The sequence below is a fragment of the Enterococcus sp. S53 genome (genome assembly GCF_016516865.1).
GTDB classification, from domain to species: domain Bacteria; phylum Bacillota; class Bacilli; order Lactobacillales; family Enterococcaceae; genus Enterococcus_D; species Enterococcus_D innesii.
On record NZ_JACVUH010000005.1, the window covers coordinates 173,015 to 229,118 of the forward strand.

Below are 56,104 nucleotides of genomic sequence, written 5' to 3' on the forward strand. Positions count from 1 at the left end.
TCAGCAGGTCTTCAATAGTTTCGATTCCTAAACTCGCCAAGTCTTGGGCGCGTTTTTCTCCGACACCCTTTAATACCGTAAGTGGCTGATTTAGCATAGGTACCCTCCTTTTCCAAAAGTGATTTTGATTCATGGCAGGGGTTCCTGCGTTTATAGAAAAAGACGGAGCCAAAAATCATCTACGATTTTTGCCCCCGCCGCCTAATTTGTTTATTCTGCTGAGAAAAGATACGGATAAACCGGCTGATCTCCTTGATGGATCTCTACTTCGATCTCAGGATGCAGTTCAACGATCGCTTCTTCGATTTTGGCTGCTTCTTTGGCTTTGCCTTCTTCACCGATAATGATGGTGACGATCTCAGTATCTTCTGTGATCATTTTTTCTAAGCTAGTCATAGAAGCAGAGAAACGATCAGGAACAGAAACAACGATTTTGCCGTCGACCATTCCTAAGAAGTCGCCTTCTGTGATTTCGATGCCATCGATTGATGTATTACGGATCGCATGAGTCACTGATCCGCTGACAACACTTGCTAAGACATCGGTCATGGCTTGCTGATTTTCAGCTAGCGTGGACTGCTCGTGGAATGCCAGCATCGCCGTCATCCCTTGAGAGATCGTCCGTGTTTCAACAACCGCTACTGGAATCTCAGAAACTTCCGCTGCTTGCTGCGCAGCCATAAAGATATTTTTGTTGTTCGGTAAGACGATCACTTGATCAGCATTGACTTCATTGATGGCCACCAAAATGTCTTCTGTACTTGGGTTCATCGTTTGGCCACCACTGATGACATAAGAAGCCCCTAGGCTAGTAAACAATTCTTTCAAGCCTTCCCCCGCCGCGATCGCAATGATCGCAAATGGTGTCCGCGGACGTTTTACTGGTGCTGGTTTTGCTTCTTGCTGATCGTGTTCCAAGATCGTTTCATGCTGAAGGCGCATGTTGTCGACTTTGATCTTCACCAATGAACCGAATTTTTGCCCATAATTCATGACTTCGCCGGGATGTTCCGTGTGAACATGGACTTTGATGATCTCATCGTCGTTGACCACTAATAAGGAATCTCCCAACTCGTTTAAGTAATTACGGAATGTTTCATAATCGAATTCACTATCAACGGTCGGACCTTCACCAATTTTCACCATGATTTCTGTACAATAACCAAAAGTGATGTCTTCAGTCGCTAATTGCCCTTGGACACTGCGATGATGTTCCGCATTGACCATTTCATCCATTGCAGCTGGAGATGGTTCAAAAATTTCATCGGCTGGGTATTCCCCGGTCAATGCATTTAAGAAACCTTCATAGATAAACAACAGGCCTTGACCGCCACTATCTACCACACCGACTTCTTTTAATACCGGTAATAGATCAGGGGTTTTCGCCAATGACCGTTTTGCGCCATGAACCACTGCTTTCATGACTTCGATACAATCATCAGTGGTTTGGGCTTTCTTCTCGCCATATTCAGCGGCGATGCGTGCCACAGTCAGGATGGTTCCTTCCACAGGCTTCATGACTGCTTTATAGGCGGTTTCTACTCCATGAGTAAAGGCTTGAGCCAATTCTGGTGCAGTGAGTGTTTCTACGGTTGGGATTGCTTTAGAAAAACCGCGGAATAATTGAGACAAAATGACGCCGGAATTCCCACGTGCGCCCATCAATAGTCCTTTTGAAAGTGTAGCGGCAAGATCGCCGACGTTTTCTGAAGTCGCATCTGCGACCGCTTTTGCTCCACTGGTCATGGATAGATTCATGTTTGTCCCGGTATCTCCATCTGGAACAGGAAACACATTCAATGAGTTGACAAACTCTGCATTAACTTGTAGACGAGCCGCGCCTGCCTGCACCATTTCTTGAAACTGACTTGCGCTGATATTCGTTACCTTCACTTAGATAGTCCTCCTTAAAATCATCCGCCATGAACGGATCCCTTGCCTAATCTGGCAGTACACGTACGCCTTGAACAAATACATTTACCGAGTTCGCAGATACACCTAGCATCGTTTCTAAGTTGTATTTCACTTTTTCCTGCACGTTGCGGGAAACTTCGGAAATCTTTGTTCCATAGCTGACGATCGTGTATACATCCACTGCAATGCCGTTTTCTTCTTGGCGGACAACGACACCGCGAGAATAATTTTCTTTTCGTAAAATTTCATTGATGTTATCTTTGATTTGTTTCTTGCTAGCCATACCAACAATGCCGAACACATCTGTTGCTGCGCCTCCGACCACTGTTGCAATGACTTCATTGCTGATTTCAATAATACCTGATGAGGTTTGAATTTTTACAGCCATTTTATAGCCTCCTTCAATGGGCATGACCCATCTTTCTTCTTACATATTTTATCATAGCTGTACCGCAAATAAAAGGATGAGACATATGAAAAGGGGCTTTCTGACCAAACGTCTTGCATTTCGACCTTGTTTAATTTACAATGTTTACCGGGAAAAGTCAATGTTTCTTGAAAATTACTCTTGCTTTTTTCACCTTTCTGTGATAAATTCAGATGGTATGAGCTGAAATAGCGCTCCAACATCAAGGCAAAGGAGGAAATAACCACATGGCTAAAGTTTGTTACTTTACTGGACGTAAAACTACAAGTGGAAACAATCGTTCTCACGCAATGAATGCGACAAAACGTACTGTGAAACCTAACTTGCAAAAAGTTCGCGTTATGATTGACGGAAAACCTAAAAAAGTTTGGGTGTCAACTCGTGCTTTGAAATCTGGAAAAGTTGAGCGCGTATAATTAGACCTTTTCGGCCGTTCGTTTTGAACGGCTTTTTTTGTGCCCTTTTTTCTTTGGTGCGCTTTCACTTAGGTTTTCATTAAAGAAAACAGGTCTTTGTTTTTTTAATCGATTCACCTGTGGTAAACTAAGAAAAAATTGATAAAGAACAGGTGACTTCTTGTGACGAAAATAAAAACATTTGCCAAACAACATTGGCCTTATATGCTTGCTAGTTTCTTCTTGCCGTTTCTTATCATGGCAGTGATCTATTTGACCATTGGCATCTACCCTGGCAGCAGCCGCAGTGTCTTAGCCAGTGATGCCTTTTCGCAATTCTCAAACTTTCATGCCAGCTTCCGCAATATGCTCTTAGGCAAGCAAAGTATCTTTTATACGTGGAACGCCTCCTTAGGCTTAAATTATCTGGCATTGATCTCCTATTACTTAGGCGGGATCTTCACTCCCCTGGTCTTGTTATTCCCGAATCAGCTGATGCCAGATGCGCTGTACTTTTTGACCTTGATCAAGATCGGCAGCGCGGGCTTGGCGTTTTGGTTTTATGCCAGCCAAACCTTTAAGATCCAACGTTGGCAACACGTGACCTTAGCCGTCTGCTATGCCTTGATGTCCTTCATCACCGCCCATTCGGAACTGATCATGTGGCTTGATGCCATGATCTATCTGCCACTGGTGATTTTAGGCATTGACCGTTTAGTGAAAAAGAAAAAACCAGTCGTGCTGTTTATCAGCTACTTGCTGTTATTTTTATCCAGTTTTTACATGGGCTTTATGATTGGTCTCTTTTCCGTGATGTATTTCTTGGTCCAATTGGGCCGCAACTGGAAACAAGCTCGCGGGGCGATCATCCCTTACGGCATCACCTCCTTGTTAGCAGGGGGCGCCTCAATGGTGATCATCTTACCTGCCCTGCTGGATTTGCGGTCGAACGGGGAAGAGTTGACGACGATTTCTTCCTTTAAAACCGAAGCCACCGATGTCTTTGACCTTGTAATGAAAAACATGATTGGAGTATACGATACAACAAAATACGGCTCCATTCCCTTCATCTATATCGGCTTATTGCCGTTGCTGTTATGTATTTTATATTTTGTTTCGAAGAAAATCCGCTTGAAGGATAAATTCTTATACGCTGGCATGTTTGCTGTTTTGATTGTCAGTTTTTATATCGTGCCGATGAATCTTTTTTGGCACGGGATGCATGCCCCAAATATGTTCCTTTTCCGTTATGCCTATTTGTTCTCCTTCTTAGTGATCATGCTGGCGGGATACGGGTGGGAGCAGCTGCAGCAAAAAGATCGTGGATTGTTTCTCATTATTGGTCTTTCTACGATCGTGGTGTTTGCCCTCGCCTACGCATTGAAAGGACCTGGAACCTATGAATATGTTTCCGCTACTTCTTTTGCGCTAACGATCGTATTCTTTGTTCTTTACTTGTTATGTATTGGGTTCGGGCAATTAGGGCTTTTAACACAAAAACGAGTGACGATCTTGATGCTGATCTTCGTCTGCGGAGAAATGGCCGTCAATACCAGCGGCATGGTTCGCGGAATTTTGAATGATTGGAACTATGCTTCTCGCAGTTTGTATACAGAACCTTATCCGGACATCAAAAAACTTGTCACTCAAGCCAACGAAGACAATGATACCTTTTTCCGATTAGAAAACCTTGATCCTGTTTCTTCCAACGACAGTATCAATTATGGCTACAGCGGGGTCAGCATGTTTTCTTCGATCCGTAACCGCAATTCCTCAAGCTACCTGGACAAACTGGGCTTTCGGTCCCGCGGCACCAATTTAAATATCCGCTATCCGAACAATACCTTGCTGATGGATGCTTTTACAGGGATCAAATACAATATCTCCAAGCCAAATCTCACCAAATATGGCTTTCAACGAGTTGGGGAATCTGGTGAATACAAGCTTTATGAAAATCAAAATGCGTTACCGCTAGGTTTCTTGGCTGAACCGACCATCGAATCGATTGAACAGCCGCAAAACGACAACTTGACGAGCCAGAAAAATCTTTTCAATGGCTTGGCCGATTTAAATTTAGAGTATTTTGCCTTTCAGCCGATCACGGTGATCCATAGTAAAAATACAGATATCACCAATGACGGCATGTATATGAAATTTACCGAGCAAGAAAGCAATGTCGCAAAAGAAGTGACTTGGCAAGTGGAGGTTCCGGCGAACTCGCAAGCGTACTTGAGTCTCTTCCCTGCCAACTTCGGAGAATTGGAAAGTTCATCTGCCACCGTGACAGTCAACGGCCAGCAGCGAGAAACGCAAATCAGTATCAATGGTCAATACTACGACTTAGGGCACTACGAGACCGATACGACGGTTCAATTCACCGTCAGCTTCTACGGAACACCTGAGATCTCATTCCAAAACCCGCAAGTCGTCACCTTGGATACCAACGCCTACCAACAAGCAATTGATGCAATCCAAGATCGAGGGGTCGCTATGACGGTCGGCAAACGCAGTGCCAAAGCCGATATCACGACTGAAAAAGAGCAGCAGCTTGTGACGACCATCCCTTATGACAAGGGCTGGACTGCTACGCTTGATGGCAAAGAAGTCCCAATCACGGCCTTTCAAGACGGCTTTATCAGTGTGACGATCCCAAGTGGTAGCCATCACTTGGAACTGTCCTTCTTGCCGCAAGGCTTTGTTATCGGTGTTTGCTTGTTCTTCGGCTGCATCGCATTGTTTATCTTGTTTGCTTGGTTTTACCAGAAACAAGTAGCCAAAAAGCAAGTCTTGGCCGAACAACGTCAACTCATGGATCAAGCGCCAGAAAACTAATCGAAAAAGAACCAACTCGTCCCTTTGAGGCGATCCCCTTAAGTTAGAGCAAAAGCTGACTTATGGGTGTCCCTCAATGATCGGTGAGTCTGGTTCTTTTTTTGTGCTGGGGTTCCGCAGCTGTTCGCTCTAGTGGTCTTAGCATCCACTACCGACTAGGTCCCCTTCGATTCGGGGGCCAAATACCTAGCCCTTAGAGCGTTTAGCGAAACATAAGATAACTGTTAGGTTCTTCCGCATTTTTCTTGATGGAGTGCAACGATCGCTCCCATAATTTAACCATTTTGGTTTGTTTCAAGACGCGAAAGATCGAAAGCCCTTGGTCGATTTTCAACAGTCCTTTTTCTTGATCGCCATAAATATACCAGTACCATCCTTGATAGCAAAGAAGATGCGTGCTGTTTAGCATGTCTCCGCGATCTGCCAATAATTCCTCCGCAATGGTCAACACCTCTTTTGCCCACTCCAGGCGGCGAAAATTGACAAACGTCGTAAAACAACTAAAAATCAAATCCATTTGAATTTCTCGCATCAAGGACAAGCCTTGTTCTTTTTTGGTCCGTGAAATAGCAACCTGCAGTAAGTGATAGGAAGTTTCGACAGGAAACAAGAATTGAAAATAACGAAACAGCAAAATCTCATAGACGCCCCAGTTGTCTACTTTCATAAGATAGGAGATGACGGGGCGGGTTTTGATGCGTAGCTTTTCCATATATTCATCGGGTGAGCGGTCGGGTTTAGAACCTGAGAGATTGATTTCATGTATCTCCTTTGTAATCTCAAGGTACAGAAAAACAAAAGAATGCTGTTTGGAAGCGGCGATCAGTTCGCTGCGCATTTCCTCCAGCCCTTCTTTGCTTCGCTGGGCGTGGGCGTTACTCAAGTAAGCTTCTTTGTTGATCCCTAAGATTCGATCCAGTAAATCCATAAATTCGCTCGTCATATAGCTGGGAAAGCTCATCAGGTTGTCGTGACTTTTTACGCCCTTTTGCTGTGCACGTAAATAATAAAACTCCTCCACCGTAACATGGATATTTTCTAATAGGCGCTCCAATCGATGAATACTGATACTTGAAGCACCTTGCTCAAATTTACTGATAAACGAGCGACTGTTTTGTTCATCCGCCACTTGAGCGATCGTATAGCCGCGCTCTTTCCGCAATTGTCGGTACAGTTTTCCTTCTTCCATAACCATCCTCCTAGCGATCAGTCTGCAAACGCCAAACCAAACCCGCTTCACGAATGAAGCTCCGCAATTAAATTTTACTATTTTAGATTCAATCTTATAAAATGTTGAGGAACAAAATCTACGGCACCCTATTTATATGCCACTCTTTTAGCTGTTAGCCACTCGTGACAGTAACCTCTGGTATGCTCCTGGTACATTTAAATTCCACTATAGTGGAATATTTTCTCTTCCTAGTATAAAGCATCCTATACTGATTTTACAACGTAGAACGTGAAAGGATGATTTCGATGAAAGAATATCAACAAAACAAAGGCTATCGTGCCTTAGTCAACGCCGCCTTACTCAGTGGCATCGGCATGAGTTTATTTAATATCGTCTTTGTAGTTTATGCCAGTACATTACCCTTTAATGCCCTTGCTGTTTCCTTAGCCTCCATGGCCCTGCTGGTCCCTGATCTCTTACGAATCCTGACCGGCTATCTAGCCGATCGTACCAAAAACAAAGTGCAATGGATGATCAGCAGTCGGCTGTTGCAAGGCGTCCTTTTTATGGCACTCGCTTTTTTGATCCAATTGCCGCCTAGTCTATGGTCTTTCTTCCTTTTGCTAGGCATCAATATTGTTTCTGATTGTTTGGGCGCTTATTGTTCTGGGTTACAGTTGCCCTATGTTCGCCGTCTTGTGCCAGCCGAGGCCTTAGACAGTGCCATGGGTTTTCAAATGGCGTGTCAAACCAGCGTTCAAATCGTCTTTCAAGGGATCGGTGCTTGGGGGATCGTTTTACTGAGTAATAATTTTGCCGCTTTTGGTTTGATCAATGCCGTGACGTTTTTCTTAGCCACAATCGTGATCTTCTGGAACCGCTCGCTCTTTTATGCGGTGCCTGGGAAAATCAATCAAGCACCAACACCACTCTTTCAGAATTTCTCGGAAACCTTTAAATTATTGACTGGTACGGCTTTTCTTAAAAAGATGATCCTCTTTGCCTTACTGATCAATACCTTAGCCGCTAGTACGAGCGGTCTACTAAATCTCCAGTTGTTGGATGACCTTGCGCTTTGGTTTGCCACATATGGCAACACCGTTGCGATGGCAGGCATCGCTACTTCGATCGGTATGGTCGCCGGTGCCTTGTTTGCTGCCGACTGGTTCAAGAATACCGGTCTGGTTCGCTTGATTGCGTATACCTCTTTCGTTTTATGTCTGTTGACCTTGAATTTTCTCTTCCTGCATAACCGTTGGCTCATGATCGCGCTACTCTTTGCTGAAGGCTACCTGATTGGGAAAATCAATCCCCGCTTTTCGGCACATCTGATTCGTGAGATCGATGAAGAACATCTCGCCATCAGCAGCGGGATCTTTTCCACCATCGTGATGCTAGGGGGACCCGTCGGTCAAATGGTCTTTTTAGGCATCGGCAATCGCTATCACGTTGCTTGGAGCTGGCTGCTTTACTTGCTTTTCGCATTTTTAGTAGCCATCGCCGCCTTAGTCGCTGCCAGTACCTTAGAAAAAACACCCACCACTGCTGCGTCTAAAACCGCTGCGGAAAGGACTGAAGATTGGCAAGAAACTGCCCCTGTTTTGCCTGAGAAAAAATAAAAACACAAGCTTTCGCTTTCTCTTTTTGGACAAGAGCAGCGAAGCTTGTGTTTTTCCTTATTCATAAGCAACATGAACCAAATACAATCCTTCTGGATGAGCTGTGGGTCCTGCCGCATTTCGGTCTTTTTGCGCAATGATCGCAGGAATACTGTCAGGTGCGAGTCGTCCATTGCCGATTTTCAACAATGTGCCCACCATGATTCGGATCATCTTGTACAAAAATCCATCGCCGCGAAAGGTGAAAATCAACTCATCTCCAGCGTCATTGACCGCCATGGACGCTTCATGGATCGTCCGTGTTTTGTCATCGACGGAACTGCCCGTCGCACAAAAACTGGTAAAGTCATGGGTGCCTAAAAAATCTGGCAACGCCCGTTGGATTTTTTCCAAATCTAGCGGATACGGATAATAGCTGGCATAATGACGGCGGAAAGGACTGCGGGGTTTCCCAATGTCCACTCGAAACTGGTAGGTTTTTTCAACGACTAAGTAGCGGGCATGGAAGGTATCGTCAACGATCTCCACCGATTTTACCGCAACATCTTCTGGCGTTTGGGTATCTAAACCAAAGCGCATTTTTTCCAGTGGACGCTTTTGAGGGAAATCGAAGTGGATCACTTGCCCTTGCGCATGGACCCCCGCATCGGTGCGGCCAGAGCCATGAATCTGGATCGGCTGCCCATTGTTCATCTTCGTTAATGTCTTTTCAATCTCTTCTTGAACCGTTCGTCCATTGGGTTGACGCTGAAATCCTTGAAAATTCGTACCATCATAAGCGATCGTCGCTTTATAGCGGACCATTGAATCACCTGTTTCTTTCTATTTTTTCACAAAAAAGCCTATGAGAAAAGTCTGATCGATCGACAGGCCTTTTCCAACCAGCCGCTGGGATCGCCAGCAGTCTCGTTGCTTCGTTAAGAACCTTTCGTGGGTTGACTTTAATCATAGGTCTTCGTTTATCCTCTTAAGAACACTAACGCTACTGTAAAGAGCGCAAAAACGATGACAACCAATGTGTCCCGTTGATGCCAGTGCAAAATACGATACTTCGTACGCCCTTCGCCGCCTTGATAGCCTCTGGCTTCCATAGCGGTAGCTAGATCTTCCGCACGGTTAAAGCTGCTGACAAATAAAGGAATCAACAAAGGAACGATCGCCTTCATCTTCTGCAACAGTCCCCCTTCGCCGAAATCGACCCCGCGGGCACGCTGGGCGTTCATGATTTTTTCTGTTTCATCCATCAAGGTTGGCACAAAGCGCAACGCGATCGACAGCATCAGTGAGATTTCATGGACAGGGAACCGGATCGCTTTTAAAGGACGCAAAATGTATTCGATCGCATCTGAAAGCTCTAATGGGGGCGTCGTTAACGTCAACAGAGTCGACATGAAAATGATCAAAACAAAACGACAAAAAATAAAGATCCCATTTTGGACACCAAATTCTGTGATGTTAAAAATCCACCAAGACCAGTAGACGTCGCCGCCGGTAGTAAATAAAATCTGTAACGCCACGGTAAACAAAATCAGCCAAATCAAAGGACGTACGCCGCGAATAAAGAAGCCAAAATCGATTTTTGAAAAGGAGATACAAAAGAGCGTAAAAGCACCCGCTAATAAATAGCTTTGCCAATTATTCGCCAAAAAGATAATCGCGATAAAATAAAAACTAGCAATCAATTTGACTCGTGGATCTAAACGGTGGATCAAGGAGTCCCCGGGAATAAAACGACCGAAAATCAGTTTATTCATCATGGGCAGTCGCCCCCTTTGCTACTAAAACATCTGCCAGTTCATCAGCCGTTAGCGGCAACTGCTCAAATGCCAATCCTCTGGCTTGGAGTTGTTCCGCAAATGCGGTTGCTGTCGGTACCCCTAACTGCTTTTCTTGCAACCAGGCAGTATCTTGAAACACAACGGACGGCGTGCCGGCTTTGACGAGACGGCCTTTTTCTAGCACATAGACATAATCAGCATAGTTCGCCACATCATCCATCAAGTGGGTCACTAAAATGATCGTCATGTTCTTTTCCTGATGCAGGCGATCAAACATTTCCATCATCTCTTTGCGTCCTTGTGGATCTAAGCCCGCTGTCGGCTCGTCTAAGACCAAAACTTCTGGTTCCATAGCCAAGACCCCAGCAATCGCTACACGGCGCATTTGGCCCCCTGAAAGGTCAAATGGTGAACGTTCCAGAAAACTTTCATCTAAACCTACCAATTGAATGTATTCTTGGGCTAATCCTTTGGCTGCTTCTTCGGAGACCCCAAAGTTTTTCGGTCCAAAAGCGATATCCCTCGCCACGGTTTCCTCAAATAATTGGGATTCAGGAAATTGGAAAACGATCCCGACTTTTTTACGTAACGGTTTTAGATTTTTGTTGTCTGTCTCGGGTTTGATGACTCGCTCACCGATCGTGACCGTGCCAGTCGTTGGTTTTAATAATGCATTCAAGTGCTGCAGCAACGTAGATTTTCCGCTCCCTGTATGACCGACTAAGGCGGTATAAGAGCCTTCTTTGATCTCTAAATCGATATCGAACAAAACCCGTTGTTCAAACGGAGAATGCGGTTGGTAGGTGAATCCTACTTGTTCAAAACGGATGTCCATAGCCAATCCACCATCCCTTCTTCAGTTAAGTACGCTTGTGGTACCGTGATGCCCCGCTGTTTTAGTGCCGCCTTTAATTTTTCAGGAAACGGCAGATCTAAGCCTAGCTCGATCAGTTCTGGCCCTGCGGAAAAAATCTCTGCGGGTGCCCCTTCGCGGACGAGCTCTCCTTGACGCATCACCAGCACCCGATTGGCGTTGGCTGCTTCATCGATATCATGGGTGATCGATAGCACGGTCAAATTGTTTTTCTCTTTGATTTTTTTGATCGTTGCGATCACTTCTTCACGGCCTTCTGGATCTAGCATACTAGTGGCTTCATCAAGAATGATGATATCTGGGCGCAATGCAACGACGCCGGCAATGGCTACCCGCTGTTTTTGACCACCAGAAAGACGCGCGGGTTCCCGGGTCGCAAACTCGCTCATCCGTACTTGTTCCAGAGCGTCTTTGACACGAACCAGCATTTCTTCTCGCGGGATTCCTTGATTTTCTAAACCGAAAGCCACATCATCTTCCACCGTCGAACCAACGAATTGATTGTCAGGGTTTTGAAAGACCATACCGACCATTTTTCGAATATTCCAGATATTTTCTTCATTCAAAGGCAATTCGCCGACAGAAACACTGCCTTCTTGTGGCAAGATCAAGCCATTGATGGTTTTTGCTAAAGTTGATTTACCAGAGCCGTTATGGCCGATCAACGCCACCCATTCCCCTTTGTTGATGGAAAAGGATACGTTATTTAACGCGGCACGCTCTTCTTCGCTATAACGCACAGTAATAGCATTCAATTCAATGATTGGCTTCATGATAGACTCCTTCATTTGCGATTAATTCTTTCTAACACTACCAAAAAAGCGCACGTTTTTCAATGATTCACGCACGATTTGTCTCCAGATCTTTTTTTCACTTGCCATCACCTGTCTTGACAGGTAATCGAAAGTAAAAAAAAAGCACTTTATGATGAGTGCGTACACCTCGAAATACATCGAGGTGTAGGCGCTGAGCTAGACTCGGAAAGTTTCTTCCAACATCATAACACTCTTAGTAAACATCTATAAAGTGATGATAAGTGTGATTTTAAACAAGTTCTAGGATAACCATTGGTGCAGCATCTCCGCGTCTTGGTTCTGTTTTCAAGATACGAGTATATCCACCTTGGCGATCTGTGTAACGAGGAGCGATATCATTGAATAATTTTTGTAATGCTGATTCAATAACTACTTCTTCGTTTTCTTCACGTACACTTGCAACTTCATTACGAACGAATGCTGCTGCTTGACGACGTGCATGCAAATCACCACGTTTACCTAAAGTGATCATTTTTTCTGCAGTTGAACGAACTTCTTTCGCACGAGCTTCAGTCGTAACGATACGTTCGTTAATGAATAAATCAGTTGTCAAATCACGCAACATCGCTTTACGTTGGCTAGATGTGCGTCCTAGTTTACGATAACTCACGTGGTTTCCCTCCTTCACTTTCGAATGTTGTATCGGTCAGACGAACCGAACTAACGTAATCGAAAACGGTTTAATCGTCTTTACGTAGTCCTAAACCTAAATCATGTAATTTCACTTTGACCTCTTCAAGAGATTTACGGCCTAAGTTTCTTACTTTGATCATTTCTGGTTCAGATTTGTTTGTCAATTCTTGTACAGTATTGATTCCTGCACGTTTTAGACAGTTGTATGAACGAACAGATAAGTCTAATTCTTCGATGGTCATTTCCAACATTTTTTCTTTTTGTGTTTCTTCTTTTTCAACCATGATTTCAGCGTTTTTCGCTTCATCCGTTAGGTTAACAAAGATGTCTAAATGTTCAGTCATGATCTTCGCAGACAAACTCATTGCTTCCAATGGTTCGATTGAGCCATCAGTCCATATTTCCATCGTTAATTTGTCGAAATCATCCCGACGACCGACACGTGTGTTTTCTACTTGGTAGTTGACACGACGTACTGGTGTATAGATTGAATCGACTGGAAGAACACCGATTGGCATGTCTTCTTTTTTGTTTTCGTCCGCTTGAACGTAGCCGCGGCCAGGTTTCACTGTTAAGCGAGCATGGAACGTAGCACCTTCAGAAACGGTACAGATATACATATCTTTGTTAAGGATTTCTACATCACTATCAACGATGATATCGCCAGCAGTTACTGTAGCAGGTCCTGAAATATCAATTTCAAGGGTCTTTTCTTCATCCCCGTACATTTTCAATGCAAGACCTTTAATATTCAAGATGATTTGAGCAACGTCTTCCCGAACACCCTTAACAGTTGAGAATTCGTGTAAAACTCCATCGATTTGAATATTGGTGATTGCCGCACCAGGTAAAGAAGATAATAAAATACGACGTAGGGAATTTCCTAGTGTAGTTCCGTAGCCTCTTTCAAGAGGTTCCACGATGAACTTGCCATAATCTTTGTCTTCATCAATCTTTGCGATTCTTGGTTTTTCGAATTCAATCATTCTTATCTATTACCCCTTTCAAAACGAAAAGTGTCTTGTTCAATGACGTTTTTGTTACACTCAAAATGAGCAGCACTCATTAAACACGACGGCGTTTTGGAGGGCGGCATCCATTATGAGGGACTGGAGTCACGTCACGGATCGCACTCACTTCCAAACCTGCTGCTTGTAATGAACGAATTGCTGCTTCACGTCCAGAACCAGGTCCTTTAACTGTTACTTCAACAGTTCTTAATCCGTGTTCCATTGCTGCTTTGGTAGCTGTTTCTGCTGCCATTTGAGCGGCAAAAGGAGTAGATTTTTTGCTTCCTTTGAAACCTAATGAACCAGCTGATGACCATGCTAATGCATTACCATGAGTATCAGTGATCATTACGATTGTATTATTGAATGTTGAGTGAATATGTGCAATACCCGCTTCAATATTCTTTTTCACACGGCGTTTACGACTCACTTTTTTTGCTGCCATGAAGTTTTAACCTCCTTCACTTAGGAATTATTTTTTCTTGCCTGCGACTGTTTTAGACGGGCCTTTACGAGTACGTGCATTGTTTTTCGTGTTTTGTCCACGAACTGGCAATCCACGGCGATGACGGATCCCACGGTAAGAACCGATTTCCATCAATCGTTTGATGTTTAAGTTCACTTCACGACGAAGGTCACCTTCAACTTTTAATTTATCAACTTCTGCACGGATAGCATCTGTTTGTTCATTCGTTAAATCACGAACACGAACTTCTTCAGACACGCCAGCGTCAGCTAAAATTTGTTTTGCAGTCGTGTTACCAATACCATAGATATAAGTAAGTGAAACGACCACACGTTTATCACGAGGAATATCTACTCCTGCAATACGAGCCATATTTGTTACACCTCCGATTATCCTTGACGTTGTTTATGTTTTGGATTTGCTGGGCAAATCACCATAACGCGTCCTTTACGACGAATTACTTTACAATGTTCGCACATTGGTTTTACTGATGGTCTTACTTTCATGATAATACCTCCTGTGGTTTTACGGAGTACAATTATTTAAAGCGATAAGTAATGCGGCCACGGTTCAGATCATACGGGGATAATTCCACCGTCACTTTGTCTCCAGGTAAAATACGAATGTAGTGCATCCGGATCTTACCAGAAACGGTCGCTAGAACTTGGTGTCCGTTTTCCAATTCTACTTTAAACATTGCATTCGGCAAAGTTTCGACGACTGTACCTTCGACTTCAATCATATCTTCTTTTGCCACGCACAGTACCTCCTTGTACTTGTGATTTTCACACGATAAAATGGCGGAAACTCGGTTCCCACCTGATATTCTCAAACTATGCTCCTACTCAATAAAAAGTAGAAGTCGGACTGACATATTCTATCATATCCTGTCAAAGATTTCAAGAGAAAGTTTTAAGCTGCAAGTTGGACTCGGGCAATCTATGATTAGTCAATGATCTTTTGAACATCTTCGAATACAGCGTCGATGTCGCGATCCCCATCAATCGATTGCAATAACCCTTTGTCTTTGTAATAAGTCAAAATTGGTTCACTGCTTTTGATATTGACAGCTAGACGATTTTTGACCGTCTCAGGCTTATCATCTTCACGCTGGTAGAAGTCATGACTTCCACAACGATCACATGTTCCTTCCTCTTTTGGAGGATTGAACAATTTATGATAAGTTGCCCCACAATTGCGGCACATGAAGCGGCCGGCTAAACGTTCTACAAGAACTTCTTCAGGAACATGAATATCAATAACGGCATCAAGTTTTTTGTTAAGGTCAGCTAGCATCTCATCTAACGCTTTTGCTTGATCCAATGTACGAGGAAAACCATCTAATAAGAAACCTTTCTCGGTATCAGGTTCAGCTAAACGTTCTTTAACGATCCCATTTGTAACCTCATCAGGAACTAATGCGCCTTGATCCATGTATGATTTTGCTTTAAGGCCTAGTTCTGTTTCGTTCGCCATCGCAGCCCGAAACATATCGCCTGTTGAAATATGAGGAAGACCGTATTCAGCAACGATACGTTCTGCCTGAGTACCTTTTCCAGCACCAGGTAATCCCATTAAAATGAAGTTCATTCTAATTCCTCCTGTAAGTTTTTGAATAGTGTTGAGGAAATCCTCAACACTTCAATAACTTTAATTGATGAAACCAGTATATTTCCGTTTCAGCATAAGCCCTTCTAACTGCTTAGCAGTATCAAGTGCCACACCGATAATGATCAATAGACTCGTTCCACCTAGTCCGATCGATTGCGGTAGATTCCAAGCCATCTGAGCGATGATTGGAAGTAAAGCAACCAATCCTAAAAAGATCGATCCAACCGTGCTTAATCGCATCAACAAACGTGATACATATTCTTCGGTTCCTTTACCAGGACGCACACTCGGAATGTAACTTCCTTGTTTTTGCAAGTTTTCCGCTAATTTCTCAGGGTTCACTTGAACAAATGCGTAGAAGAAGGTAAACGCAACGATCAAGACAGTATAGATGATCGCACCCGGTACAGTGTTGTAACTAAAGATCGTTTGCACCACTTCGTACCAAGTTTCTCCTTTATATGAACTACCTAATGCTTGAATGATCGCATTTGGTGTTGTAATAAAAGAACTGGCAAAGATAACTGGGATAACCCCGGCAGCATTTACTTTCAAAGGAAGGTAACTGCTGGTAGGCGCTCCTGCTACCCGTTTTGTATATTGGATCGGAATCTTGCGTTCTGCTTGTTGAACATACGTTACTAAAGTAATGACGATCAACACAGCGATCACAAGCAGCGCCATAAAGATAGCATTTAGCCAGATATCCGATTGTTCCACGTTAATGAAGTAATCTTCAATCAATTCTTTGATGCTTGCTGGTAAGCGTGAAATGATCCCTGCAAAGATGATCATTGACACACCGTTTCCGATACCACGCTCGGTGATCTGCTCTCCTAACCAAGTGACTAACATCGTTCCGGCTGTTAAAATCAGACCGATCACGATATAGGTTGCCATATTAGGATTGTTTACAAACCCGAGTTGAGTGTAATAGTTAAATCCAGCCGTTAATGTCATGGATTGGACAAAGCCCAATACCAACGTCAAGTAACGTGTTGCCTGATTTAATTTCTTACGACCCACTTCACCTTGCTTCGACCATTCAACAAATTTAGGAACGATATCCATCTGCAACAACTGAATGACAATTGAGGCAGTGATGTAAGGGGAAACCCCCATCGAGAAAATCGAAAATTGTTGCATGGCGCCACCACTTACCAAGTTCAACATGTTTAAAAATGGTAGATCCGCGATGGTATTTAGGCGACTTGCGTCTACGCCTGGCACAGTAATATGTGTTCCCAGACGAAAGACAAACAAGATTAAGACGGTGAACAATATTCTGGATCTAATATCCTTAACCTTAAAGGCATCCTTCAATAGTCTGATCATTAGATCACCTCGATTGATCCACCAGCAGCAACGATTGCTTCTTCAGCTGCTTTTGAGAATTTAGCTGCTTTCACAGTCAATTTCTTCGTTAATTCTCCGTTAGCTAATACTTTGATTCCAGCTTTTTCGTCTTTGACGATTCCAGCTTCGTGTAAAGCAACAGGTGTTACTTCAGCACCGTCTTCAAAGCGGTTCAAGACATCAAGATTGATGACTGCATATTCTTTGCGGTTCACATTTGTAAAGCCACGTTTTGGTAAACGACGGAACAATGGTGTTTGTCCACCTTCGAATCCTAGACGTACTCCGCCGCCTGAACGAGCTTTTTGACCTTTTTGTCCACGTCCAGCTGTTTTACCGTTACCAGATGAAGTTCCTCGACCGACACGGTTACGTACTTGGCGTGAGCCTTCTGATGGTTTTAATTCATGAAGTTTCATAGGTTTGGCACCTCCTTAATCAAACTAGATCTGCTGATCCTTAGACCTCTTCAACGTCCACTAAGTGAGAAACAGTGTTAACCATGCCTTTGATTGCATCATTAGCAGGTTTTACAACTGTTGAGTTCAACTTTGTAAGACCTAACGCTTTTACAGTATCACGTTGGTTTTGGGGACGTCCGATAATACTGCGTTTTAAAGTAATTTTCAATTCAGCCATTATAGTGTCCTCCTTAACCGATTAATTCTTCTACTGATTTGCCGCGAAGTGCTGCCACTTCTTCAGCGCGTTTTAATTGTTTTAAACCTTCAACTGTTGCGCGAACAACGTTGATTGGTGTGTTAGAACCTAAAGATTTAGATGTGATATCAGCTACCCCAGCTAATTCCAATACGGCACGAACTGGTCCACCAGCAGCTACCCCAGAACCTTCTACAGCAGGTTTCATAAGGATGCGTCCGCCGCCGAATACACCGATAACTTCGTGAGGGATTGTAGAACCAACCATTGGTACTTCCACCAAGTTTTTCTTCGCGTCTTCGATTGCTTTACGGATTGCTTCTGGTACTTCTTGTGCTTTACCAGTACCGAAACCTACGTGTCCGTTTTTGTCACCGACAACAACTAATGCAGCAAAACGTAGACGACGTCCACCTTTAACAACTTTAGTTACACGGTTGATCGCAACAACGCGGTCTTCTAATTCCAAATGTTTTGGATCAATATAAACCATGAATGGTGTTCCTCCTTCTCTTAAAATTCCAGTCCATTTTCGCGAGCTGCTTCAGCTAAAGCTGCTACACGGCCATGGTAAAGGTATCCACCACGGTCAAAGACTACTACTTTAATACCTTTTGCTGCTGCACGTTCTGCGACTAATTTACCGACAGCTTGTGCTTGTTCAGTTTTTGTTGCACCTGAAACTTCTTTGTCTAAGGCAGAGGCACTTGCTAGCGTCACACCCGCTACGTCATCAATTACTTGTGCGTAGATGTTTTTGTTCGAACGGAACACGTTTAAGCGTGGGCACTCAGCAGTACCAGAGATTTTGTTACGTACACGACGATGTCTTTTCTGACGTGTCTTGTTTTTATCTGGTTTTGTAATCACAATTTGTCACCTCTTTTAATTTTGCTAGCCTAAGCTGCTAGTCGTAAAGAATTACGACTATTTACCAGTTTTACCTTCTTTACGGCGTACAAATTCGCCAACATAACGAATTCCTTTGCCTTTGTAAGGTTCTGGAGGACGAACGCCACGGATATTGGCAGCCAATTCGCCAACGACTTCTTTATCTGATCCTTTAACGATCACAGAAGTGTTTGAAGGAACTTCGATTTCGATTCCAGCTGGCGCTTCGATTTCAACTGGATGAGAGTAACCAACGTTCAATACAAGTTTTTTTCCTTGTAATTGAGCACGGTACCCAACCCCGATTAATTCTAACGCTTTTTGGAAACCTTCAGAAACACCAACAACCATGTTGTTGAAGTTTGCACGGGTAGTTCCGTGGATAGTTTTCATTTCTTTACTATCATTTGGACGAGTGAATGTTACTTCGTTTCCTTCGATATTCATTGTGATATCAGAAGAGAAAGTACGTGTTAATTCACCTTTAGGTCCTTTAACTGTAATGTCGTTTCCGTTTTGCTTGATTTCAACACCAGCAGGAAGAACGACGATCTTATTACCGATACGACTCACTTAGAGGCACCTCCTTGTGTAATATTTTAAATTACCATACATAAGCGACTACTTCGCCGCCAACATTTTTTGCTCTAGCTTCTTTGTCAGTGATTACACCGTCAGAAGTTGAGATAATCGCGATTCCTAGACCATTCAATACTTTTGGTACTTCGTCAGCTTTGACATAAGCACGCAAGCCTGGTTTAGAGATACGTTTTAAGTTTGTGATAACACGTTCACCGTTTTTACCGTATTTAAGAAATACGCGGATCACGCCTTGTTTGTCATCTTCAATGTATTCAACATCGCGAACGAAACCTTCACGTTTCAAGATTTCAGCGATATCACGTTTGATTTTTGAAGCAGGTACTTCTAGGCTTTCGTGTTTAACCATGTTTGCGTTACGCACGCGCGTTAGAAAATCTGCAATTGGATCTGTCATGACCATGGGATAATTTACCTCCTTTATGCGAGTATAGTTTACCAGCTAGCTTTCTTCACGCCGGGAATTTGTCCTTTATAGGCAAGTTCGCGGAAGCAAATACGGCAAAGATGAAATTTACGATAAACTGAATGTGGACGTCCGCAACGTTCACAACGAGTGTATTCTTGCGTTGAGAATTTAGCAGGGCGTTTGTTTTTAGCAATCATTGATTTTTTAGCCACGTAGTTCGCCTCCTTTTTTTATTTTTGGAATGGCATGCCTAATTGTGTCAACAATTCACGAGATTCTTCATCTGTGTTTGCTGTTGTTACAATCACGATATCCATACCACGTACTTTGTCGATCAAATCATAATCTACTTCAGGGAAAATCAATTGTTCTTTGATACCTAAAGTGTAGTTTCCGCGTCCGTCGAACGCTTTTTTGCTCACACCGTGGAAGTCACGGACACGTGGCAATGACACACTTACTAGTTTATCTAAGAATTCATACATTCTTTCGCCGCGTAGTGTTACTTTCGCACCGATTGGCATTCCTTCACGTAAACGGAATCCTGCGATAGATTTTTTCGCTTTTGTTATCAATGGTTTTTGACCTGAGATCAATTGTAATTCTTCAACAGCTTTGTCTAAGTTTTTAGCATTAGAAACAGCGTCACCGACACCCATGTTGATAACGATTTTATCAACTTTTGGTGCTTCCATGATTGAGCTGTAGTTAAATTTGTCCATTAATGATGGGACAACTTCTTTTGAATATTTTTCTTTAAGGCGGTTCATCTGTTAGCCCCTCCTTCCTTCATCAGATTATTTATCAAGAACTTCTCCGGTTTTCTTAGAAACGCGGACTTTTTTGCCGTCAACTTCTTTGTAACCGACACGCGTAGCTTCACCGTTCGATGGATCAACCACCATCACGTTAGAAACATGAATTGGTGCTTCCATTTCAACGATTCCGCCTTGAGGAGCAGTTTGAGAAGGTTTTTGGTGTTTTTTGACAACATTGACACCTTCAACAACGACTTTGTCTTTTTTAGGAAACGCTGCTAGCACAACGCCTTCTTTGTTTTTGTCTTTACCAGTGATAACTTTAACTTTATCGCCTTTTTTAACAAACATGTTTGTTTCGCACCTCCTTTAGATAAGAATCACTATTACAATACTTCTGGTGCTAGGGAAACGATCTTCATAAAGTTGCCTTCACGCAATTCGCGGGCAACTGGGCCAAAGATACGAGTTCCACGAGGGCTCTTATCGTCACGGATAATAACCGCAGCATTTTCATCGAATTTGATGTATGAACCGTCTGTACGACGAGCTCCTGATTTAGTACGAACGATAACGGCTTTAACGACGTCACCTTTTTTGACAACCCCACCTGGCGTTGCTTGTTTAACCGTAGCAACAATCACGTCACCAATATTGGCAGTTTTACGACCAGATCCGCCAAGGACTTTGATCGTTAGAATTTCACGGGCACCTGAGTTGTCCGCCACTCTTAATCGGCTTTCTGCTTGGATCACGATGTGTATCCTCCTTTCAGATTTTGCAATTCACAATCTATATAGGAAAATCTCGTGTGATTAGATAATCACTGCCTTTTCAACAATCTCTACTAGACGGAAACGTTTCGTAGCTGATAATGGACGAGTTTCCATAATTTTCACGATATCGCCAACTTTTGCTTCGTTGTTTTCATCGTGTGCTTTGTATTTCTTAGAATAGTTCAGACGTTTGCCGTAGATAGGGTGGTTTTTCTTTGTTTCAACGACAACAGTGATAGTTTTATCCATTTTGTCTGATACCACGCGACCTTGGTAAACTTTGCGTTGATTTCTTTCTTCAGTCATACGCTAAATGGCCTCCTTCCACTATTACTTAGCTTGTTCACGCAATACTGTTTTAATGCGTGCAATCGATTTACGTACTTCTTTGATACGTGCAGTGTTTTCTAATTGACCTGTTGCTAATTGGAATCTAAGATTGAACAATTCTTCTTTCAATTGTTTTTCTTGATCTAGCATTTCGGCAGTGGTTAATTCTCTGATTTCTTTAACCTTCATTCGATTCACCACCCATTTCCTCACGTTTTACGATCTTCGTTTTCACTGGTAATTTGTGAGAAGCAAGACGTAGCGCTTCGCGCGCAACTTCTTCAGGTACACCGGCAATTTCAAACATGATTTTACCACGTTTAACTGGTGATACCCATCCTTCAGGAGCCCCTTTACCAGAACCCATACGTACCCCGATAGCTTTGGCAGTATAAGATTTGTGAGGGAAAATTTTGATCCATACTTTCCCGCCACGTTTCATATAACGAGTCATTGCGATACGGGCAGCTTCGATTTGACGGTTTGTGATCCAGTGTGATTCAACAGCTTGTAAGCCGTATTCACCGAATGCTACTTCTTTTCCGCCTTTCGCTTCGCCACGCATTTTTCCGCGGAACTCACGACGGTGTTTTACACGTTTAGGTACTAACATGTTTATTTCCCTCCTTTCTCAGTGTTCTTTTTAGTTGGAAGAACTTCTCCACGATAAATCCACACTTTAACTCCTAGTTTTCCGTATGTTGTATCTGCTTCTTCCCATGCGTAATCAATGTCCGCACGTAATGTATGAAGTGGAACGGTTCCTTCTGAGTAACCTTCTGAACGAGCGATATCCGCACCATTTAGACGGCCAGAAACTTGTGTTTTGATTCCTTTAGCGCCAGAACGCATTGTGCGTTGGATCGCTTGTTTTTGCGCACGACGGAAAGCAACACGGTTTTCTAATTGACGTGCGATTCCTTCGCCTACTAATTTAGCATCTAAATCTGGTTTTTTGATTTCAACGATGTTGATGTGAACTCGTTTGCCAGTTAGGCTATTTAATTCTTTTCTTAGGTTTTCGACTTCAGATCCGCCTTTACCGATAACCATACCTGGTTTAGCTGTGTGGATTGAAATATTCACGCGGTTTGCTGCACGCTCGATCTCAACTGTAGACACAGCGGCATCAGCAAGTTTAGATGCGATAAATTTACGGATTTTCAAATCTTCATGTAGAAATTCAGCATACTCTTTTTCAGCATACCATTTAGCATCCCAGTCACGGATGATGCCTACACGCATTCCAATTGGATGTACTTTTTGACCCACTGATTGTCCCTCCTTATTTTTCTGATACGACTACAGTAATATGACTTGTACGTTTGTTGATCGGTGAAGCTGAACCTTTCGCACGTGGACGGAAACGTTTCATCGTTGGTCCTTCGTTTACGAATGCTTCAGAAACAATCAAGTTTTCAACATCTAAGTCAAAATTATTTTCTGCATTGGCAATAGCTGACATCAAGACTTTCTCGATGATTCCAGCTGCTTTATTTGGTGTGAACTTTAAGATCGCGATTGCTTCAGCAACGCTTTTCCCTCTGATTAAGTCAATAACTAGACGAGATTTACGAGGAGAAACGCGGACTGTTTTAGCAGTTGCTTTCGCTGATGTGATTTGTTCTGCCATTTTTGGATATCCTCCCCTCAAAATTAGCGTCTTGTTTTCTTATCATCGGCAGCATGTCCGCGATAAGTTCTTGTTGGTGCAAATTCACCTAATTTGTGTCCTACCATGTCTTCTTGGATGTAAACTGGTACATGTTTCCGTCCATCATACACAGCAATTGTAAATCCGATAAAATTAGGGAAAATTGTAGAACGACGTGACCAAGTTTTGATCACTTTTTTCTTTTCAGCGCCTTCTTGTGCTTCGACCTTTTTCATCAAATGGTCATCGACAAAAGGTCCTTTTTTCAAACTACGACCCATGGTGTACCTCCTCTCAAAATGTGCGACACACGGTCAAGTATATTACTTAGTTTTACGACGACGAACGATAAGTTTGTCTGATTTTGCTTTTTTGTTACGTGTTTTGTAACCAAGTGCAGGTTGTCCCCAAGGAGAAACTGGTGCTTTACGTCCGATTGGTGCTTTACCTTCACCACCACCGTGTGGGTGATCATTAGGGTTCATTACGCTACCACGTACAGTTGGGCGTTTGCGCATCCAACGAGAACGACCGGCTTTACCGATGTTGATCAATTCGTGTTGTTCATTACCAACAGAACCGATTGTTGCACGACATGATGCTAAGATCATCCGTACTTCACCAGAGTTCAAGCGGATCAATACGTATTTGCCTTCTTTACCAAGTACTTGAGCACTTGTTCCAGCTGAACGAATCAATTGTCCACCTTTACCAGGTTTCATTTCGATGTTGTGGATAACAGTACCGACTGGAATATTTTCTAGTGGTAATGCATTCCCTACTTTAATATCTGCATCTGGACCAGAAACGACAGTCATGCCAACTTCTAATCCTTTAGGTGCTAAGATGTATGCTTTTACTCCATCCTCGTAATGTACTAACGCAATGTTAGCAGAACGGTTTGGATCATATTCAATCGTTTTAACCGTAGCAACGACGTTGTCTTTGTTACGTTTGAAATCGATCAAACGGTATTGACGTTTGTGACCGCCACCTTGATGACGAACCGTGATACGTCCGTTGTTGTTACGACCAGCATTGTTTTTCAAAGGAGCTAACAATGTTTTTTCTGGTGTTGAAGTTGTGATTTCAGCGAAATCAGAACTTGTCATATTACGACGGCCGTTCGTGGTAGGTTTGTACTTTTTAATCGCCACGTCTTTTTCCCTCCCATGTAAAGTTTATGCGTGAGTTGCTTATTCAGCAGCTTCGAAAATTTGGATTTCTTTAGAATCTTCAGTTAAAGTCACAACAGCTTTGCGACGTTTTTTTGTATATCCTGCATATTTACCCATGCGTTTGAATTTCGGACGAACGTTGATGATGTTCACGTTTGCCACTTTCACTCCGTCAAAGGCAGCTTCTACAGCTTGTTTTACTAAAGTTTTGTTAGCTTTTGTGTCCACTTCAAAAGTGTATTTCTTGTCATCCATGGCAAGCATTGATTTTTCAGTGATCACTGGGCGTTTAATAACGTCTAGTAAGTTCATTATGCAAGCACCTCCTCGATCTGAGTAAGAGCAGTTTGTGTCACTAACATTTTGTCGTTAGAAACGATGTCTAAAACACTAATGTTATCAGCAGTAACTACAGAAACTTTTGGCAAGTTGCGCGCAGATAAAGCGGCAAAGTCGTTTTCAGATTCTAAAACTACCAATACTTTAGAGTCAATTGTCAAGTTAGCTAAAACTTGTTTGAATTCTTTTGTTTTTGGAGCATCAAAGCTTAATCCTTCTACTGCTACCAAGTTATTTGAAGCAACTTTTTCTGACAATACAGATTTCATTGCTAAGCGACGAACTTTTTTAGGAAGTTTGTAGCTGTATGAACGTGGTGTTGGTCCGAAGACTACGCCACCTCCACGCCATTGTGGTGAACGGATTGAACCTTGACGGGCACGTCCAGTTCCTTTTTGGCGCCATGGTTTACGGCCACCGCCACGAACGGCACTGCGGTTTTTCACAGCGTGTGTTCCTTGTCTTAATGAAGCGCGTTGCATGATGATTGCATCATAGACAACTGATTCATTTGGTTCGATTCCGAAGATTTCTTCGTTCAATGTAATTTCGCCATTTTGGCTTCCATCTTGTTTGAATAATGCTACATTCGGCATTCCTTAGTTCCTCCTTTCTTCCTATCTACTTATTTAGCTTTCACAGCTGATTTGATTGTAATCAATGATTTTTTCGCGCCAGGTACATTACCTTTGATCAAGATAACGTTGCGTTCTGCGTCTACGCGTACGATTTCCAAGTTTTGGATCGTGATGCGATTTCCGCCCATACGTCCAGCAAGACGTTTGTTTTTGAATACACGGTTAGGTGCAACTGGACCCATTGATCCAGGACGACGGTGGTAACGAGAACCGTGAGCCATTGGTCCGCGGCTTTGTCCGTGACGTTTGATAACGCCTTGGAATCCTTTACCTTTCGAAGTGCCGGTTACATCGATGATGTCTCCTGCTTCAAAAATATCAACTTTGATTTCTGATCCTACTTCTAAGCCCTCTAGCTCTACATTCTTGAATTCGCGAATGAAGCGCTTAGGAGCCGTGTTTGCTTTTGCAACATGACCTTTCGCAGGTTTGTTAGACAAAACTTCACGCATATCTTGGTAGCCGACTTGAATTGCTTCGTAGCCGTCATTTTCGATTGTTTTCACTTGTAGCACTACGTTTGGTGTAGCTTCTACTACAGTTACTGGAATCAATTCGCCAGATTCAGTGAAGATTTGAGTCATTCCCACTTTTTTCCCTAAGATTCCTTTGGTCATGATTACACCTCCATCTTAATTATTATAGTTTGATTTCGATATTAACACCGCTTGGCAAGTCTAGCTTCATTAAAGCATCAACAGTTTTTGGTGTTGGATTCACAATGTCGATTAGACGTTTGTGTGTACGCATTTCGAATTGTTCGCGTGAATCTTTGTATTTGTGCGTCGCACGGATGATCGTGTACAAGCTGCGTTCAGTTGGTAATGGAATTGGACCAGATACGCCAGCTCCAGTTCTCTTTGCAGTTTCTACGATTTTATCCGCTGATTGATCTAAAATACGATGTTCATACGCTTTTAAACGGATACGAATTTTTTGTTTTGCCATTGTTTTCCCTCCTTCGCCTATTTTGAAAAGTAGACATAGCTCCACGAAAATTTTCCGTCACGCTCGTCCATGGCAAAGCGTCCGGGCGTGTCGCAACCTCTCGTTTCGTAGCCGGCAGAAAATTTCTTTGCTGCCAGTGTGACTTACGTATTTACGTAAACAGCACCTTTATGATTATATTACGGATAAACATTGATTGCAAGCTTTTTTTATGGAAAAACCGGGATTCTTTTGCATTTCTTTCAGAAAATTTTCTTTTGGTTTCGTAACACAAAAAAAGAAGCGTTGACCGCTTCTTCATTTCCTATTTATATAGAAGAAAACCTGCTATTGCGGCGCTTCCTCATTCATACGGCTTTGGGCGTGGGTATAGGCACCATGCCACACATGGCCCACATAAGGATTGATGACCACTCCTTCTTTGATCGCCGCTGTGACAAAGGCTTTCGCTAAGCGAACACTTTCCTCGACGGGTTTGCCTTTTGCAAGACCGGCAGCGATTGCCGCTGAAAAGGTGCAGCCTGCCCCATGATTAAAATCGGTAGCGATTTTGTCACTTTCCAACAGGAGGAAGGATTCTCCATCATAAACAAGGTCGATGGCTTTTGCTCCTGGCAATCGATGACCGCCTTTGATCACGACGTATTTAGCACCTAATTGATGGATTTTTTCAGCAGCTTGCTTCATGGCTTCCACACTCGTCAAGTCCCCCAAACCCGAAAGAATCCCCGCTTCTACTAAATTAGGGGTGACAACATCTGCTAAAGGCAACAAATGCGTGATGATGGCATCGACGCTTTTTGGCTGTAAGATTTCTGCAGTCCCTTTGCAAGCAATGACAGGATCGATCACCACATTTTTGACTTGCTGCTGTTGGATCATCTGCGCAGCTTGGACAATATTGTCTTCATTGCCTAACATCCCCGTTTTAAGGGCATCCATCGGATCACCTGCAAAGGCGGAGATCAATTGTTTTTCGACAAGCGCTGGTTCCATTGCTGTTACTTCATGGCTCCAACCCGCTTGTGGATCCATCGTGACGATCGAAGCGATCGTAGCAAAACCAAAGACACCATACTCCTGAAACGTTTTTAAATCTGCTTCGATACCGGCACCACCGGTTGAATCGGACCCGGCAATTGATATGACTTTTTCCATCTTCTTCATCTCCTTGTGCTTTTTGCTAAGTATAGTCAATCTTCCCCTTGACGAAAAGAGCCATTTGGCTTATTTTTAAACCATCCAATTGAAAAAGGTGGTGCAGGATGGCTTCATCAAGTATTGACAAACAAAAGAAACAACCGATTTACCAGCAGATCGTGACCCATTTTATTGAAGAGATCCAAGCAGGAACCTATGGGCCTGGGGATCGTTTACCACCAGAGCGCAGCTTGGCCCAGACTTTTGACGTCAATCGTTCCACCGTCGTCAAAGCGTTAGATGAATTGAAGAGCTTAGGATGGATCGAACGAAAACAAGGCAGTGGTTCTCGAGTATTAGAAGGCCGCTGGGGGAACCGCCAAACCCCACTTTCTTATTTACGCTCGTCTTTAAGCAGCCCTTACTTGCAGCAAGACCCTTACCTTCAACAAATCCAACATTTACGTGCTGAAAAAGATGTGCTGGATCTGTATACAGGTGATCTACCTGCCGATCTGATCCCCGACTTCACGTTTCCTGCCTTTACCTGGGAAGAGATTCGCAAAGAAAGCACCAAAATTTTGCCAACTGGTTACGAGCCTCTGCAAGAAATTTTATTGCAGCACCTTGCGGATTCCTTCAATTTGCCCACTAGCGGTCAAAAACTAGTAATTACTGCCGGTTCGACGCAAGGAATTACGTTACTAATGCAAGTGCTGCTGCAAGCGGGGGACTGTATCGCGACAGAGGACCCTTCTTTCTTGTTCTCTCTCCCCTTGTTTTCCACGATGAATGTCCAGTTGATTGGGATCAAACAAGATAGCGAAGGGATGCGACCCGCCGCGTTGGAGAAAGTGCTGAAGGAAAAGAAGATCAAATTCGTCTATCTTAACCCCACCTTCCAAAACCCAACGGGGCATACTATGAGTGAGCATCGGCGTCAAGCGATCATCCGCCTTTGCCAGACCTACCAAGTACCGATCATTGAGGATGATGTTTTTAGTGAGTTGGCTTTTGATGAAGTGCCGTCCAAGCTAAAATCCATGGCTCCCGAAACTGTCATTTATTTAGGCTCGCTTTCAAAATTACTTGGGTCATCAATCAAAATTGGTTGGCTTTTGGTGCCAGAAGCGTTAGCCGACCAATTTGCCCAAGCGAAAAAACGGATGGCGATCGATACCACGATCTTCCCGCAAGTCCTTGCCAACATCGCCTTACGCTCCTCTGATTACCACCAGCAGCAGCGGACACTGCTTGCAGAAATGGCCCAGCGCCAGCAAGACCTACATCAACTCTTGCTGGCATTTCAGGAGGATTGGCAATGGCAGCCGACGAAAGGCGGTCTTTACCTGTGGTTGACTTGGCGTCATCGCACATTGACCCGCAAAGATTGGTCGCTCTTTTTGGCGAACGATTGCTTAGTAGCACCTGCTTTTCTTTTCAGTGACGATACGAATGGCTTGCGTTTGAACTATACCCGCTTAGCCAAAGATGATTTACCACGATTTCAAGAACAATTCACAAAAATCACCCAACAGTTAAAGGAGCAAACCTATGAACGAAACCATTGAGCTTTTGCACAACCACCGCACTTACCGACAATTTGACCCTGACTATCGCTTGAGCCAAGAGCAAGTAACCGCGATTTTGACTGCGGCTCGTCAAGCACCTAGCTGGATGAACGGGCAAGCCTATTCGATCTTAGTGATCGACGACCCGCAGATCCGCCAGCAAATGGTCGAATGGAATCCTGGCAATCCTCATATCGCAGCAAGTTCGCTCTTTCTGCTGTTTCTCGCAGATTTAAACCGAACCAAAAAAGTTGCTGACAAAAAACAGACCCCCTATCCAATCGATGAGGGCTATCAGCCATTATTGATCGCCACCACTGATGCCAGCATCGCTTTGCAATCTGGTGCGATCGCTGCTGAATCACTGGGCTTAGGCACCGTCATTTCTGGCAGTGTCCGCAAAGACAGCGCCAAAATCGCTGAATTGCTGCACTTACCGGAATACGTCTATCCTGTGGCTGGCTTGAGCATCGGTAAACCAATCGTAGAAATGAAGGTCAAACCTCGCTTGCCAGAAGAAGCGGTCATTCATTACAACCACTACCAGGACTATTCTTATGATGCGATCGAAGCCTACGATCAAACGATGACTGCTTTTGGAGAAGCCCGTGAGACCAAACCATGGTCAGAAAAATTTGCTGGGTTTTACAGCAATCGCCCTGACCAAGGATTTGACGCCTTCTTGAAGAAGCAAAAACTAATAAAATAAAAAGCACCGCTCTCTTTAGCTTCGATGAACCGTAACGGATTCATCAACGCTAGAGAGAGCGGCTTTTTTTCTACAAGAGTCGAAAAAAAAAGAGCAAAAGCGCGTACGCTTTTGCTCTTCGATCAATCAAATTAAGCTTGGATTGAAGTTACAACGCCTGAACCAACAGTACGTCCGCCTTCACGAATTGAGAAACGAGTTCCGTCTTCGATAGCGATTGGGTGGATCAATTCAACGTCGATTGTTACGTTATCACCAGGCATAACCATTTCAGTTCCTTCTGGTAATTCAACAACACCAGTTACGTCAGTTGTACGGAAGTAGAACTGAGGACGGTAGTTAGTGAAGAATGGTGTATGACGTCCACCTTCTTCTTTTGTTAAAACGTAAACTTCAGCTTTAAATTTTGTATGAGGTGTGATTGTACCAGCTTTAGCCAATACTTGTCCACGTTGGATGTCTTCACGAGCAACACCACGTAGCAATGCACCAATGTTATCCCCTGCTTCAGCATAGTCTAACAATTTACGGAACATTTCAACACCAGTTACAGTTGTTTTAGCAGTTTCTTCAGCAATACCAACGATTTCAACTTCGTCACCAACGCGAACTTGTCCACGTTCAACACGGCCTGTAGCAACAGTACCACGTCCAGTGATTGAGAATACGTCTTCGACTGGCATCATGAATGGTTTGTCAGTGTCACGTTCTGGAGTTGGAACGTATTCGTCAACTGCAGCCATTAATTCCATGATTTTTTCTTCGTATGAAGCATCGCCTTCAAGAGCTTTCAAAGCAGAACCAGCGATTACAGGAACATCGTCGCCTGGGAAGTCATATTCTGACAATAAGTCACGAACTTCCATTTCAACTAATTCTAGTAATTCTTCGTCATCAACCATATCCATTTTGTTTAAGAAAACAACGATGTATGGTACACCAACGTTACGTGATAACAAGATGTGTTCACGTGTTTGAGGCATAGGACCATCAGCAGCAGATACTACTAAGATCGCGCCGTCCATTTGAGCAGCACCAGTGATCATGTTTTTAACGTAGTCCGCGTGTCCTGGGCAGTCAACGTGAGCATAGTGACGTGCTTCAGTTTCGTACTCAACGTGAGCAGTTGAGATAGTGATTCCGCGTTCGCGTTCTTCTGGAGCGCCATCGATTTGGTCGTAAGCTGAAGCTTGAGCCAAACCTTTTTTAGATAATACAGTTGTGATAGCAGCTGTAAGTGTAGTTTTACCATGGTCAACGTGTCCGATCGTACCAATGTTTACGTGGGGTTTAGAACGGTCAAATTTTTCTTTTGCCATTTTAAAATGTTCCTCCTAAAAATGCAGTTTATTTTTTATATTTGATAGGTAGGGAGCCGCAGCTCCCCATCCCTTATCATCGATAATATTGTACACGAAACTCAGAAAAAAATATAGCTTTTTACTTAATTTCCTATACTTCCATCAATTATTCAGCTTTGCCGCCGTTTTTCTTGATGATTTCTTCTTGAACAGATTTAGGTACATCTTCATAGTGATCAAATGTCATCATGAACGTACCGCGACCTTGTGTTGATGAACGAAGTGTTGTTGCGTAACCGAACATTTCAGCTAATGGCACGATTGCGTTCACGATTTGTGAGTTACCGTGTGCTTCCATTCCTTCTACGCGTCCACGACGAGCAGTTACGTGACCCATAACATCACCTAAGTAATCTTCTGGTACAGTGATAACTACTTTCATCATTGGTTCAAGAATTACTGGGTTTGCTTTCTTCGCTGCAGCACGTAAAGCCATAGAAGCTGCAACACGGAAGGCAGTTTCACTTGAATCGACATCATGGTATGAACCATCATAAAGTTTTGCTTTGATGTCTACTAATGGGTAACCGGCTAAGACACCGTTCGCCATTGAGTCTTCAAGTCCTTTTTCAACTGCTGGGATGTATTCACGAGGAACCACACCACCGACAATCGCGTTTTCGAATTCGAAGCCTTTACCTTCTTCGTTTGGTGTAAATTCGACCCATACGTGACCGTATTGACCTTTACCACCAGACTGACGTACAAATTTACCTTCCGCTTGTGTTGCTGCACGGAATGTTTCACGATAAGAAACTTGAGGCGCACCTACGTTTGCTTCAACTTTAAATTCGCGACGCATACGGTCAACTAAGACGTCCAAGTGAAGTTCTCCCATACCAGCGATAACAGTTTCGCCTGTTTCAGCGTTTGTTTCCACACGGAATGATGGATCTTCTTCAGCAAGTTTTTGTAAAGCAACCCCCATTTTATCTTGGTCAGCTTTTGATTTAGGCTCAACAGCGACTTCGATAACTGGTTCTGGGAATTCGATTGATTCAAGGATTACTGGTGCTTTTTCATCACAAAGCGTGTCCCCAGTTGTTGTGTCTTTCAAACCAACAGCAGCGGCGATATCGCCTGAGTATACTGTTTGGATTTCAGCACGAGTGTTGGCGTGCATTTGTAGGATACGACCGATACGTTCGCGTTTGCCTTTTGAAGCATTCAATACGTATGATCCAGAGTTCAAGATACCTGAATACACACGGAAGAATGTCAAACGACCTACGAATGGGTCAGTCATTACTTTAAATGCTAATGAAGCAAATGGTGCTTCATCGTCAGCCGGACGATCAGTTTCTTCGTCTGTTTTAGGATTTACCCCTTTGATCGCAGGAACATCAAGTGGTGAAGGCAAGTAGTCGATGACTGCATCCAACATCAATTGAACCCCTTTGTTTTTAAAGGCAGATCCGCAAAGAACAGGGAAAAAGTCAACAGTCAATGTTGCTTGACGAATACCAGCTTTCAATTCTTCTTCAGTGATTTCTTCACCGTCCAAGAATTTCATCATTAGTTCTTCGTCAGTATCCGCAACAGCTTCGATTAATTTTTCGCGCCATTCTTCAGCTAATTCTACGTATTCTTCAGGAATTTCAGTCTCTTGGATTTCAGTTCCTAAGTCATTTGTGTAGATTTCAGCTTTCATTTTTACTAAGTCGATAATACCAGTAAAGTCATCTTCCGCACCAATTGGTAATTGGATTGGGTGAGCATTTGCTTGTAAACGATCATGTAAAGTTGATACAGAGTATAAGAAGTCTGCACCAATTTTGTCCATTTTGTTACAGAATACGATACGTGGTACGCGGTAGTCTGTCGCTTGACGCCAAACTGTTTCTGTTTGAGGTTCTACACCTGATTGTGAGTCCAATACAGTTACAGCACCATCAAGTACACGCAATGAACGTTGCACTTCGATCGTGAAGTCCACGTGTCCTGGTGTATCGATGATATTTACGCGGTTTTCTTTCCATTGCGCAGTTGTCGCAGCAGAAGTGATTGTGATCCCACGTTCTTGTTCTTGTTCCATCCAGTCCATTTGAGAAGCACCTTCATGTGTTTCTCCAATTTTATGGATTTTACCTGTGTAATAAAGGATACGTTCAGTTGTCGTTGTTTTACCAGCGTCAACGTGGGCCATGATCCCGATATTACGAGTTTTTTCTAGCGAAAATTCTCTTGCCATTCTAGGTTGTTCCCCTCTCATTCTTACTTAACTTAAGCTAAGGTTGTCTCAGTACCTTCCAATAAAAAGCAGTGAGGATCTTACCAACGATAGTGAGCAAATGCGCGGTTGGCTTCCGCCATTTTGTGTGTGTCTTCGCGTTTTTTCACAGAAGCACCAGTGTTGTTTGCTGCATCCATGATTTCTTTTGCAAGACGTTCTTCCATTGTGTGTTCGCCACGCAAACGAGCGTAGTTTACCACCCAACGAAGACCTAGAGTTGTACGACGTTCAGGACGTACTTCTACTGGTACTTGGTAGTTAGAACCACCGACACGGCGAGCTTTAACTTCCAATACAGGCATAATGTTTTTCATTGCTTGTTCGAAAACTTCCAATGGATCATTTCCTGTAGATTCTTTGATAATGCCAAAAGCATTGTAGATAATATTTGCAGCAACACCGCGTTTACCATCAACCATTACACGGTTGATCAAACGAGTTACTAATTTTGAGTTATAAATAGGATCTGGTAAAACATCACGTTTTGCAACAGGACCTTTACGAGGCATCCGTAACTCCTCCTTCCGAGATATCAGTTCTGATTTAAATAAGATTCATTTGATCTGTTTGTCTTAAAGATTAAGCTTTAGGACGTTTTGTACCATATTTAGAACGAGATTGTTTACGATCGTTAACACCGGCAGTATCCAATGCACCACGAACGATATGGTAACGTACCCCTGGTAAGTCTTTTACACGTCCACCACGTAACAAGACCACGCTGTGTTCTTGTAAGTTGTGTCCGATACCTGGAATATAAGCTGTCACTTCAATCAAGTTTGACAAACGAACACGCGCATATTTACGTAGAGCTGAGTTCGGTTTTTTCGGTGTCATAGTTCCCACACGAGTAGCTACCCCACGCTTTTGAGGTGAGTTAACATTCGTTTGAGCTTTCTTGAAACTGTTATATCCTTTGTTCAATGCTGGTGAATTTGATTTTTCAACCTTGGATTTACGAGGTTTACGTACTAATTGATTAATTGTAGGCATCCCTAGTTGTCCTCCTTCCTTGATTCGCTTTATAGTCCCACACATCCAGGTGGTTCTTTTTTTGCGATAAAAAATAATGCATCCTCTGCATTCATATCAACTATGCTTTGATAGACAGTCAGCACGTCTCCAACGAGAGACCTGTAGATAAAGCACCTTTGATAGAATATCATGCTTATTCTTACCTGTCAAGTATCCTCCCGAGCTTTTTTCAAAAGAAATCTGTTACGAAAAAATCCGCAATTTTTACACTTCTTCCTATATAATAGAAACAAAGCATCTATTAAAAAAGGCGGGAAGAAAATGAACCTAAAAGAAATGGTCGGCATTGAGGCGGCTGGTTATGTAAAAGATGGCATGGTGGTTGGTTTGGGCACTGGCTCAACAGCCTACTATATGATCGAAGAACTGGGACGACGCGTAAAAGAAGAGGGTCTATCGATCACTGGTGTCCCCACTTCTTGGGCATCGAAAAGACAAGCAGAAGGGCTAGGCATCCCGATTCGCACCATTGATGAAGTGGATGCTGTGGATCTTACAATCGACGGTGCAGATGAGATCAGCCAGGATTACCATGGGATCAAAGGGGGCGGTGCGGCTCTTTTGTTTGAAAAAATCGTGGCGTCTAACTCCAAGAAAGTCTTGTGGATCGTCGATGAATCGAAAATGGTCGAGACACTTGGTGCCTTTCCCCTTCCAGTGGAAGTGATTCCTTATGGTAGTCAACAACTGCTACGTCTTTTCGATAAGAAAAACTATCGTCCAAAACTACGTTTAAATGAAGAAGGCGAACCATTAAAAACAGATTGTGGCAATTACATCATCGATCTCCATCTAGAAACCATCACAGCACCTAACGAATTGGCACAAGAATTAGATGCTACGGTCGGCGTGGTGGAACACGGTTTGTTTTTGGATATGGTTCACACCATCATCATTGGTCTACCTACAGGACCAAGTACAAAGCAGGTCCGCTAAGAATAACAAAAAAGAAGAAGCCTTATCGCTTCTTCTTTTTTTGTTATTTATCTTCAACCATACTTGTTTTTATGCTTTTTTGTGCAAATTACCCTATCATTTAAGAAGTAATTATGATACATTCAATAAAAAGGGAAAGGTAGGAGGGTTTTATGAAAATCATAGGTTATGCTCGCTCAACGATTACCGATAACTCCACAAGTGAACAAATAAACAAACTTAAGGAATTCGGTTGTAATGACTATTTCCACGAAACCTATAGCTTGGAAGAAAGTGAAGAAAATCATTCATTGGAGTCAGTGGTGGCCCAGATGCAGCCCGGCGACACTTTAGTTGTTACGGAACTGCATCGTTTAGGAAAAACGACCAGACAGCTGACCGAGCTTACTGATCTATTAAAGCAGCGAGAACTACATTTGGTTTCGTTAGCAGAAAACATCGACACGCGTGAACCGATGGGTGAAGTATACTTCAATTTGATGGAAGGACTTGCGATCATGGAACGCTCATTGATCAAAGAGCGCACGCTAGTCGGCTTAAACAAAGCCCGCAAAAAAGGCAAAATTGGCGGTCGTCCGAAGATCGATCCGAAGACGATCAAAAAAATCCGTCATTTGTACTACGAGAAAAAAGAAACGATTCAATATATTTCTGAGAAATGCGGTGTTTCTGTAGGTACCTGCTACAAATACATAAAATTATCCGAAGAAGAATGGCGCAAGTTACGTTCATAGTTGTCGACTCTCCTAGAACAGCATAAAACAAAAGCGGTCCGTTTTTTAAAGATCCTCATTTGTTTTTCCTTAAGAATGGCGTTTTCCCCAGCTTTTCCTCCAAAACCATGGAAATTCTTTGAGAAAGAGTGTACAATAAATACGGAATTGAAAATTTCAGAAAAATATCGAATATCTAAAGGAGAGTTTTACATGCCAAAATTAGTATTTTCTCGTCATGGACTAAGCGAATGGAACAAATTAAACCAGTTTACCGGTTGGGCTGATGTTGATCTAGCGCCAGAAGGTGTCGAAGAAGCAATCGAAGGCGGACGTAAAATCAAAGAAGCAGGCATCGAATTTGACGTTGCTTACACATCTGTTTTAACTCGTGCCATCAAAACTTGTAATTACATTTTAGAATATTCTGATCAACTTTGGGTACCAACGATCAAATCATGGCGCTTAAACGAACGTCATTACGGTAAATTACAAGGTTTAAATAAAAAAGAAACTGCTGAAAAATACGGTGACGAACAAGTACACATCTGGCGTCGTTCTTACGATGTTTTACCTCCATTGATGGAAGCTTCAGATGAAGGTTCTGCTGCAAACGACCGTCGTTATGCAATGCTTGACCCTCGCGACGTACCTGGTGGCGAAAACTTAAAAGTTACTTTGGAACGTGCATTGCCTTTCTGGCAAGATGAAATCGCCCCAGCATTAAAAGACGACAAAACTGTCTTAGTTGCGGCTCACGGAAACTCTCTACGCGCATTAGCAAAACATATCGAAGGTATTTCTGACGAAGATATCATGGATCTTGAGATCCCAACTGGTCAACCACTTGTTTATGAATTGAACGATGATTTGACTGTTGCGAAAAAATACTACTTATAAGCCTCGCTTATCGCTGCCCTTTTTAAAAAAAGGGCAGTTTTTTTATTGGCATTTCCTCCCCCCTCTCTTATAATTGAGGGCGTACTCGAAAGGAGCTTATTATGAAACTAGTCAAAAATGATACCGTTTTATTTTTAGGTGACAGCATCACAGATTGCGATTGTGATCGCCAAGATCCCCACGATTTAGGACATGGGTTTGCCCGTCTCGTTGCCGATCAGCTGGCAGAAACATTCCCCACTGCAGGATTTACCTTTTATAACCGCGGGATTGGTGGCAACAAAGCTGCCGATGTCTTAGCCCGTCTCCAAGAAGATTGCCTCCAATTAGCGCCTGACGTTTTGGTCTTTATGATTGGGATCAACGACACGTGGCACAATGCCGGTGGTCCCGATTTTGGTTCAGAAGAGGCCGCAACATCCTTTGAGGCAACCTACCGTCAAATTCTGGAACAAGTGACCCAACAGGGGATCGCACGGATTTTCTTACTGGAACCTTTTGTTTTGCCATATCCTGAAGATCGCCAAACCTGGCGCATCGATCTTGATCCGAAAATCCAAATCGTTCGTCGCTTAGCTGCCGCCTTTCATTGTCAGCTGCTGCCGCTGGATGGCTTGTTTGCCGAAGCAGCCGTTGCTAGCTCCCCACAGGCTCTGACAGGCGATGACGGTGTGCACCCCACTCCTGCTGGACACGCCTTGATTGCAGATCAGCTAATGACCCGTTTGGCTTTTTCTTCTGAAGGGTAAATAAACAGACCGCTCCGCGACAACCAAGTCGCAGGAACGGTCTTTTTTTATGATTAGAGATAGGTTGAAGGAGTCAAGGAATCTTGGTAGATTGCAATCACGTCTTCTTCTTGCAGCGGTACATAGGCATTTGTTGCAATCGAGCTGAATTGAACTGCTTGAGCCGCCATTTCAGCAAAATGGGTGTCATCGGCGATCCCTACTTCTGGCAAAGTCATCGGAATATCGCAAGAAGCAAAAAAGTCATAGAGTTTTTGAATCCCCATTCGGGCAGCTAATTCTGGCACTGCTTCTTGGACACCAAAGACTTCTCTGGCAAAACGCGCAAATTTCGGCGCCGTTTCTTCATTCAATACATGAAGCATCCAGCGTGGGGTCAGGATCGCTAAGCCGATGCCATGAGTAATGTCATAAAACGCACTCAACTCATGCTCCATCGCATGACAAGACCATGCTCCACCTTTGCCGCTTCCAGTCAAACCATTCAAGGCTAAGGTGCTCGCCCACATCAAATTCGCCCGTGCATCATAGTCCGCGGGGTCATTTAATGCGATGGGCAGATTTTTAATGACTGCTTTTAGCAATCCTTCTGCTACACCGTCTTGGACATCTGTTCCTTCTGTTTTACTGAAATAATTTTCAATCAGATGGCTCATGATATCCGCTGAACCGGCAGCCGTTTGATAGCGACTGACACTAAAAGTCGTTGTTGGATCTAAAAAGGATACTTTCGGTAAAAATTCGGGTCCGTGAACGCCAAGTTTTTGTTTCGTTTCTAGATTAGAGATCACTGCGCCGCGATTCATTTCACTGCCGGTAGCCGCAAGGGTCAAGATCGTTACTAATGGAATCGCTGGTCCTTGATAGCTGCGGGAAAGCACTAAGTCCCAAGGCTCTTGCTCACTGCAAGCCGCCCCGGCGATCACTTTGCTGCAATCAATGACAGAACCGCCGCCAACAGCTAAAATGACGTCGATCTTTTCTGAACGACAAAGAGCGGCTCCTTGATGAACGGTTTCGATTCGTGGATTTGGATCGACACCAGTCAATTCAGTGACTTGATTGCCGTTGGCAGTCAATTGCGCCATGACTGCATCGTACAAACCGTTTTTCTTGATACTGCCGCCACCATAGACTAGCAAGACGTTTTTTCCAAATGTATTCAGTACTTCTGGCAGCTCGTTCAGACGGTCTTTCCCAAAACGAATGTCCGTCGTTACATGAAACGTAAAATTATTCATTGTCTCGTCTCCTTTTCACACCTTTTCTTTTCATTAAACCATTTTCTGGCAAAAGTGCAACGCTTCTTCGTGGCTTTTTGCCAACAAAAAAAGATAACACATTCTCGGTTGCATGCAAACCAATACGATTTGGCTGCTTGCTCTATCCAAAGCAAGCAGCCTTCGCATCGTTCATGCACCGATCCTGTGGTATCTTTTTTACGCGATCGCTGTTTCTAAGCCAACTTTGATCATGTCGTTAAATGTCGTTTGTCTTTCTTCTGGCGTTGTTTCTTCTCCAGTGATGATGTGGTCGCTGACGGTACAGATCGCTAAGGTTTGAACGTGGAATTTCGCCCCTAAATAGTATAAGGCTGCGGCTTCCATCTCAACACCCATCACTCCAAGGTCTGCCAACTGCAACGTTTCCGTCATGTCATCTTTGTAGAAGGTATCTTCAGATAAGATGTTGCCGACGTGGGTCGTAAATCCTGATTCGATCGCTGTATCATAGGCTTTACGCAACAGTGCAAAGTCAGCGATTGGTGGGAAATGGAAACTTTGGAAGTTTTTTGCCACCATCGATGAACTTGTTGCTGCCGCTTGGGCAATCACAAGATCACGCACGTGGACATCTTTTGAGATGGCACCACACGTACCGACCCGAATCAATTTCTTCACGCCGTAAGAGTTGATCAATTCATGGGCATAGATGCTCGCTGAAGGCATGCCCATGCCGGTTCCTTGGACAGAGACCCGCTCGCCCTTATAAACGCCTGTATAGCCCAGCATCCCCCGAACATTGTTGTAACAGATCGGGTCTTCTAAAAATGTTTCAGCAATATATTTTGCCCGCAGTGGATCACCTGGTAACAAGATTTTGTCTGCGATCTCGCCTGCTTTTGCTTCGATATGAACGCTCATTCGTTTTTCTCCTTTGGTCTGCTTTTTATAGTACTGCTAACGTTTCTTTGATCAACGCTTTAAATTCTGCCTTGACCCGTTCCGTCGTTTCCACGACTTCTTCGTGATTCAAGCTCGCTTGCATACCAGCAGCCAAGTTTGTGATACAAGAAACACCTAAGACTTTCAAGCCGCTGTGAACAGCAACGATCACTTCTGGGACAGTCGACATACCGACAGCATCGGCACCGATCGTCCGAGCAAAGCGGATCTCTGCTGGCGTTTCATACGTAGGACCTGAGAAGCCCATATAGACGCCTTCTTTTAAGTGCAATCCTTTTGATGCGCCAACTTTTTGTGCCGCTTCCCGATAAGGCAAATGGTAGGCTTGGCTCATATCTGGGAAACGTGGACCCATTTCTTCTTCGTTTTCACCAATCAGTGGGTTGTCCCCCATAAAGTTGATTTGATCGGTGATCAACATCAAGTCTCCAGGCTGGAAGCTTTCGTTCACACCGCCACAGGCATTGGTCACGACTAAAGAATGAGCTTTCAATGCCGCCATCACACGGACGGGGTAAGTGACCGTCTGCATCGAATGGCCTTCATAATAATGGAATCGCCCTTGCATCGCTAAGACTTTTTTCCCAGCTAATGTTCCATAGACCAATTGTCCGGCATGACCGACCACTGTCGAAACAGGAAAATGCGGGATATCGTTGTAAGGCAACACGATTGGGTTTTCGATCTCATCGGCTAATTCCCCTAAGCCAGAACCTAAAATCAAGCCAAATTCCACTTCACCGACGCCGCTTCCTTTGATAAATGCCGTTGTTTCTTGTAATTTCTCATGTAACGTTGTCATTTCATCACCTCTAGTTTAAATGTTTTAAAAAGCTAGTTCCGTTTTCTGTAGCTGAAACACCAAAGTTTTCAGCGATCGTTGCGGAAATATCCGCATAGTAGCCTTGTGGCAATTTTCCTTGGCCTTGGAATTTCTTGCTGTAGGCTAATAATGGCACATATTCTCTCGTGTGATCCGTTCCCGTAAAGGTTGGGTCATTGCCGTGGTCAGCTGTGATCAATAACAGATCCTCATCTCCCATTGCTTCTAAGAGTTCTGGAATACGCAAATCAAAATCTTCAATGGCGTGGGCATACCCTACGACATCGCGACGGTGACCATAAAGCGCATCGAAGTCAACCAAGTTCGTAAAGCTTAGACCCGTAAAGTCTTGTTTCATCACTTTCAGTAATTGATCCACACCGTCCATATTGCTCTTCGTCCGTACAGAATCGGTGATTCCTTGCCCGTTGAAGATATCATTGATTTTCCCAACGGCGATCACGTCTTTTCCAGCTTCTTTCAATGAATCTAACACTGTATGGCCAAATGGATCGAGTGCGTAGTCATGACGATTGCTCGTACGAGTAAAGTTTCCAGGCTCACCGACATAAGGACGCGCGATGATGCGGCCGATCATATACGGCTCATCTTTCGTGATATCCCGAACGTACTGACAAATACGATACAATTCTTCTAATGGAATGATTTCCTCATGAGCGGCGATCTGCAACACTGGGTCAGCCGAAGTGTAAACGATCAGATCCCCGGTCTTCATTTGATGTTCGCCAAAGTCATCAATGACTGCTGTCCCAGAATACGGCGCATTGCAGACGATTTTGCGTCCAGAGAACTCTTCGATCTGTTGCAATAATTCATCGGGAAACCCATCTGGAAATACGCGGAAAGGCTTTTGGATATTCAAGCCCATGATCTCCCAGTGACCCGTCATCGTATCTTTCCCAACAGAAACTTCTTCCAATTTGGTTGCATACCCATCATGGTCAGCTACCGCCTTTACGCCTTCTAAAGGACGAATCGTACCTAGGCCTAATTGTTCCAAGTGAGGGATCGTTAAGCCTGCTTCTTTTGCAATATGGCCTAATGTATCTGAACCGACATCACCAAAAGCTGCCGCATCAGGTGCTTCACCAATTCCGACTGAATCCATCACGATCAAGTGTACACGTTTAAACATTCTATTCCCTACTTTCTTTATTTTATGCTTTTACAAGCGGATCTACTACCTCTATCATACTAAACTTAAGCAAAAATTGCGCTGGGTTGCTTTGGAAATTTCCTGACGCTTCCCTTTCACCCAGAGGATAGAAAAAGGGCAGGACACAGCAACACATTCATGTCCCATAGCCCCACCCTTTCATACTGAAAAAATTATTTAGATTTAATGTAGTTCTTCCCATTAGCTTTCGGACCAGCAGCTTTTCCAAGGAAAAGAACGAGCACGATGATCGTCAAGGCATAAGGCGCAGCTTGTAAGTAAACCGCTGGAATGGAAGAGATGATTGGCAATTGGCCACCTACGATGCTGATGTTTTGCGCGAAACCGAAGAAAATCGCTGCGCCCATCGCACCAAGTGGATTCCATTTACCAAAGATCATCGCAGCCATCGAGATAAACCCTTGACCGGCGATCGTTGTCACGGCAAAGCGACCCGCGATCGATTGAGCAAACAAGGCACCGCCCATCCCGCCAAGGAATCCAGAGATCAAGACGCCTGAGTAGCGCATCACGTAAACATTGATCCCTAAGGTATCCGCTGCTTGTGGATGCTCACCGACAGAACGAAGACGCAACCCAAAGCGTGTTTTGAAAATCACGAACCACGCGATCACTGAGATCAAAATAGCGAAGTACGCCGGTAAGAATGTTTGATTAAAGAAAATCGGGCCAATGATAGGAATATCTTTAAGGATCGGGAAATTGAAATACCCCAATGTCCGTTGGATGTTATCCGTTTGCCCTTTGTTGTAGATCGCTTTGACTAAGAACACGGCCAAAGCTGGTGCCATCAAGTTCATCACCGTACCACTGATGATGTGGTCTGCACGGAAATTGATGGTTGCCACCGCATGCAGCAAGGAGAAAACCACACCGACAAGTCCGCCGACGAGCATCCCTAACCACGGTGTCCACGCACCGAATTGTGACGCAAATTCAATATTGAAAACAATCGAGCTAAAAGCACCCATAACCATGATTCCTTCAAGACCCACGTTAACGATCCCGCTTCGCTCTGAGAACACGCCACCTAGCGCCGTCAAAATCAGAGGAGACGCATAAATCAATGTTTGAGTGACGATCGAAGAAATTAAACTAATATCCATTAGATGGTTCCTCCTTCCTGATCTTGATCGTTTGGTTGGGCTTCAATCTCCTGTACGACCAGCGCTTCTTTTTTGCCGTCAAAGATTTTTGCCAACAAGAAACGAATCACAAAACTGATCGCTACGAAGAAAATAATAATTGCGATATTGACATCGACTAATTCAGATGGAATACCTGCAAACTGCATGCCTTGTCCACCTAATTTCAAAATACTGAACAAGAGGGCTGAAAGCAAGATTCCGATCGATGAGCCGCTTCCTAACAAGGATACAGCCATACCGTCAAACCCGATGCTTAATGATGACCCTTGAACGAAGAAGTTTTCAAACGTTCCTAGCCCTTGAACAACTCCACCTAATCCGGCAAGTGTTCCAGAGATGATCATGGAGATAATGATCGTCCGTTTGCTGCTCATCCCCGCATATTCAGAAGCGCTTGGGTTCAAGCCCACCGCGCGGATCTCATAACCAAGAGTGGTTTTTTTCATCAAGAACCAAACCAAAACTAAGAAGATCAAGGCTAAGAAGATCCCTAAGTTCAAGCGAGAGTTACTCGTGATGCTTGCTAGAAACGGCGTCTGCATGGAGGCATTTTCCCCCACCATTTTCGTGACCCCTTTTGTCGTGATCATGGATTCACTCATCACATTATTGACTAAATGGTTCCCCGTATAAAGCAAGATATAGTTCATCATGATCGTCACGATGACTTCACTTGTTCCAAAGAATGCCCGTAGGAAACCAGGAATCGCAGCTGCGATCGCCCCGCATAAAGCCCCTACGATCACGGCTAATGGCAAGACCACCAACCGAGGTGCATCCGGCATCGCCAGTGCGACCCAGATACTGGCCACCCAACCTGCTAGCGCTTGACCAGAAAGACCGATATTGAAGAATCCGGCTGAGTTTGCAACGGCAAATCCCAAAGCAGTAAAGATCAAGGGTCCTGCTGTAACAAAAATCTCACCAATGTTGCGGGCATTTAACCCACCTGTTTGTCCGTTGATAAAAACGGTCCGAAACATTTGTGTATACCCTGTGATTGGGCTGTAGCCGAAGGCCGCCATGATGATCCCGCCAAGGACGAATCCCAACAAGACAGCGATGATCGGCACTAATATATTGCGGATCTTTTCTTTGCGGTTATTCAACCGAACCACCTACTTCCTCCATTTGCAGCTCTCGTCTTGCTTCCTCCAAGGAGTACCCTGCCATCAACAAGCCAAGCTCTTTCTCTGATGTTTCTTTCGGATCAACGACCCCAACGATCTCACCAGCATGAATAACAGCAATGCGGTCTGATACATTCAAAATTTCATCTAATTCAAAGCTGACTAACAACACCGCTTTGAATTTATCCCGCTGTTCAATCAAGCGTTTGTGGATAAATTCGATCGCTCCGACATCCAACCCACGGGTCGGATTGGCAACGATCAATAGATCAGGATCGCGGCTGATTTCTCGTGCGATGATCGCTTTTTGTTGATTCCCGCCGGACAATGCCCGTGCTGGTACGATCTCGTTGACTGTTCGTACGTCAAATTCTTGAATCAAGTCACGAGCAAACTCGTTGATCTCTCCATAATCCAAGACACCTGCATTACTCAAAGGTTTTTTGTAGTAGGTTTGCAAGGCGATGTTTTCTGATAACATCATATCCAAGACAAGTCCGTATTTGTGACGGTCTTCTGGCACATGGCCAACGCCGGCTTCGGTGACTTTCCGAGGCTTGAAGTTGGTGATGTCATCGCCATTCAGCAAGACCTTGCCACTTTCGACTTTCCGTAAACCAGTGATGGCTTGTAACAGCTCTGATTGCCCATTGCCATCGATACCAGCAATCCCCAATACTTCACCTGCACGTACTTCTAAGCTTAAGTTTTTGACTGCTTCTAAGCCGCGGTTTTCTTTTACGACTAAGTTTTCAACAGAAAGCACGACTTCTTTTGGTGACGCCTCTTTCTTCGGTGTCTTGAAGGACACAGAACGACCAACCATCATATCGGCCAACTGTTGTGAGCTGACGTCTTTGACATTGACAGTACCGATCCCTTGCCCCCGACGGATAACTGTACAGCGGTCTGCCACCGCTTTGATCTCATCCAGTTTGTGGGTGATCAAGATGATCGATTTCCCTTCACGCACCAATCCGCGCATGATCTCGATCAGCTCTTCGATTTCTTGCGGTGTCAAAACTGCCGTTGGTTCATCAAAAATCAGTACATCTGCGCCGCGGTAAAGAGTCTTCAAGATCTCTACCCGTTGTTCCATCCCAACAGAGATGTCACGCACATAAGCATCCGGATCAACCGATAAACCATATTGTTCAGAAACTTTTTTGATTTCTTTGCGGGCTTTCTTGCGATCTAACACACCGAGATGATGTGGTTCGCTCCCCAAAATGATATTTTCTGTTACAGTAAAGGCATCTACCAGCATGAAATGCTGATGCACCATACCGATCCCCAATTTGTTTGCTGCGGTCGGACTCGTGATATTCACTTTTTCACCATTCATCCAGATCTCACCAGATGTTGGTTCCAATAATCCTGACAGCATATTCATCAAGGTCGACTTGCCCGCTCCATTTTCACCAAGCAATGCGTGGATTTCTCCTGGCCTTACTTGCAAGTTGACATCGTCATTGGCTTTGAACGTTCCAAACTCTTTGGTGATATGACGCATTTCTACAACATATTTTTCCTCAGCCAAATTACTCACATCCTTACTTTCTAATTCGCTTATACAAACCATTCGTCATGTCAAAAAAATAATTGCTATTGCTTAGGATGATTACTATCCTCATGAAAACCCGTAGCTTTCATCAACATAGTAATCCAATGACGATCATCTTGCCCTAAGCTAGGGCAAGATAACCGAAAAGCATAACTTTATTTTTCAGGTGTTTCTGGTACTTCTACTTTGCCGTCGATCACGTCTTGTTTCGCTGTTTCGATCGCTGCTTTGGCATCATCTGAAAGGAACCCTTCAGTAATGTCTACACCGCCATCTTTCAAGCCGTAAACGATGTGTTCGCCGCCAGGGAAGTTATCTTCTAACGCACGAGTTGAGATATCTTGTACCGCTGCGCCAACACCTTTCAATGTTGAAGCCAATGTGAAGTTATCTTCTTGGCCGTCAGCAGTTGTGAAATTACCTTCGTCTTGTTGATCGCTATCTACACCGATGACCCAAACTTTTTTATCTTCTAGGTCTGCTTCGTTCAATTGTTCGTTGATTGCTTTTGCTTCTTGGAAGACACCTGCACCAGTACCGCCAGATGCATGGAAGATTACGTCAATGCCGCTTTGGTACATTGAAGCTGCCAATGCTTTCCCTTTGGCAGGATCACCAAATGATGCTGCATATTGAGGATCAACTGTGATTTCTTTGCCTAATTTTTCAGCTGCGTCTTGAACGCCCTTCATGAAACCAGCTTCGAAACGGTCGATAACGACGCCTTCTTCACCACCGATGAAGCCGACTTTGTTTGTTTTGGTTGTATACGCTGCTGCAAAACCAGCTAAGTAAGCTGCTTCATTGTCTTTAAATGTTGCTGAAACGACGTTGTCTTTGCCTTCGATCACATCATCGATGATCCCGAATTGTGTATCAGGGTTTTGGTCAGCTGCTGCTGAGATTGCGTCTTTCAATAGGTAACCAACACCAAACACTGTTTTGAAACCATTTTGCACGGCACCATTTACGTTTGTTGTGTATTCGGATGCTTCGTTTGATTGCACGTAGTCATATCCACCAGCACCGCGAGCGATCCCGTGTTCTTCTCCCCATGCTTCTAAGCCTTCCCACGCGGATTGGTTGAATGAACGGTCATCCACCCCGCCGATATCGGTAACGATTGCGACACTATGCGCTGCATCAGTCGTACCGTCTGCAGAACCGCCGCCAGTTGAATCAGTTGAACCTGAATTTCCTCCGCCACAAGCACCAAGTAAAGTCAACCCAGCTACTGCAACAATACCTAAACTAAATAATTTTGCTTTTTTCATTGCTGTAAAGCCCCCTAAAAATATAGTTTTTTTTCAACAGCCGCATCGACTGAATGAACATGGTTTATAAATCTTTGTTCGTGAAGTAATAAGGCAATAGGCCTTCTACCGTGGTTTCTTTGATGACACCATCATCACCGACTAAGGTCACCGGCATATCTGGCGCACAAAATTCCACCATGACCTGGCGGCAAGCACCGCAAGGAGAGATCGGTTCTGGCGTATGACCCGCCACAACCAAATGTTGAAACTCTTTTTCGCCTTCAGAAACAGCTTTAAAAAAAGCCGTGCGTTCTGCGCAATTTGTTAAGCCATATGAGGCATTTTCAATGTTGATCCCTTGATATATCGTCCCATTTTTGGCAACGAGACAAGCACCGACCGGAAACTTAGAGTACGGCACATACGCTTTATCTAAGGCGGAAACGGCGGTGTCGATCCACTCTTTTTTCGCTATTGTCATTGTCTTCCCCGCTCTTGTATTTAATTTTTGCTACTTTACTTAACTTAATGCTAGGCTTAGTAGCCAGCACCTGTTGAGCCAGTCACGATGGCAACACTTGCGCTTGTTCCTAAGCGATTTGCGCCCGCTTCGACCATAGCTGCCGCTTCTGCTTCGTTGTGGATACCACCGGAAGCTTTGACACCCATTTCTGGCCCTACTGTTTCACGCATCAAGCGAACATCTTCAACGACTGCCCCACCAGTTGAAAAGCCAGTTGAGGTTTTCACGAAATCTGCACCGGCTGCTTTGGCTAATTCACAGGCTTTGACGATTTCTTCGTTGTCTAATAACGCTGTTTCAATGATTACTTTGACAAGCGCTTTGTCTTTGGCCGCTTCAACGACTGCTTCGATGTCTGCTTGAACTTTTTTGTATTGTTTTGATTTCAAGGCACCTACGTTGATCACCATATCGACTTCATCTGCGCCATTTTTGATCGCATCTGTTGTTTCATAAGCTTTGACCTCAGATGTGTTTGCCCCTAAAGGAAAGCCGATCACGGTACAAACAGCCGTTGGTTCGCCTTGTAATTTTTCTGCCGCTAATGAAACCCACGTTGGATTGATGCAGACAGAATAGAAGTGATAGGTTTTTGCCTCTTCGATGATTCGTAAAACATCTTCCTCCGTTGCGTCTGCTTTCAAAATCGTGTGGTCGATCATGCGATTCAATTCCATTTTTATTCGCTCCTTATTCTGTAATAATGTCATGGATCAATGGCGGTTCTGCGCCATCTTCCCCAATTTCAATATTTTGGTCGATCAATGCTTTGACATCCTCGATTGCTTCGGTATTGCTGTAGATCGTCAATAGCGATTCTCCTTCAGTTACGGATTCGCCAACTTTCTTATGCAATTTGATGCCCACGGCATGGTCGATGTCTTCGTCTTTGGTCTTACGACCTGCTCCTAACATCATCGCCGCGATCCCTAGCTCATTGGCAACTAATTTCGTCACCACGCCGCTAGTTTTCGCTGGGATTTCCACTTCATATTTCGCTGTCAAAATCTTGCTCGGGTCATCGATCACTGAAGCGTCTCCGCCTTGATCTGTGATCATCTGTCTGAATTTTTCTAACGCTTTGCCTGAATGCAAGGCTTCTTCCAATAGTTGGCGTGCTTCTTCCAATGAATCAGCTTTTTTCGCTAAAACGACCATTTGGCTGCCCAGTGCATAGCACATTTCTTCCAAGTCTTTCGGTCCTTTTCCTTGCAGTGTCTCAATGGCTTCCACCACTTCCAAACTGTTGCCGATCGCTTCCCCTAGAGGCTGTGACATATCAGAAATGACTGCCATCGTTTGGCGATTTGCCAATTTTCCGATGCGGACCATCGTTTGGGCTAAGCGTTTGGCATCCTCCAAGTTTTTCATAAAGGCGCCATCGCCTGTGGTTACATCTAACACGATCGCATCGGCACCTGCCGCGATTTTTTTACTCATGATCGAGCTGGCGATCAATGGGATCGAACTAACCGTTGCCGTCACATCTCGTAAGGCATACAGTTTTTTGTCCGCAGGAGCTAAATCTCCTGATTGACCGATCACGGCCACTTTGCTTTCGTTGACTAATCGGATAAAGTCAGCTTCAGAAAGCTCGATTTTAAATCCAGGGATCGCTTCAAGCTTGTCTAACGTCCCACCGGTATAGCCTAAGCCGCGGCCAGACATTTTCGCAACCGGTACGCCAACACTAGCCACTAATGGCGCTAAGATCAATGTGGTCGTATCACCAACACCGCCAGTCGAATGCTTATCGACTTTGATTCCTTCAATTGAGGATAGGTCGATCACTTCACCAGAATTTGCCATTGCTAGCGTTAAGTTCGTGATCTCTTCATCTGTCATATCTACATAAAAAATAGCCATCAACAAGGCACTCATTTGATAATCTGGAATACTTCCTTCAGTATACGCAGTTACAATGTAGTCAATTTCTTCCTTCGTCAATGACTTGCCGTCACGTTTCTTTTCAATTAAATCCACCATTCGCATCGAAATGACCCTCGCTTCCTTTAACATTATACAATAATTTTTCGTAGGGTAAACCACTTTAGTAAAACAGTTTACTAAATATCACAAAACTATGAAAACACTTACAAGAAGAAATATACCGCATTATTTCTCGCTTGTCAATGTCTTCACGCTCTCACGAATAATTAATTTTGTATCAAAAATCTTATTTGGAATTCGCCGTGTCGGAAACTCAATGGCGTCCACTAAAAACTTCGCTGCGGTAAACCCAATCTCAAAGGTCGGCTGCATGACCGTGGTAAGCGGTGGAGTGATGTATTCCGATAATTTCAAGGCATCAAAACCGATTACCGAATAGTCTTCGGGTACTTTTTTGCCCGCCTCATAAATCGCTTGATAACAGCCGATCGCCATAGCATCGTTGCCACAGAAAAACGCTGTGATCTCTTTATACTTCAATAATTCCTTCGTTGCTTCGTACCCGCCGGTAACCGTTAATTCAGCATTTTCTACATATCGGCCTTTAAAAGGGATCTGATGATCCTTTAAGGCATGGCGATAGCCATTGAATCGTTCCTCTAATTGATAGTAGCCGGTGATTTCTTTGAGCATCGCAATGTTGCGGTGACCATTTTTGATCAAATAGCTGACGGCTTGGTAGGCGCCTTCGTATTCTTTCACGATCAAACGACCATTGTCCCGCTGATTGATCCCACGATCGACTAAAATAATTGGTCGGTCATCAAAGAACCCGCTCTTCAAGGAATAATCCTCTGGCAGCAAATGCGGCGTCGCTAATAAGATGCCATCTACCGAACGATGAGACAGTTCATTCAAATATTGAACCTCTTTTTCTTGGCTGTGGCGCGAATTGCATAACACTAACATGTAACCTAGTGGATTGAAATAACTTTCCGCCCCTTCAATGACTTTAGAGAAAAAGAAATCCGTCACATCAGGCACGATCATTCCGATCGTTTTTGAATGGCGGTTGATAAGATTCGAAGCAAAAAAATCCGGCTTATAGTGATATTTATTTACGATATCTAAGACCCGCTTTCGGGTTTCTTCACTAAAACGGCTGCCTTTATTGTTTAGGATCTGCGACACGGTCGTGACAGAGACGCCAGCCATTTCAGCAATCTGTTTAATCGTCAATTTCATCTGCTTCTCTCCTCTCTTGCCTAAAGTGTAGCAAATTTTTCTCAAAAAAAATAGCACACTTTCAACAAGTGTGCGACTTTCTTTTTCGTTGATCAAAAATGGCCCGATGGTACAGACAGCTCTTTTAGCGGAGCTGCGATTGCTCCAAAGGCTGCTGACAACAGGCTTTTTGAGAAACCAACTGCCCAGTTGCTGCTAACCAGCACTTGCCTTGGCGATGCCTTTGATCTGTTGATAATCAAAGAGCAGCTACGCTTCTTTTACGCTTTGAATGATGTAATAGCCTTTGTCTTTTTTGATGATTTCGGCATTGCCAAAGGTCTCTTGCATTTTCTTTTGAGCACTGGGCGCCCCTTGTTTCTTTTGGATCACGATCGTTAAGGTTCCCCCTGCTTTTAGCAGCGGAAACGCCCCTGTCAAAATCTCATGGACGACTTCTTTTCCTGCCCGAATCGGTGGATTGCTGAGGATCGCCGCATAAGCAGGTTGATTTAATTGGGCATAGATATTGGATTGATGGATATCTACCTGTTCAATGCCGTTACGCTGGGCATTGCCTTTTGCCAAATCCACTGCCCGCTGATTGATATCGATCATCTCGACAGGCCGCTGACTTGCATAAGCCAACGCTAAGCCAACAGGACCATAGCCACATCCAACGTCTAGCAGACTTCCTTCTGGCAGCTCCGCCCACTCAAACGCGTCGATCAGCACCCTCGAGCCGTAGTCCACCGTGTCTCGGGAAAACACCCCGCTATCTGTCACAAAATGAAACTTCTTTCCTCTTAATTCAAACGACCATTGTTCAAAATCATGGGCCGTATCAGGATTTTCTGTATAGTAATGATTACTCATGTTTATGCTCCTTTCTTCTATTCCCTCTTCGCTTGTTTTTTCTACTGGCTTCTACTGGTTTTTCCTTGTTTCTTCTATTAGAACGAGTGAACGTAGTGAAAACACCAGTAAAAAAGCCGTGCAAGATTTGCCTGCTGCTTCTTTCTAATCATACCGAAAAACAGCCAGAAGTAAACGCCCAGCAAAAAAAACAACGAAAAAACAGTTTTTTGTTGTTTCTTCAAAGGAAATCATGTCTTTTTTCCAAGTTCAGCGGGTTTCTATGGTAAAATACTTTCGAACAGTGGCCTATCGCTTCTAATAGAAACCGATGATGCCGCAAAAAGGAGCTTACTATGCAAGAAACCATGAATTTTTATCAAATTCCTCGTGAGCAATGGCAAGGGTTTTATACGAACGGCATGATGCCTTTCACTCAAGAAGAATTGGATAATATCAAAAGTTTGAACGACCGGATCTCGGTCCAAGATGTGGAAGATGTTTACGTGCCTTTGTGCCATCTGATCCATCTTTATATGAAAGAGTTTGAATCATTGACCCTCAGCAAGGGACTCTTTTTACACCGCTACGTCAAAATGCCGCCTTTTATCATTGGCATCGCTGGAAGTGTCGCCGTCGGCAAAAGCACCACCGCACGACTCGTCCAAAATTTGTTGGCCCGTTTGTTTCCCCGTAGAACAGTCCAACTAATCACCACTGACGGCTTTTTGTACCCGAACGAAGTCTTGGAAGAACGCGGCAGCTTGAATCGCAAAGGATTTCCAGAAAGTTATGACATGGAAGCCTTGATCAACTTTTTGAATGCGGTCAAGTCAGGAGAACCAGACATTCAGATCCCCGTCTACTCCCATGAAGTCTACAATATTATTCCTGATACGTATGAAACGATCAGTCAACCAGATATCTTGATCGTGGAAGGCATCAATACCCTGCAGCTGCCTGCCAACCAACAAATCTATATCAGTGACTTTTTTGATTTTTCAATTTTCGTGGATGCCCAACCAGCACTGATCGAAAAATGGTATTTGGAACGATTTGAATCATTACTAGACACGGCCTTTCAAGATCCCAGCAATTATTATTACCAATATGCGATTGGGGATCGCAAGGAAGCGATTAAAATGGCAAAAGAAGTATGGAAAAATGTGAATTTAAAGAATTTACACGAGTATATCTTGCCTACACGCAGCAGAGCCGATATAATTCTTCATAAAACAAAGCACCATTTGATCGATGAAGTGTTCTTGCGCAAGTATTGACCGCTTCATTTTTATAATTATGCTGTTGAAAAGGCCCAGCCTTTTTTCAATAAAAACTAAAAGAATTGAGGTAATTTATTGTGACAAACGTTGACACTTTGCCAAACGTCGAAAAAATTATCGTACTTGATTACGGTAGTCAGTATAACCAGCTGATTACACGCCGTATTCGTGAGTTCGGTGTTTTCTCAGAATTATTGAGCCACCGCATTACCGCTGAAGAAGTAAAAGCGATGAATCCAAAAGGGATCATCTTATCTGGCGGACCAAACAGCGTCTACGACGAGAACTCTTTCGGCATCGACGAGAAAATTTTTGATTTAGGCATCCCAGTTTTAGGGATCTGTTACGGCATGCAGTTGATTACTTATAAATTAGGCGGAACAGTTGAACCAGCCAAAAACCGTGAATACGGCAAAGCAGAATTGGAAGTCACTTCTGATGCAGCGGCCCTTTTCCAAAACACGCCCGCAACCCAAACCGTGTGGATGAGCCACGGGGATTTGGTCACTCAAGCACCTGCAGGCTTTGACGTTGTGGCGACGAGCAAAGATTGCCCGATTGCTTCTATCCAAGATGCCGAGCGCAAAATGTACGGTATCCAATTCCACGCAGAAGTTCGCCATTCAGAATACGGCAACGACTTATTGCGTCACTTTGCTATTGACGTTTGTCAATGTACAGGTGATTGGACAATGGACAACTTCATCGATATGGAAATCGCAAAAATCCGCGAACAAGTGGGCGACAAAAAAGTCTTGCTTGGTCTTTCCGGCGGGGTCGATTCTTCTGTCGTTGGTGTTCTTTTACAAAAAGCGATTGGCGATCAACTGACTTGTATTTTTGTTGACCACGGCCTCTTGCGTAAAGGCGAAGCCGAGCAAGTAATGGAAAGCTTAGGCGGCAAATTCGGCTTGAACATCATCAAAGTTGATGCCAAAGAACGTTTCCTATCAAAACTTGCTGGGGTTTCTGATCCTGAAGAAAAACGCAAGATCATCGGGAATGAATTCGTGTACGTCTTCGATGATGAAGCAACCAAACTAGCTGGCGAAGAAGGCGTTTCTTTCCTTGCCCAAGGAACCCTTTATACCGACGTCATCGAATCAGGAACCGAAACTGCTCAAACCATCAAATCACACCACAATGTGGGTGGTTTACCTGAAGACATGCAATTCAAATTGATCGAACCATTGAACACCTTGTTCAAAGACGAAGTCCGTGAATTAGGGACTCAACTTGGCATGCCAGACAGCATCGTATGGCGCCAACCATTCCCTGGACCAGGTCTAGGTATTCGTGTCCTTGGCGAATTGACAGAAGAAAAACTAACGATCGTCCGCGACTCGGACGCCATCTTGCGGGAAGAAATCGCAAATGCCGGCTTAGACCGCGACATTTGGCAATACTTCACCGTCTTACCAGGCATCCGCTCCGTCGGTGTCATGGGTGATGGCCGGACCTACGATTATACCGTCGGCATCCGTGCAGTCACTTCAATCGATGGCATGACCGCTGACTTTGCCCGCATCCCATGGGAAGTCCTACAAAAAATCAGCGTCCGCATCGTCAACGAAGTCGCACACGTCAATCGAATCGTGTACGATATTACGAGCAAACCACCTGCTACTGTGGAGTGGGAATAGTCGCAGATACGCTACAAACGCTGATAAATCAGCGTTTGTAGCGTTCTTTTTTTGTCATTGCAAATTAATTGCAAATTTTTCTTTTTTACCTAGATAGTTTTAAATACTCTGCTGTATATTGATTACTTATATTTGGACCTTTATTCTCATCAGGGCTTATTACATTCATTATCCCATTTAATTTTTTCGCTACTTGAAAATTACTATTTGGATAAAGATGACCATAAGTGCCTAACGTAGTTTCAATATCTTCATGCCCGAGACGATCTTTAATCACAATGGCATTTTCCCCCAAACTAATTAGTAGGGAGGCATGCGAGTGACGTAACGCATGAATACGAATTCGATGAACTCCTGCTAACTTAGCATAACGATCAATAGCATAGGATATTGTATGCTTTTGCGTTGGAAATCCATTATAAGAAAGAATAAAATCTGTCTCTAAAACTCTTTGTTGTTCCTCTTCCCATTTTTTTAAGTAACCTAATGTAATATCGTCCAAAGGAATATATCGAATACTTGCCTTTGTTTTAGGTTCTGTAAAATAAAACTCATCAACATTCTTGTAATACAGTGATTTAGTTACAGATAAGATTCCTGACTCATAGTCAACATCACTCCATTGTAACGCTGTAGCTTCTCCAATACGTAAACCAGACATAAATAATAGCCATAACGTAGTAAACACAAACCGTTGATAATAGTCTCCAATATAAATATTGGCAATAACTTTTTCAAATTCTTCTTTTGTCCAAAAATCAACAACCTTCTTCTCTTTTTTTACATTTCCAACTATTTTAGAAGGGTTCCTTTGACTCAAACCTAAAACAACAGCTCGATCCATTGCTACAGAAAAAATCCCTTGAACCACTCGAACATAAGACCGACTTAATGTTTCAGCCATTTTGGATTGCCAAGTTTGAACATTAATAGGCGTAATCTCATCCACGTTCAGGTGATAGAAAAATGGAAAGTGTTTTAAAATACTTGATTGCCGATTTTCAAATGTTCTAATCTCTACTCTTGTTTTATAATACGGAAGAAACACTTGTTCAATATAGGCTTTGAAATTCATTTTCGAAATACCTTCTCGTTTCGAAGAATCCCTTACATTACTTTCGACATTTACAAGAAGCTCTGCATAGGCCTTTTTTGCCTCTTTTTGTGTTTTAAATCCACTACGATATTTTTGGATCAACTTTCCTGTTAATTGATCTATACCCAAAAACGCACGGAAATAGTAGGTCCCATTTTTTGCTTTTTTTATATTCTCTTTAACCATTATTTTCTCCTCATGTACGAGGCGAAATACGCTCTTTGTTCTGATTTTTTTCCGACTGATTAATATTTATTCCCAGTATTTCTTCTACTACTACCGTAGGAACTCTGTCTAACTTTCTAGACTGATAGTACGTATGTCCCTGTTCAATCAATTGTCCTTTTGCTTTTTTAATAATATCTGCTGAAAATGATGGTCCATATCCCAGATCTATCAAGTCTTTCTTAGTAATAGTTATCATGATTCTCCTTTCCTACCAATAGAGAAAGCCCTCTCACATCTAGTTTACGGGGTTCCTCTACGGTAATCAACCTATTCTTTAATAAATTACTTTTCAAATAACCTTGGAAAAGGTTCACAAGAGTTTTTCTCTTCTCCCTGCATTCCCAGCGAGGCGTTTACGCGAGTATCATTATACCAACAGAGTGATTATGGCCTTTTGTTTCCACCCAAAAGTTACAAAAAATAAGAATCGCTCCAATTATATTTATCATAATTATCATGGCGCTATTTTTTATGTGCTCCTACTCTATTGAAAGGATTTGAAAAGCATATATTCAGGTTTCAAAGAACAACTCAGAAAAATTTCGGATGCGACTTCAACTTTTCTTGACTCCTTTATATCACTTAATTTTTTTTATCAATAGAAATTATTCTATTTATGGCTTATGAA

At 43.5% G+C, this 56,104-nt stretch carries 68 protein-coding genes (1 of these 68 only partly in view); 11 read left to right on the forward strand and 57 right to left on the reverse strand.

Features of this window, described 5'->3' with window-relative positions:
* From recG to IAE45_RS08965, 3 genes are all read right to left on the reverse strand, one after another.
* Positions 1-97 carry the start of an ATP-dependent DNA helicase RecG gene (gene recG, locus IAE45_RS08955; RefSeq protein WP_200125806.1) on the reverse strand. Its footprint begins 1,934 nt before the window's first position, so only the first 97 of its 2,031 coding nucleotides appear in the window; its start codon is at positions 95-97; its stop codon lies off the left edge, out of view.
* Positions 98-210: 113 nt separating this feature from the next.
* Positions 211-1,893: a DAK2 domain-containing protein gene (locus IAE45_RS08960; RefSeq protein WP_200125804.1), complete on the reverse strand. Its 1,683-nt coding sequence runs from the start codon at positions 1,891-1,893 to the stop codon at positions 211-213.
* A 46-nt stretch (positions 1,894-1,939) separates the two neighbouring features.
* Positions 1,940-2,302, reverse strand: coding sequence for an Asp23/Gls24 family envelope stress response protein (locus tag IAE45_RS08965; protein ID WP_005227125.1), 363 nt, complete (start codon positions 2,300-2,302; stop codon positions 1,940-1,942).
* A gap of 266 nt (positions 2,303-2,568) precedes the next feature.
* On the opposite strand from IAE45_RS08965, the gene rpmB reads away from it, so the two are divergent.
* Both rpmB and IAE45_RS08975 read left to right on the forward strand, forming a co-directional pair.
* Entirely contained in the window at positions 2,569-2,757 is a 189-nt protein-coding gene (rpmB, locus tag IAE45_RS08970) for a 50S ribosomal protein L28 (protein ID WP_003128045.1), read from the forward strand.
* Between the two features lie 162 nt (positions 2,758-2,919).
* Positions 2,920-5,568, forward strand: coding sequence for a YfhO family protein (locus tag IAE45_RS08975; RefSeq protein WP_200125802.1), 2,649 nt, complete (start codon positions 2,920-2,922; stop codon positions 5,566-5,568).
* Between the two features lie 202 nt (positions 5,569-5,770).
* On the opposite strand, the gene IAE45_RS08980 is transcribed toward IAE45_RS08975, so the two are convergent.
* The gene (locus IAE45_RS08980; protein WP_142962356.1) at positions 5,771-6,757 is read right to left on the reverse strand and encodes an Rgg/GadR/MutR family transcriptional regulator; all 987 of its coding nucleotides are present in this window, start codon (positions 6,755-6,757) and stop codon (positions 5,771-5,773) included.
* 287 nt (positions 6,758-7,044) lie between these two features.
* Between IAE45_RS08980 and IAE45_RS08985 the strand changes: the two genes are divergently transcribed.
* Positions 7,045-8,358 (forward strand): MFS transporter, encoded by a 1,314-nt coding sequence (locus IAE45_RS08985; protein ID WP_200125800.1) that lies wholly within the window; start codon positions 7,045-7,047, stop codon positions 8,356-8,358.
* A gap of 57 nt (positions 8,359-8,415) precedes the next feature.
* On the opposite strand, the gene truA is transcribed toward IAE45_RS08985, so the two are convergent.
* From truA to thiD, 34 genes are all read right to left on the reverse strand, one after another.
* A complete protein-coding gene (gene truA / locus IAE45_RS08990; RefSeq protein ID WP_010748617.1) occupies positions 8,416-9,162 on the reverse strand; it encodes a tRNA pseudouridine(38-40) synthase TruA in 747 nt (248 codons plus the stop codon).
* A gap of 155 nt (positions 9,163-9,317) precedes the next feature.
* Entirely contained in the window at positions 9,318-10,115 is a 798-nt protein-coding gene (locus IAE45_RS08995; protein WP_005227113.1) for an energy-coupling factor transporter transmembrane component T family protein, read from the reverse strand.
* Positions 10,105-10,971, reverse strand: a complete 867-nt coding sequence (locus IAE45_RS09000) for an energy-coupling factor ABC transporter ATP-binding protein (protein WP_200125798.1) — start codon at positions 10,969-10,971, stop codon at positions 10,105-10,107. Before IAE45_RS09000 ends, IAE45_RS08995 begins: the two co-directional genes overlap by 11 nt.
* Entirely contained in the window at positions 10,947-11,783 is an 837-nt protein-coding gene (locus IAE45_RS09005) for an energy-coupling factor ABC transporter ATP-binding protein (protein ID WP_200125796.1), read from the reverse strand. The genes IAE45_RS09000 and IAE45_RS09005 overlap by 25 nt, the downstream gene beginning before the upstream one ends.
* A gap of 271 nt (positions 11,784-12,054) precedes the next feature.
* On the reverse strand, positions 12,055-12,435 hold the full coding sequence (rplQ, locus tag IAE45_RS09010) for a 50S ribosomal protein L17 (protein ID WP_003128038.1): 381 nt from the start codon (positions 12,433-12,435) through the stop codon (positions 12,055-12,057).
* 70 nt (positions 12,436-12,505) lie between these two features.
* Positions 12,506-13,444: a DNA-directed RNA polymerase subunit alpha gene (locus IAE45_RS09015; protein ID WP_008376367.1), complete on the reverse strand. Its 939-nt coding sequence runs from the start codon at positions 13,442-13,444 to the stop codon at positions 12,506-12,508.
* Positions 13,445-13,523: 79 nt separating this feature from the next.
* Positions 13,524-13,913: a 30S ribosomal protein S11 gene (gene rpsK / locus IAE45_RS09020; RefSeq protein ID WP_005227104.1), complete on the reverse strand. Its 390-nt coding sequence runs from the start codon at positions 13,911-13,913 to the stop codon at positions 13,524-13,526.
* Between the two features lie 27 nt (positions 13,914-13,940).
* Positions 13,941-14,306, reverse strand: coding sequence for a 30S ribosomal protein S13 (gene rpsM, locus IAE45_RS09025; protein ID WP_005227102.1), 366 nt, complete (start codon positions 14,304-14,306; stop codon positions 13,941-13,943).
* Between the two features lie 17 nt (positions 14,307-14,323).
* The gene (rpmJ, locus tag IAE45_RS09030) at positions 14,324-14,440 is read right to left on the reverse strand and encodes a 50S ribosomal protein L36 (RefSeq protein WP_002288710.1); all 117 of its coding nucleotides are present in this window, start codon (positions 14,438-14,440) and stop codon (positions 14,324-14,326) included.
* 32 nt (positions 14,441-14,472) lie between these two features.
* On the reverse strand, positions 14,473-14,691 hold the full coding sequence (gene infA / locus IAE45_RS09035) for a translation initiation factor IF-1 (RefSeq protein ID WP_002288695.1): 219 nt from the start codon (positions 14,689-14,691) through the stop codon (positions 14,473-14,475).
* Between the two features lie 188 nt (positions 14,692-14,879).
* Complete coding sequence (locus tag IAE45_RS09040) at positions 14,880-15,524, reverse strand: adenylate kinase (protein ID WP_005227100.1); 645 nt, start codon at positions 15,522-15,524, stop codon at positions 14,880-14,882.
* A gap of 60 nt (positions 15,525-15,584) precedes the next feature.
* Positions 15,585-16,880 (reverse strand): preprotein translocase subunit SecY, encoded by a 1,296-nt coding sequence (secY, locus tag IAE45_RS09045; RefSeq protein WP_200125794.1) that lies wholly within the window; start codon positions 16,878-16,880, stop codon positions 15,585-15,587.
* Positions 16,880-17,320: a 50S ribosomal protein L15 gene (gene rplO, locus IAE45_RS09050; protein ID WP_003128016.1), complete on the reverse strand. Its 441-nt coding sequence runs from the start codon at positions 17,318-17,320 to the stop codon at positions 16,880-16,882. The genes secY and rplO overlap by 1 nt, the downstream gene beginning before the upstream one ends.
* A 40-nt stretch (positions 17,321-17,360) precedes the next feature.
* Positions 17,361-17,540, reverse strand: coding sequence for a 50S ribosomal protein L30 (gene rpmD / locus IAE45_RS09055; protein WP_003128015.1), 180 nt, complete (start codon positions 17,538-17,540; stop codon positions 17,361-17,363).
* A gap of 13 nt (positions 17,541-17,553) precedes the next feature.
* On the reverse strand, positions 17,554-18,054 hold the full coding sequence (gene rpsE / locus IAE45_RS09060; RefSeq protein WP_003128014.1) for a 30S ribosomal protein S5: 501 nt from the start codon (positions 18,052-18,054) through the stop codon (positions 17,554-17,556).
* Between the two features lie 20 nt (positions 18,055-18,074).
* The gene (gene rplR / locus IAE45_RS09065) at positions 18,075-18,431 is read right to left on the reverse strand and encodes a 50S ribosomal protein L18 (protein ID WP_005227097.1); all 357 of its coding nucleotides are present in this window, start codon (positions 18,429-18,431) and stop codon (positions 18,075-18,077) included.
* A gap of 57 nt (positions 18,432-18,488) precedes the next feature.
* Entirely contained in the window at positions 18,489-19,025 is a 537-nt protein-coding gene (rplF, locus tag IAE45_RS09070; protein WP_005227095.1) for a 50S ribosomal protein L6, read from the reverse strand.
* A 31-nt stretch (positions 19,026-19,056) separates the two neighbouring features.
* On the reverse strand, positions 19,057-19,455 hold the full coding sequence (gene rpsH, locus IAE45_RS09075) for a 30S ribosomal protein S8 (protein WP_005227093.1): 399 nt from the start codon (positions 19,453-19,455) through the stop codon (positions 19,057-19,059).
* A 32-nt stretch (positions 19,456-19,487) separates the two neighbouring features.
* Entirely contained in the window at positions 19,488-19,673 is a 186-nt protein-coding gene (locus IAE45_RS09080) for a type Z 30S ribosomal protein S14 (RefSeq protein WP_003128010.1), read from the reverse strand.
* An 18-nt stretch (positions 19,674-19,691) separates the two neighbouring features.
* Positions 19,692-20,231 carry a 50S ribosomal protein L5 gene (gene rplE, locus IAE45_RS09085; protein ID WP_005227088.1) on the reverse strand — a complete coding sequence of 180 codons (540 nt, stop codon included), beginning with the start codon at positions 20,229-20,231 and terminating at the stop codon, positions 19,692-19,694.
* 27 nt (positions 20,232-20,258) lie between these two features.
* On the reverse strand, positions 20,259-20,570 hold the full coding sequence (gene rplX / locus IAE45_RS09090) for a 50S ribosomal protein L24 (RefSeq protein ID WP_003128007.1): 312 nt from the start codon (positions 20,568-20,570) through the stop codon (positions 20,259-20,261).
* 35 nt (positions 20,571-20,605) lie between these two features.
* Positions 20,606-20,974 carry a 50S ribosomal protein L14 gene (rplN, locus tag IAE45_RS09095; protein ID WP_003128006.1) on the reverse strand — a complete coding sequence of 123 codons (369 nt, stop codon included), beginning with the start codon at positions 20,972-20,974 and terminating at the stop codon, positions 20,606-20,608.
* A gap of 60 nt (positions 20,975-21,034) precedes the next feature.
* Positions 21,035-21,301, reverse strand: coding sequence for a 30S ribosomal protein S17 (rpsQ, locus tag IAE45_RS09100; RefSeq protein ID WP_003128005.1), 267 nt, complete (start codon positions 21,299-21,301; stop codon positions 21,035-21,037).
* Positions 21,302-21,325: 24 nt separating this feature from the next.
* Positions 21,326-21,514, reverse strand: a complete 189-nt coding sequence (rpmC, locus tag IAE45_RS09105) for a 50S ribosomal protein L29 (protein WP_002288664.1) — start codon at positions 21,512-21,514, stop codon at positions 21,326-21,328.
* Positions 21,504-21,938, reverse strand: a complete 435-nt coding sequence (gene rplP, locus IAE45_RS09110; RefSeq protein ID WP_005226918.1) for a 50S ribosomal protein L16 — start codon at positions 21,936-21,938, stop codon at positions 21,504-21,506. Before rplP ends, rpmC begins: the two co-directional genes overlap by 11 nt.
* A 2-nt stretch (positions 21,939-21,940) precedes the next feature.
* Complete coding sequence (gene rpsC, locus IAE45_RS09115) at positions 21,941-22,597, reverse strand: 30S ribosomal protein S3 (protein ID WP_005226916.1); 657 nt, start codon at positions 22,595-22,597, stop codon at positions 21,941-21,943.
* A gap of 13 nt (positions 22,598-22,610) precedes the next feature.
* A complete protein-coding gene (gene rplV / locus IAE45_RS09120) occupies positions 22,611-22,958 on the reverse strand; it encodes a 50S ribosomal protein L22 (RefSeq protein WP_003127973.1) in 348 nt (115 codons plus the stop codon).
* Between the two features lie 23 nt (positions 22,959-22,981).
* Positions 22,982-23,260: a 30S ribosomal protein S19 gene (gene rpsS / locus IAE45_RS09125; protein WP_005226914.1), complete on the reverse strand. Its 279-nt coding sequence runs from the start codon at positions 23,258-23,260 to the stop codon at positions 22,982-22,984.
* 42 nt (positions 23,261-23,302) lie between these two features.
* The gene (rplB, locus tag IAE45_RS09130) at positions 23,303-24,136 is read right to left on the reverse strand and encodes a 50S ribosomal protein L2 (protein ID WP_005226912.1); all 834 of its coding nucleotides are present in this window, start codon (positions 24,134-24,136) and stop codon (positions 23,303-23,305) included.
* A gap of 39 nt (positions 24,137-24,175) precedes the next feature.
* The gene (locus IAE45_RS09135) at positions 24,176-24,469 is read right to left on the reverse strand and encodes a 50S ribosomal protein L23 (RefSeq protein WP_005226911.1); all 294 of its coding nucleotides are present in this window, start codon (positions 24,467-24,469) and stop codon (positions 24,176-24,178) included.
* Complete coding sequence (gene rplD / locus IAE45_RS09140; protein WP_005226910.1) at positions 24,469-25,092, reverse strand: 50S ribosomal protein L4; 624 nt, start codon at positions 25,090-25,092, stop codon at positions 24,469-24,471. Before rplD ends, IAE45_RS09135 begins: the two co-directional genes overlap by 1 nt.
* A 29-nt stretch (positions 25,093-25,121) precedes the next feature.
* Positions 25,122-25,751 carry a 50S ribosomal protein L3 gene (gene rplC / locus IAE45_RS09145; protein ID WP_003127967.1) on the reverse strand — a complete coding sequence of 210 codons (630 nt, stop codon included), beginning with the start codon at positions 25,749-25,751 and terminating at the stop codon, positions 25,122-25,124.
* A 22-nt stretch (positions 25,752-25,773) separates the two neighbouring features.
* Positions 25,774-26,082 carry a 30S ribosomal protein S10 gene (gene rpsJ / locus IAE45_RS09150; RefSeq protein ID WP_003127966.1) on the reverse strand — a complete coding sequence of 103 codons (309 nt, stop codon included), beginning with the start codon at positions 26,080-26,082 and terminating at the stop codon, positions 25,774-25,776.
* 327 nt (positions 26,083-26,409) lie between these two features.
* On the reverse strand, positions 26,410-27,240 hold the full coding sequence (thiD, locus tag IAE45_RS09155) for a bifunctional hydroxymethylpyrimidine kinase/phosphomethylpyrimidine kinase (RefSeq protein WP_200125792.1): 831 nt from the start codon (positions 27,238-27,240) through the stop codon (positions 26,410-26,412).
* Between the two features lie 107 nt (positions 27,241-27,347).
* Here thiD and IAE45_RS09160 point away from each other — a divergent pair, with 107 nt between their 5' ends.
* The gene (locus tag IAE45_RS09160) at positions 27,348-28,793 is read left to right on the forward strand and encodes an aminotransferase-like domain-containing protein (protein WP_142962352.1); all 1,446 of its coding nucleotides are present in this window, start codon (positions 27,348-27,350) and stop codon (positions 28,791-28,793) included.
* Entirely contained in the window at positions 28,777-29,502 is a 726-nt protein-coding gene (locus IAE45_RS09165; protein ID WP_081118829.1) for a nitroreductase family protein, read from the forward strand. Before IAE45_RS09160 ends, IAE45_RS09165 begins: the two co-directional genes overlap by 17 nt.
* Before the next feature lie 131 nt (positions 29,503-29,633).
* Here the strand turns inward: IAE45_RS09165 and tuf are convergent, their stop codons facing one another.
* The 4 genes from tuf to rpsL all read right to left on the reverse strand — a co-directional run bounded on the left by tuf (position 29,634) and on the right by rpsL (position 34,089).
* Positions 29,634-30,821, reverse strand: coding sequence for an elongation factor Tu (gene tuf / locus IAE45_RS09170; protein WP_005226902.1), 1,188 nt, complete (start codon positions 30,819-30,821; stop codon positions 29,634-29,636).
* Positions 30,822-30,969: 148 nt separating this feature from the next.
* Positions 30,970-33,054, reverse strand: coding sequence for an elongation factor G (gene fusA, locus IAE45_RS09175; protein ID WP_077453910.1), 2,085 nt, complete (start codon positions 33,052-33,054; stop codon positions 30,970-30,972).
* Positions 33,055-33,134: 80 nt separating this feature from the next.
* Positions 33,135-33,605, reverse strand: a complete 471-nt coding sequence (gene rpsG, locus IAE45_RS09180; RefSeq protein WP_003127957.1) for a 30S ribosomal protein S7 — start codon at positions 33,603-33,605, stop codon at positions 33,135-33,137.
* 70 nt (positions 33,606-33,675) lie between these two features.
* Positions 33,676-34,089 carry a 30S ribosomal protein S12 gene (gene rpsL, locus IAE45_RS09185; protein WP_003127956.1) on the reverse strand — a complete coding sequence of 138 codons (414 nt, stop codon included), beginning with the start codon at positions 34,087-34,089 and terminating at the stop codon, positions 33,676-33,678.
* Positions 34,090-34,392: 303 nt separating this feature from the next.
* On the opposite strand from rpsL, the gene rpiA reads away from it, so the two are divergent.
* The 4 genes from rpiA (at position 34,393) to IAE45_RS09205 (ending at position 37,429) form a co-directional block, all read left to right on the forward strand.
* On the forward strand, positions 34,393-35,067 hold the full coding sequence (gene rpiA / locus IAE45_RS09190) for a ribose-5-phosphate isomerase RpiA (protein WP_142424732.1): 675 nt from the start codon (positions 34,393-34,395) through the stop codon (positions 35,065-35,067).
* A gap of 152 nt (positions 35,068-35,219) precedes the next feature.
* Positions 35,220-35,801 carry a recombinase family protein gene (locus IAE45_RS09195; protein WP_077453912.1) on the forward strand — a complete coding sequence of 194 codons (582 nt, stop codon included), beginning with the start codon at positions 35,220-35,222 and terminating at the stop codon, positions 35,799-35,801.
* Between the two features lie 192 nt (positions 35,802-35,993).
* Complete coding sequence (gpmA, locus tag IAE45_RS09200; RefSeq protein ID WP_005226871.1) at positions 35,994-36,680, forward strand: 2,3-diphosphoglycerate-dependent phosphoglycerate mutase; 687 nt, start codon at positions 35,994-35,996, stop codon at positions 36,678-36,680.
* A gap of 101 nt (positions 36,681-36,781) precedes the next feature.
* The gene (locus tag IAE45_RS09205) at positions 36,782-37,429 is read left to right on the forward strand and encodes an SGNH/GDSL hydrolase family protein (protein WP_200125790.1); all 648 of its coding nucleotides are present in this window, start codon (positions 36,782-36,784) and stop codon (positions 37,427-37,429) included.
* A 53-nt stretch (positions 37,430-37,482) separates the two neighbouring features.
* On the opposite strand, the gene IAE45_RS09210 is transcribed toward IAE45_RS09205, so the two are convergent.
* From IAE45_RS09210 to IAE45_RS09270, 13 genes are all read right to left on the reverse strand, one after another.
* Positions 37,483-38,670: an iron-containing alcohol dehydrogenase gene (locus IAE45_RS09210; protein WP_200125788.1), complete on the reverse strand. Its 1,188-nt coding sequence runs from the start codon at positions 38,668-38,670 to the stop codon at positions 37,483-37,485.
* Positions 38,671-38,868: 198 nt separating this feature from the next.
* Positions 38,869-39,573: a purine-nucleoside phosphorylase gene (gene deoD, locus IAE45_RS09215; protein ID WP_005226852.1), complete on the reverse strand. Its 705-nt coding sequence runs from the start codon at positions 39,571-39,573 to the stop codon at positions 38,869-38,871.
* Between the two features lie 25 nt (positions 39,574-39,598).
* Positions 39,599-40,417: a purine-nucleoside phosphorylase gene (locus tag IAE45_RS09220; protein WP_008376402.1), complete on the reverse strand. Its 819-nt coding sequence runs from the start codon at positions 40,415-40,417 to the stop codon at positions 39,599-39,601.
* A 10-nt stretch (positions 40,418-40,427) separates the two neighbouring features.
* Complete coding sequence (gene deoB / locus IAE45_RS09225) at positions 40,428-41,594, reverse strand: phosphopentomutase (protein ID WP_142437146.1); 1,167 nt, start codon at positions 41,592-41,594, stop codon at positions 40,428-40,430.
* Between the two features lie 194 nt (positions 41,595-41,788).
* Complete coding sequence (locus IAE45_RS09230) at positions 41,789-42,742, reverse strand: ABC transporter permease (RefSeq protein ID WP_005232556.1); 954 nt, start codon at positions 42,740-42,742, stop codon at positions 41,789-41,791.
* Positions 42,742-43,893, reverse strand: a complete 1,152-nt coding sequence (locus IAE45_RS09235; protein ID WP_005226844.1) for an ABC transporter permease — start codon at positions 43,891-43,893, stop codon at positions 42,742-42,744. The genes IAE45_RS09230 and IAE45_RS09235 overlap by 1 nt, the downstream gene beginning before the upstream one ends.
* On the reverse strand, positions 43,886-45,427 hold the full coding sequence (locus IAE45_RS09240; protein WP_369907731.1) for an ABC transporter ATP-binding protein: 1,542 nt from the start codon (positions 45,425-45,427) through the stop codon (positions 43,886-43,888). The genes IAE45_RS09235 and IAE45_RS09240 overlap by 8 nt, the downstream gene beginning before the upstream one ends.
* 206 nt (positions 45,428-45,633) lie before the next feature.
* Positions 45,634-46,752: a BMP family lipoprotein gene (locus IAE45_RS09245; RefSeq protein WP_200125786.1), complete on the reverse strand. Its 1,119-nt coding sequence runs from the start codon at positions 46,750-46,752 to the stop codon at positions 45,634-45,636.
* Positions 46,753-46,816: 64 nt separating this feature from the next.
* Positions 46,817-47,215, reverse strand: coding sequence for a cytidine deaminase (locus IAE45_RS09250; RefSeq protein ID WP_005226837.1), 399 nt, complete (start codon positions 47,213-47,215; stop codon positions 46,817-46,819).
* A gap of 56 nt (positions 47,216-47,271) precedes the next feature.
* Positions 47,272-47,934: a deoxyribose-phosphate aldolase gene (gene deoC / locus IAE45_RS09255; RefSeq protein WP_005226835.1), complete on the reverse strand. Its 663-nt coding sequence runs from the start codon at positions 47,932-47,934 to the stop codon at positions 47,272-47,274.
* 13 nt (positions 47,935-47,947) lie between these two features.
* Positions 47,948-49,249 carry a pyrimidine-nucleoside phosphorylase gene (locus IAE45_RS09260; RefSeq protein ID WP_200125784.1) on the reverse strand — a complete coding sequence of 434 codons (1,302 nt, stop codon included), beginning with the start codon at positions 49,247-49,249 and terminating at the stop codon, positions 47,948-47,950.
* A gap of 123 nt (positions 49,250-49,372) precedes the next feature.
* A complete protein-coding gene (locus tag IAE45_RS09265) occupies positions 49,373-50,392 on the reverse strand; it encodes a LacI family DNA-binding transcriptional regulator (protein ID WP_005226832.1) in 1,020 nt (339 codons plus the stop codon).
* A 249-nt stretch (positions 50,393-50,641) separates the two neighbouring features.
* Positions 50,642-51,247 carry a class I SAM-dependent methyltransferase gene (locus tag IAE45_RS09270; protein ID WP_086293730.1) on the reverse strand — a complete coding sequence of 202 codons (606 nt, stop codon included), beginning with the start codon at positions 51,245-51,247 and terminating at the stop codon, positions 50,642-50,644.
* Positions 51,248-51,582: 335 nt separating this feature from the next.
* Here IAE45_RS09270 and coaA point away from each other — a divergent pair, with 335 nt between their 5' ends.
* Together coaA and guaA are read left to right on the forward strand one after the other, a co-directional pair.
* Positions 51,583-52,506 carry a type I pantothenate kinase gene (gene coaA, locus IAE45_RS09275; protein ID WP_005226828.1) on the forward strand — a complete coding sequence of 308 codons (924 nt, stop codon included), beginning with the start codon at positions 51,583-51,585 and terminating at the stop codon, positions 52,504-52,506.
* An 80-nt stretch (positions 52,507-52,586) separates the two neighbouring features.
* Positions 52,587-54,152 (forward strand): glutamine-hydrolyzing GMP synthase, encoded by a 1,566-nt coding sequence (gene guaA, locus IAE45_RS09280; protein ID WP_074934454.1) that lies wholly within the window; start codon positions 52,587-52,589, stop codon positions 54,150-54,152.
* 85 nt (positions 54,153-54,237) lie between these two features.
* Here guaA and IAE45_RS09285 read toward each other — a convergent pair whose 3' ends face one another.
* Together IAE45_RS09285 and IAE45_RS09290 are read right to left on the reverse strand one after the other, a co-directional pair.
* Entirely contained in the window at positions 54,238-55,434 is a 1,197-nt protein-coding gene (locus tag IAE45_RS09285; protein ID WP_200125782.1) for a site-specific integrase, read from the reverse strand.
* 10 nt (positions 55,435-55,444) lie between these two features.
* Complete coding sequence (locus IAE45_RS09290) at positions 55,445-55,672, reverse strand: DUF3173 family protein (RefSeq protein WP_200125780.1); 228 nt, start codon at positions 55,670-55,672, stop codon at positions 55,445-55,447.
* Positions 55,673-56,104 lie beyond the last annotated feature (432 nt).

What these genes read in the sequence shown, in the direction of transcription:
- IAE45_RS09290 (WP_200125780.1), bottom strand. Translation starts at nt 55,672, where the DNA reads ATGATAACTATTACTAAGAAAGACTTGATAGATCTGGGATATGGACCA.
- rplP (WP_005226918.1), bottom strand. Translation starts at nt 21,938, where the DNA reads ATGTTAGTACCTAAACGTGTAAAACACCGTCGTGAGTTCCGCGGAAAA.
- rpsQ (WP_003128005.1), bottom strand. Translation starts at nt 21,301, where the DNA reads ATGACTGAAGAAAGAAATCAACGCAAAGTTTACCAAGGTCGCGTGGTA.
- coaA (WP_005226828.1), top strand. Translation starts at nt 51,583, where the DNA reads ATGCAAGAAACCATGAATTTTTATCAAATTCCTCGTGAGCAATGGCAA.
- IAE45_RS09230 (WP_005232556.1), bottom strand. Translation starts at nt 42,742, where the DNA reads ATGGATATTAGTTTAATTTCTTCGATCGTCACTCAAACATTGATTTAT.
- rpmD (WP_003128015.1), bottom strand. Translation starts at nt 17,540, where the DNA reads ATGGCTGAATTGAAAATTACTTTAAAACGCAGTATTATCGGACGTCCC.
- IAE45_RS09000 (WP_200125798.1), bottom strand. Translation starts at nt 10,971, where the DNA reads ATGGACATCCGTTTTGAACAAGTAGGATTCACCTACCAACCGCATTCT.
- rpsL (WP_003127956.1), bottom strand. Translation starts at nt 34,089, where the DNA reads ATGCCTACAATTAATCAATTAGTACGTAAACCTCGTAAATCCAAGGTT.
- IAE45_RS09260 (WP_200125784.1), bottom strand. Translation starts at nt 49,249, where the DNA reads ATGCGAATGGTGGATTTAATTGAAAAGAAACGTGACGGCAAGTCATTG.
- IAE45_RS09165 (WP_081118829.1), top strand. Translation starts at nt 28,777, where the DNA reads ATGAACGAAACCATTGAGCTTTTGCACAACCACCGCACTTACCGACAA.
- rplO (WP_003128016.1), bottom strand. Translation starts at nt 17,320, where the DNA reads ATGAAACTTCATGAATTAAAACCATCAGAAGGCTCACGCCAAGTACGT.
- secY (WP_200125794.1), bottom strand. Translation starts at nt 16,880, where the DNA reads ATGATCAGACTATTGAAGGATGCCTTTAAGGTTAAGGATATTAGATCC.
- deoD (WP_005226852.1), bottom strand. Translation starts at nt 39,573, where the DNA reads ATGAGCGTTCATATCGAAGCAAAAGCAGGCGAGATCGCAGACAAAATC.
- IAE45_RS09270 (WP_086293730.1), bottom strand. Translation starts at nt 51,247, where the DNA reads ATGAGTAATCATTACTATACAGAAAATCCTGATACGGCCCATGATTTT.
- IAE45_RS09015 (WP_008376367.1), bottom strand. Translation starts at nt 13,444, where the DNA reads ATGATTGAATTCGAAAAACCAAGAATCGCAAAGATTGATGAAGACAAA.
- IAE45_RS09195 (WP_077453912.1), top strand. Translation starts at nt 35,220, where the DNA reads ATGAAAATCATAGGTTATGCTCGCTCAACGATTACCGATAACTCCACA.
- IAE45_RS09205 (WP_200125790.1), top strand. Translation starts at nt 36,782, where the DNA reads ATGAAACTAGTCAAAAATGATACCGTTTTATTTTTAGGTGACAGCATC.
- rpiA (WP_142424732.1), top strand. Translation starts at nt 34,393, where the DNA reads ATGAACCTAAAAGAAATGGTCGGCATTGAGGCGGCTGGTTATGTAAAA.
- thiD (WP_200125792.1), bottom strand. Translation starts at nt 27,240, where the DNA reads ATGGAAAAAGTCATATCAATTGCCGGGTCCGATTCAACCGGTGGTGCC.
- IAE45_RS09135 (WP_005226911.1), bottom strand. Translation starts at nt 24,469, where the DNA reads ATGAACTTACTAGACGTTATTAAACGCCCAGTGATCACTGAAAAATCA.
- gpmA (WP_005226871.1), top strand. Translation starts at nt 35,994, where the DNA reads ATGCCAAAATTAGTATTTTCTCGTCATGGACTAAGCGAATGGAACAAA.
- rplC (WP_003127967.1), bottom strand. Translation starts at nt 25,751, where the DNA reads ATGACCAAAGGAATCTTAGGGAAAAAAGTGGGAATGACTCAAATCTTC.
- IAE45_RS08965 (WP_005227125.1), bottom strand. Translation starts at nt 2,302, where the DNA reads ATGGCTGTAAAAATTCAAACCTCATCAGGTATTATTGAAATCAGCAAT.
- rpmC (WP_002288664.1), bottom strand. Translation starts at nt 21,514, where the DNA reads ATGAAGGTTAAAGAAATCAGAGAATTAACCACTGCCGAAATGCTAGAT.
- rplX (WP_003128007.1), bottom strand. Translation starts at nt 20,570, where the DNA reads ATGTTTGTTAAAAAAGGCGATAAAGTTAAAGTTATCACTGGTAAAGAC.
- IAE45_RS09040 (WP_005227100.1), bottom strand. Translation starts at nt 15,524, where the DNA reads ATGAACTTCATTTTAATGGGATTACCTGGTGCTGGAAAAGGTACTCAG.
- rpsM (WP_005227102.1), bottom strand. Translation starts at nt 14,306, where the DNA reads ATGGCTCGTATTGCAGGAGTAGATATTCCTCGTGATAAACGTGTGGTC.
- rpmB (WP_003128045.1), top strand. Translation starts at nt 2,569, where the DNA reads ATGGCTAAAGTTTGTTACTTTACTGGACGTAAAACTACAAGTGGAAAC.
- rpsK (WP_005227104.1), bottom strand. Translation starts at nt 13,913, where the DNA reads ATGGCAGCAAAAAAAGTGAGTCGTAAACGCCGTGTGAAAAAGAATATT.
- IAE45_RS09265 (WP_005226832.1), bottom strand. Translation starts at nt 50,392, where the DNA reads ATGAAATTGACGATTAAACAGATTGCTGAAATGGCTGGCGTCTCTGTC.
- IAE45_RS09240 (WP_369907731.1), bottom strand. Translation starts at nt 45,427, where the DNA reads ATGCGTCATATCACCAAAGAGTTTGGAACGTTCAAAGCCAATGACGAT.
- IAE45_RS09005 (WP_200125796.1), bottom strand. Translation starts at nt 11,783, where the DNA reads ATGAAGCCAATCATTGAATTGAATGCTATTACTGTGCGTTATAGCGAA.
- tuf (WP_005226902.1), bottom strand. Translation starts at nt 30,821, where the DNA reads ATGGCAAAAGAAAAATTTGACCGTTCTAAACCCCACGTAAACATTGGT.
- rpsS (WP_005226914.1), bottom strand. Translation starts at nt 23,260, where the DNA reads ATGGGTCGTAGTTTGAAAAAAGGACCTTTTGTCGATGACCATTTGATG.
- rplE (WP_005227088.1), bottom strand. Translation starts at nt 20,231, where the DNA reads ATGAACCGCCTTAAAGAAAAATATTCAAAAGAAGTTGTCCCATCATTA.
- IAE45_RS09210 (WP_200125788.1), bottom strand. Translation starts at nt 38,670, where the DNA reads ATGAATAATTTTACGTTTCATGTAACGACGGACATTCGTTTTGGGAAA.
- truA (WP_010748617.1), bottom strand. Translation starts at nt 9,162, where the DNA reads ATGGTCCGCTATAAAGCGACGATCGCTTATGATGGTACGAATTTTCAA.
- IAE45_RS09250 (WP_005226837.1), bottom strand. Translation starts at nt 47,215, where the DNA reads ATGACAATAGCGAAAAAAGAGTGGATCGACACCGCCGTTTCCGCCTTA.
- IAE45_RS08985 (WP_200125800.1), top strand. Translation starts at nt 7,045, where the DNA reads ATGAAAGAATATCAACAAAACAAAGGCTATCGTGCCTTAGTCAACGCC.
- rpmJ (WP_002288710.1), bottom strand. Translation starts at nt 14,440, where the DNA reads ATGAAAGTAAGACCATCAGTAAAACCAATGTGCGAACATTGTAAAGTA.
- fusA (WP_077453910.1), bottom strand. Translation starts at nt 33,054, where the DNA reads ATGGCAAGAGAATTTTCGCTAGAAAAAACTCGTAATATCGGGATCATG.
- rplD (WP_005226910.1), bottom strand. Translation starts at nt 25,092, where the DNA reads ATGCCGAATGTAGCATTATTCAAACAAGATGGAAGCCAAAATGGCGAA.
- IAE45_RS09245 (WP_200125786.1), bottom strand. Translation starts at nt 46,752, where the DNA reads ATGAAAAAAGCAAAATTATTTAGTTTAGGTATTGTTGCAGTAGCTGGG.
- rplV (WP_003127973.1), bottom strand. Translation starts at nt 22,958, where the DNA reads ATGGCAGAACAAATCACATCAGCGAAAGCAACTGCTAAAACAGTCCGC.
- rpsH (WP_005227093.1), bottom strand. Translation starts at nt 19,455, where the DNA reads ATGGTCATGACAGATCCAATTGCAGATTTTCTAACGCGCGTGCGTAAC.
- IAE45_RS09220 (WP_008376402.1), bottom strand. Translation starts at nt 40,417, where the DNA reads ATGACAACGTTACATGAGAAATTACAAGAAACAACGGCATTTATCAAA.
- deoB (WP_142437146.1), bottom strand. Translation starts at nt 41,594, where the DNA reads ATGTTTAAACGTGTACACTTGATCGTGATGGATTCAGTCGGAATTGGT.
- IAE45_RS09285 (WP_200125782.1), bottom strand. Translation starts at nt 55,434, where the DNA reads ATGGTTAAAGAGAATATAAAAAAAGCAAAAAATGGGACCTACTATTTC.
- rpsG (WP_003127957.1), bottom strand. Translation starts at nt 33,605, where the DNA reads ATGCCTCGTAAAGGTCCTGTTGCAAAACGTGATGTTTTACCAGATCCT.
- rpsE (WP_003128014.1), bottom strand. Translation starts at nt 18,054, where the DNA reads ATGGTTTATATTGATCCAAAACATTTGGAATTAGAAGACCGCGTTGTT.
- rpsJ (WP_003127966.1), bottom strand. Translation starts at nt 26,082, where the DNA reads ATGGCAAAACAAAAAATTCGTATCCGTTTAAAAGCGTATGAACATCGT.
- IAE45_RS08980 (WP_142962356.1), bottom strand. Translation starts at nt 6,757, where the DNA reads ATGGAAGAAGGAAAACTGTACCGACAATTGCGGAAAGAGCGCGGCTAT.
- IAE45_RS08995 (WP_005227113.1), bottom strand. Translation starts at nt 10,115, where the DNA reads ATGATGAATAAACTGATTTTCGGTCGTTTTATTCCCGGGGACTCCTTG.
- deoC (WP_005226835.1), bottom strand. Translation starts at nt 47,934, where the DNA reads ATGGAATTGAATCGCATGATCGACCACACGATTTTGAAAGCAGACGCA.
- IAE45_RS09160 (WP_142962352.1), top strand. Translation starts at nt 27,348, where the DNA reads ATGGCTTCATCAAGTATTGACAAACAAAAGAAACAACCGATTTACCAG.